Below are 57,671 nucleotides of genomic sequence, written 5' to 3'. Positions count from 1 at the left end.
AAATTAGCCAAATCCTGATCTAATTGCTGCAACTGTTCTTTATCCAAGGAAATATCAGGTATGACTGGAGCCTGGTTTGACTCAACAGAAAGCAAGTTTTCCTGAGGTGAAGCAGCAATGTAGTTATCTGAAGACAGTTCTGGCTGATCATCGTTAATCAAGACTTCCGATGTGGCGATACCTTCTGGTGCGTCCGCTACGGGTAGCTTGCTTAAAAGTAGGGGTACGGTAGGCTTCTCTACGAGACGCTGCGCGTAGCTTGCTTCCCCGTAGGGGTATGCCAACCCAATTTCTGCTACTTCTGGAGTAACTGGTGCTGTAGTTGTGGCATTATCCACAGAGGATGACACTTCTAACAGTTGCTCCTCACTACTGCTATCAGGCAATAGGTCAGTCAGGGTATTAATTGTATCAAGACTAGCTGGTTGAGTACTGATTTGCACAGGCAAACTCTCTATTTGTGGTACAGAGTTGCTAAGAGGCGAGTCTAAGTCAGTATCCTCTTCAAAAAATAGTTCTTCTTGTGGCTCTGATGATGAATCTGTGGTTTCTACTAAAGTCTCTTGGGTTGAAAGACCCGTATCTGGTGTCAGAACTGCAGAATCCACGGTTAGAGGCACAGGTGGAACCTCAGCGATGTTCAATGGTGATCGGGAGGCTGAGGAAGCAGATAAGTCATTTGTGGCAACATTGAGGCTTGGATTATTAAGATTACCAGTACCAAACAAACTGGCGTAAAGTTGGTCTACTTCATCACCAATTAACGCAGAAATATCTTGCGGTAATTCAGTCGGGGTTTCAGAAGATTGAGACGAGTCTAAACCAAGCTGCAACAGCGCTGCATCAAGATTCTCTGTAAGGGTAGTCTCCTGTGGCTCAGAATTAATTGTGAGTGAAGATGTAGTTTCTGGCTGTATAAGCTCCAAGGGTTGGGGTGCAACTTCAGCTGCGATCTTGGCTGGGTCAGCTAATGATGGTGGTGAAGGTAGTGTTTCAGATTCTACCCCCTGGAAAGATGACTGGGAACTAGTGGATTGTTGTTGCAAATGCTGGGTCAAATTGTTGAGAAAACTAGCCATCAGCTGTTCGCCTTGCATCCCCTTGCTATGCATTCTTGCCAGTGCTTGCGACAAGGATTCGTAATAAGTATTAATGTTGCCTTGTAGCGCCTCAAAGACTACATTCACAGTCCCATCTAGTGATAATAGGCGTTGATCTAACTCCCTAGCCAGCTGGGTTAAGCGCTCCACACTGTCTGGGGATTCTAATAAAGGTTGAGTTGCAGAGGTTGGGTGATTAATTCCTCCTGAAGAACTGGCGGAATTTTCCCCTGTCTGTGCTATCAGTGGCGTTAAAGTTGGCACAAGACGACTCATGAGTACCTGTAAAAACTCGGTAATCATTTGCTCCTGGTTTGTCAACTGCTGCGCTAGGGAGTAGTTTTGCAAACGCTTTTGTTCTAGCTGGCGAATTTCCTGTATGAGGGTGGCTCGCTCTTGCAAGAGCAATTCTAATTCTGATCGCAATGGCTGAATCAATCTCGAAAATTCATTTTTTAATTGTCCTGCCTCAACAGTACTCTGTTCCTGACTGGATTCGAGCTGCGGTAGTGGATACTGGTTATGATCACGATCAATAAATTTTGTTAACAAAGGCGATGGCTCCGCCAATGTCCGCCGTTGGATGCCCAAAGGGCTGTAGGGCGAACGCGGTTCTTCACAAGACTGATTTGGAATGCCGCTCTTTAATGCTTCTTTTTCTTGTAACCTCACCAAGAAGTCGCGAATTCGTTCTAAAACTTCTTTAGGCTCTTGCGCCTGACCAGACAGAAATCTAGACAGGCGCTTGCCACCGCTGGCAAGTAAGTTCTCAATGTCTGCGATCAGCTTTTGAATTTCATCTGCACTGGAAGTCACTTTTTTTACCTTACTTATAAATGTATGTCAACTAATGTGATAAGTACTTTACAATCACCGTACCCCCACTCTTAAGCAAGCTAGGCGCAGCGTCGACCATAGGAAAAGTTTTGAATGGCAAAAGCCACTGCTTGGACTTGTGACTGTCATTATGTTATGGATTACTGGGAGTCGTGGCAATCTTCAGTCAGCATTTGTTTAACTATTTCGCGCCCTCGTCCGCCACGCTCATTTAGTACTCCAAATCAGTGTATGGTGGATGTCACGAAGCTTAGTTTTGCAGCTCATTGGTTCTCTATTTTTGAAAATCGCTAAAATACCTGAGCAATAATTTACTCCCTTTAGTATCATTGATGTAGTTTGCTTATATTCTTAACTAATCAAGTTTGCAGTACAGCTAGCCCCTAAGCAATACTTCCGCAGGCTATAAACTACTTTTTGGAAAACTTTTACCCCGTTTAAACTTATAGGTAAAGATGGTTTAGAAAAACGTTCTTGTCGCTTTCTTATGTAGCATAGTTTAGTTTTCTCTTTGAAAGGGAGCTGTGCTTTGATGTCTGAGGCTGAAAATCGCGCTCTTGTTTGTTGTGTGTATATAGCAGCTTGAATAAAAATGTCTAATGGAAGACCGATATAGCTTGCAAGCACAGGCTAATCCCTGGATGATTACCTCAGCTCCCTTTTTTCAAGGGTTGCCAGAAACTGCTGTAGAATCAGCTCTCATCCATCTTGTCACCCGCACTCATCCAGCCAATCAGGTGATTCTGCTGGAAAATGACTGGGGCGGTTCTGTGTATTTTATTTTAGACGGATGGGTAAAAATTCGCACCTACAATTTAGAAGGAAAAGAGGTAACGCTGAATATTCTTGGCAAAGGGGAATTGTTTGGTGAAATGGCGGCGCTAGATGAAGTACCTCGATCCACAGATGTGATTACTTTAGCGCCGACGGTAATTGGCAGTATGCCTGCTCAAGATTTTGTCAAGTTACTTCAGATAGAACCCTTGGCGGGAGTTCGATTGGCCCAACTAATGGCACGACGTTTGCGGCAAGTCAATCGGCGATTGCGGTTGCGAGAATCTGATAGCCAGTCACGGGTGGCAGATACGTTGCTATTTTTGGCAGAAGGACAGGGAAAAAAAGGGCAAACAGGAACCGAAATCCCCAATTTACCTCATCGGGAATTGAGTAGTTTGAGCGGACTGGCGCGGGAAACTGTGACACGAGTGTTGACAAGGTTAGAAAAAAAAGGCTTGATTAAACGGGATCAAGACACTATTTGTATTCCCGATTTGTCAGCCTTAGAAAGAATGATAGTTTAAGAACTTGTCAGATATGAGTATTTTAGATTCTCTGCCAGATGAGCCGCAGGAAGATCCATCCTCCCCAACTCCCCACAATCATTGGTTAGACAAAGAACAGCAGTTAATGCCTCCTCAACTCAAGGCTGATGCGCCCTTGAGGATGGTGGAAACGGCATTTTTAGCCAGTACCGCTAGCTTGATTTGGTTTATTAATTTCTACTTTCCCTTGGGCCCAGTTTTGCGGATATTTTTTCCGGTGCCGATCGCTCTAGTTTATCTGCGTTGGGGCAAACGTGCAGCATGGATGTCAGCACTCACATCCGGGTTACTGCTGACGGTACTGATGGGGCCAGCCCGCAGTTTACTGTTTGTCATGCCCTATGGGTTCATGGGCGTGCTTTTAGGAGCGACGTGGTATCGTCGTCGTGTTCCCTGGATTGTTTCTATCATCTTGGGTACGCTGTTGGGTACTTTGGGAGTTTTTTTTCGGCTGTGGTTGCTGTCTGTGTTGTCGGGTGAAGACCTGTGGATTTATTTGATTACTCAGGTGACTGAGTTCATTGAGTGGGTATTTTTGAAGCTAAGTTTGTTGGTTAGTCCCAGTATGTTTTTGATTCAAGTGGGAGCGATCGCTTTAATTGTACTCAACAACTTTATCTACCTTTTTGTGGTACACCTGGCAGCATGGTTGCTTTTTGACCGCCTGGGCAACCCCATTCCCCGTCCACCACACTGGGTGCAAGTTCTCATGGATTATGAAGGATAGTTATTAGTCATTAGTCATTAGTCATTGGTCATTGGTTAAATGATGAGTTTTAACTAATAACCAATGCCCCATGCCCAATTCCCCATGTCCAATTCCCAAATTCGTATTTATACCCAAAAAGAACAGGGTGAAGAATGGCTGCGACGGTATCGTGGTTGTCTACCCGTATTTGCTTGTGTTTTAGGATTTACTGAAACTGGTTTAATTCCAGGCATTTCAGCGGCCGGTAGCACTCCAGAGGATCGGAAATATACTGCTTGTGCCGATGCCGAGTTTTTGTATTACGGCCCAGAGCATAAAGCCCAATATCCCTTACCACCATTAACGGCTGGGGCTTCGCCTGTGCTGATTTCTCGCGCTGTCTTTGAGTCACTAAAGATACCAGTTCATTTGTTTAATGCTGGTTTACCCCAGCCTCCTGCTGTGCCAGTAATTGATTTGGGTGGCGCTCCTGCTAAGTGTTTAAGTGGAGGTGTTGCTATGGAAATCATAAGGGTACACCACTTATTTGAACAAGGGCTACTTTGGGGAGAACGCCTTGCTGCCAATATTCAACAGGGGTATTTGATTGTCGGTGAGTGTGTGGTCGGAGGTACTACAACTGCTCTGGCAATCTTAACTGGTTTGGGTATACATGCTGCCGGAAAAGTTAATAGTAGCCACCCTGTTTGTAACCATGTGCAAAAGTGGGCACTAGTGCAAGCTGGGCTGGAGAAGATGAGGGGGAGCAGGGGGCAGAGAGCAGGGGGTAGGGAGCAGGATGAGATATTCCAATTTCAAATCCAAAATTCTGTAGATCCCCTACAACTTGTCGCTGCCGTGGGCGATCCGATGCAGGTGGTGGTAGCTGGAATGGCGATCGCTGCTAGTCGTAGTTGTGGTGTAATGCTTGCTGGTGGGACACAAATGCTGGCGGTTTATGCGCTCATCAGTGCGATCGCTCAAGCTTACGCTTTATCATGGCGACCAGAAGCAGTAGTTGTAGGCACAACCCGCTGGGTGGCAGAAGATCCTACTGGGGCTACGGTTGATTTAGCCCTCAGCTTAGGAAAAGGCAGCTTAACTCAGAGTGGAGGAACCCCTCCTTTATTAGCAACTTATCTGAGTTTTGCTGATTCTCGTTATCCGCAACTGAGAGCTTATGAGCAAGGCTTTGTCAAAGAAGGTATGGGTGCTGGAGCAGCTTGTATAGCCGCCCATCTAGGCCAAGATTGGCAGCAACACCAACTTTTGGCAGCCATTGAAGCCCAACTTGAACGCCTAAGTACAGCATTTCATTAATTTGTAGCGAATTAAATTTGGCAAGACTCTGCGCCTTCACTGAAGTTATACGCGGAAGTTTCCTCGTAATAGCCTAGCGGTTGAGTAGGAGCAGGTTGCAAATCAATTTTTGCGAAAGCTGTCTGGCTTGTCATCAACCAATTTGATCACAAGATGCCAAAAACACTAATTGATAAAAACGCAGATTAATAAGAAAATTTTGGTTTTTGAACCATACAATACCCTAAAGACATCAGTCTTAGGGTTGTTTTTTTTTGTTTTATAGTGAGGTAAATACTAAAAGCCTATAGGTAGCTATATCACACTATTACGTAGATATATGCAATAATGTGCTTAAGTTTTTTATCAATTTGATAGCTGGATTAGTTGCTTATACTTAATATATGCCCATAAAGCCATCACTCAACATTGAACCTAAAGGCTTGCCTTGACTACCTCCAGCCATTTTTTTAATTCCTTGAACTCAGGTTAAATTTAATGAATTCTCTCTCTGAGTAATTGTTCTTCCAAGGCAGCAATACGATTGTAGGCTGCTGTTAATTGCGCTGTCAGTCGTTGTATTTGAATTTCTGGTGTTATGTTATCTCCACCTTGACGATGTATGTCTAGATAAATGCCATCTGTCAATACATCCTTGTGTTCCATTTCTGGATTTAAACTGATACGTCCTTTGAACTGGTAGCCTCCAGCTGCGCCATTTTCCTGATAATTATCCCTTGCTTGTGCATTCGCTAAAGAACACTCTGAGAAAGCTTGAGTGACTTTACCATCAAGATCCTCAATCACTTGGCAGAGGGCATCCAGTTTTTGTCTTAAATTCAGGATTTGCTTCTGTAATGGCTCCATTTAATATCCTCATCCGCACATTTTCTTTATGTTATTCAATTTACTCTCAATGTTAACTATACTTAGGGATTATTTAAGTATTGAGATTTTTGGTGGAAATCTGGGACTAAAATTATTATTTCTAAATACAAGTAAACATTTACTATAAGTACCACTAAAGAAATTTATTGAGAAAAATTAATTATTAGGCAGTATTTGCCGAAAAAATCGCTAATTTGAGTTAAATATTCAGATTTATCGGTATTACCAAGAAAAAATACAGAAAATTTTTTAACTACACTTTTTCAGCTAGTCAGCCTCTGGTGAATTTCTGCTTAATATTAGGTATAATCAAAAATCTCAAATCCAAAATCAATGGATCGACGGTCTTTTTTGCTAGGTACAAGTACATTGGCACTTTCACAACTGCTTTTTGGCTGTGGTGGAAACAACCAGACGCAATTAAAAGTACAGTTATTAAAAGGTTCTATACCTGGTCAGGTAGTTAATCAATTCCATAAGGGTTTGCAGCAACAGGTGCAGTTAAAGTTTGCTCCAGTCAAGCAGATACAGGATTTATTTCAGCAATTACAAAATTGGCAGCAGAAATCAAAAGCCACCGATGAGCAGGGATGGAGTCGCTTTATACCCTTTAGGCAAGGTCAAAAAACGGCTGATGTAGACCTAGTGACATTGGGAGATTACTGGCTAAAAGCAGCTATTGAGCAGAAATTGATTCAACCACTCCAAGAGGTACAGGGAAACCAATTAAAGCAGTGGTCTGCTTTGGATGAAAGGTGGAAGAAACTGGTAACGCGTAACGACCAAGGTAACTTGGACACTCAAGGGAAGGTCTGGGGTGCGCCTTACAGGTGGGGTAGCACGGTAATTGTTTATAACCGTGACAAGTTGCAAAAATTGGGATGGACGCCCAAAGATTGGAGTGATTTGTGGCGAGATGGAATGCAGCAACACATTTCCCTACTTAATCAACCACGAGAAGTTATTGGTCTGGTCTTAAAGAAGCTAGGAAAATCTTACAATATAGAGAATATTGACCAAGTACCAGACTTGGAAAAGGAATTACAGAGATTAAATCAACAGGTGAAGTTCTACAGTTCCAATAACTACTTGGAACCTCTAATTATGGGAGACACTTGGCTAGCCGTTGGTTGGTCAAGCGATGTATTGCCAGTTCTGGGACGTTATCCGCAACTTGGCGCAGTTATCCCCCAGTCAGGAACAGCAATCTGGGCAGACTTGTGGGTACGTCCGGCAGGTATTATTAAGAGTACTTTATCAGATCAATGGATTGATTTTTGTTGGCAACCAAGCACAGCTAAACAAATTTCGGTGCTGACCAAAAGTAATTCGCCAATTCCTACAAATATTATCGCTGACGATATCCAAGAACCATTATGGAGCCTGTTGCAGAGCGATCGCCAAGTTTTCGATAAAAGTGAATTTTTGCTTCCCTTACCCCCATCAGCAATAAAACAATACGAGTCTTTATTCGCCAAAATTAAAGCTTAATTAAGAATTGGGCATTGGGCATTGAGCATTTCCCATCTTCCTCATCTCCCCAATTCCTAACTCCTAACTCCTAACTATTTACTACAAAGAACGCTGTAACCCTATCTTGTTCTTAACAGTCGTTTGGATACTGCATAAAGCTGGACTTATACTAAAGTTGCAAGTGTAGGTTGCCAAAGGTTCTTTTTGATAATTAAATACCCGGACATTGTAACCAAAGTTCCGTGCAGCGCTACCCAAGCGATTTACGAAGTCGTAGCGCTCTACATACTCTAGTAAGCTCCAGATTTGCTGATTCACGATCAAGTCTACTCGTGCAGGTTCTTTTTCAGAAGCTGGATATGCTATCCAATTATCCAATAACTTTTTTTCAGAGTTTTGTTGTGCCCACCATAAACTGGGAACGGTTAATCGCGTTGGGTTAACGGTGTTAGCTGTGATCACATAGTCTTTTGGCTTGGTTAATAAGTCTAGTTCTAGAGGTGCATTAGAAGGCAATGGTATTGGGATTTGCGCTAGCGAGGGCGGGACTAGTAAAGTGGTGAGGCTAATGGTTAGTAGTAATGAAAATGATCTTTGGCGATGGCTGCGCCAACGCCCGCCGTAGGATGCCCAAAGGGCTGTAGGGCGAACGCACAATTTAGGTATATGCATAACTAATACTAATTCGTAATTAAGCCACAAGTCAAAATTCGCACAATCTAAAGTTTAATTGCAACGATGCGAATTCTTCGATAGTCTGCTATCCAAGTTCCCTGTTGATACAGTGTTGGCTTAAGATATTCCTCGACAACGCGAATTACTTGTATTTGTTGCTCACTAGAAAGTCCTGTTAAAAAACTGCTGGCGAACATCTGAATCCAGTTTGCCATACCTGCTTCTCCCTCTGCTAAAGGAGTTGGACGAGCAAAAAGCATAGCATGAATGACATCAAAGCCTTGCTGTTCTAGTAGGCTGGCGTACTCACCAATACTGGGGTAATACCAAGGATTTAAGGCTTGTGCTTCAGGGATACCAATGGACTTTAAAGCGCTGTATAAAGCTGTGGCGATCACCTCTATATTCCCTTTACCCCCAAATTCTGCCACAAAACGCCCTCCGGGTTTTAGGGCTTGATGTATGGAAGCGATCGCACTATCTGCTTGTTTCACCCAATGCAATACAGCATTGGAAAACACAGCATCCAATGGCTTATCTACTTGAAAGTTCCTAGCATCAGCAACATCAAAGCGGATATGAGGATAGTTTTGTCTTGCCTTTTCGATCATCGCGGATGCATAATCAACTCCCATAACTTGGGCACCAGCTTGGGCAATTTTTTCTGTGAGTTGTCCAGTCCCACAGCCAAGATCCAAAATGGATTCTCCTGGCTGAGGGTTTAGTAATTTCAGTAAGTCTTCGCCATACTTCCAGACAAAGGCGTGTTTATCTTCGTAAAGGGCAGTATTCCAATTATTGGATATAGAAATATTATGCATAACTGTAAAAGTACAGATTGTTGGCTTGCCAGTCATCAACCATGTGCTTCAGGTTGATGACTGCCTGATCATTACAGTAAAAAAGATTTTTAATTATGTCCAATATATATTTTCACCTTAACTAATATTTTAAAAATATGAGTTCAGGTAACACATGGAACTACGACACTTGCGCTACTTTGTCACCTTGGCAGAGGAACTGCACTTTGGACGGGCGGCGGAGCGATTGCACATTGCCCAACCTCCCCTAAGTCAACAAATTCGGCAGCTAGAGAGGGAATTGGGTTTTGAACTGTTTCACCGCACGAAACGAAATGTGCAGTTAACAGAAGCGGGGAAAGTGTTTCTGGGTGAAGTTCAGCAAATTATAAGGCAATTACAACAGGCAATCCAAGTCGGGCGACAAACCAGTCGGGGCGAAATTGGACAGTTGGTGGTCGGCTTTGTCAGTTCTGCGGCGTATAATATTTTGCCAATTATTCTGCGAACCTTTCGTAGTTACGTTCCTGGTGTGAGCATCGAGTTGCATGAACTGACTACAGATCAACAGTTAGAGTGGTTACGAGAAGGTCGAATGGATGTGGGATTCCTGCGTCCACCTGTTGAAGAAAATAGATTTATTTGCGAAACAATTTTTCAAGAGCCGTTGATGGTGGCACTACCTGAAGCACATTTGCTAACGAGTCAATCTGATATTTGTTTGACATCCCTTGCCAATGAAGCGTTTATTTTATTTCCCCGGATATTAGCACCAGGACTCTACGACTTAATCATCAGTCTGTGCCAGCAAGCAGGCTTTAGTCCCAAGGTTGCCCAAGAAGCTATCCAGATGCAAACTATTGTCAGCTTAGTAGCAGCCGAGATGGGCATTGCGATCGTGCCAGCATCTTTGCAAAATCTACAACGAACAGGGGTAGTTTATAAAAATCTTCAAGAAGATAGCCCAAAAGTTGCAAACGCGATGATTTGGCGAAAAAACGAGACATCTCGAACAGTGCAGAGGTTTCTGGAAATAGTTAGACAAGCTGCCCAGCAATGGTAGGTGTAACAGTTATCACCTAAATGTTGACACTCCCAATGGGCCACGAGTCACGCCTAGCTGATTTTGCAGCTTCAACTCGCGCCAGAGTTGGGAACCTGTAATCTCACCTTGCAGTAGTTGACGATAGCGATGTATTGTTTTAGTCACTTGGTCTGGGGTTTCATTTACAAACTCGATGCGAAAGTGACGTAATCCCATTTCTCTAAGACGCTGTACGTACTCGGCTCCGGTTTGAGCAGTGCTGTTAAATACAGTATTACGGCAACCGACATCTGCTTTGAGGACGTGTTCGCTGCCTACACGGTCTTTTAATTTCACTTCCTGCTTTTCACAAGGTCGTCCACAGTTAGTATAGTCTGTACCCGTTGAAAGAAAGGCACAAAAAACACAATGCTCCATGTGGAACATCGGTATATGTTGATGGATTGTCACCTCAAACCACTGGGGTGGACAACTGGTGAGCAGGTCTTGCAGTTGGGTAATATTCAGGTCATAGGATGCTGTCAACCTTTCTAAACCAAAGTGTTGCTGAAAGTAGTCTGCTGTTAAGGGATTAGCAACGTTGAGCGAAAAATCTCCAATACAACGGTCTTGAGCAAAGAATTGCAATTGGTCATAGTTCCGTATCAAATAGCCATCTGCTTCACAAGCACGTACTTGCTGCAAAATCCAATTTTCTCCAGGCTTGGTAATTCGGGGAGGTGCAACCCAGATAGTGGGGAGTGGGGAGTGGGTAGAGACGCAATTAATCTTGTCTGCTTTATTTTTTTGTTGCTGTTGGCGCACCATTTGCACCGCTTCTAGGTAGGCACGGGGGTCTTCAAATTCACAGTACAGGGTTTCAATACCAGCTTTGAGGGCAGCTTGGAGTTGCTTGAGGTTTCGTACTAAGACTATGAGTGAAGGAGATATAGCTTTAGCTTCCCGCAAGGTTGGAAATGAGGGAGATGAGGAGGGTAGTAGGTCTTGCAAAGAGACATTAGAACGTAATTGCCAGCGTTTGGGTTGACTCCGCAATTCTTCCAACTGCACGACAATTTCCCGCCGCATCCGGTTCAATTCACTGACGGGTAGCATAATAGCACCGCTGAGATGGTTGGTTAGCGTTCCCAAACAAAAAGGTGTGTTACCGAAACGACCGAATTGTTCTTGTAAACGGTCTGTCTCTAAAGGTTTGGTGTGCGCTTTAACCAGGGAAATTGCAGACTCTACTTGGACAATATTACCGAGTCGATCACGGGCGATCGCAATCAATGGCTGACCAACTTCTCCGTAAATTTCCATATCAATCGGACGTTGAAATTGGGGATTCTCGCCAGCAAAACTCTGACGTAGTTGCTTATCTAATTCTGGATCACTGGTTTTCCAAATGCGATCGCCTACATGCACTCGGCGCAAGTTTAAGTCATTTCGACCAAAGGTCAGTATGGTTTCTTTACCTTTAGGTACCACAGCATAAACCCGGCCGCCTTCTTCTTTTGCTTCTGGATGACCGCAGTCAAACACAATTCCATCCCCTGGTTTTACAGGCGCTTTCAGTTTGACTGTTACCTGTTCGTTGTGAATGCGGGTGACTTCACCTAGATAAACCCCACGTTTTTTACCAAAGCGAGCGTGAACTAGTTCCTGATTATTAATCCCGCCAAACCAACCCGTGTAGAGTCCGCGAGAAAATGCCATCTCTAGGTTGTAGTGTTCTTGATCTGACTGACCTCTCCCCCAACCCCTCTTTGAAACGGAGAGGGGAGCTTTTATTCTCCCTTCCCTACTAGGGAAGGGGGTTAGGGGGTTAGGTCTTTCCAATTCTGTCATCACTCGATCCAGGGCTTGCCGATAAACACGGGTGACATTAGCAACATATTCTGGAGCTTTTAGCCGACCTTCAATCTTCAGACAAGTTACTCCTGATTTCACCAAATCTGGCAGAACATCTAACCCTGCTAGGTCTTGAGGACTGAGTAAATATTTGCGATCGCCTAAATTCACAACTTCCCCATCAGCGATTAACTCGTAGGGCATCCGGCAAGCTTGAGCACATTCACCTCGGTTAGCAGAACGTCCGCCTAAAGCCTCGCTAGTCAAACACTGACCAGAATACGCCACGCACAAAGCACCGTGAACAAAGACCTCCAAGGGCAGCGAAGTTTCCTGTAGGGCAATCTGCTGCTGAATTTTATTGATTTCCTCAAGAGAACATTCACGCGCCAGAACCACCAATTGACAGCCGAGGGACTTGGCAAATTCCACCCCAGCGGCACTAGTGATCGTCATTTGGGTGGAAGCATGGATGGGAAAATCAGCGGAGAGGTGACGGATGAGACGGCATATACCTACATCCTGGACAATCACCGCATCCACACCTGCTGCAATAATTGTGCGGAGATATTGCTGCGCTTGTGCTAATTCTTTGGGAAATATTAGTGTATTGACGGTGACATAACCCTTTACGCCGCGACGGTGCAGAAATGTCATCAATTGGGGTAAGTCCGCCTCAGTAAAATTTTGTGCCCGCATTCTGGCGTTAAACCGATCCAAACCGAAGTAAATCGCATCTGCCCCGTTTTCCACAGCAGCTTTAGCACAGTCCCAATTACCTGCTGGTGCAAGTAGTTCAGGACGTTGAAGGGAGGGTTGGGAAAAAGAGCGATCGCTTTTCATCAGATTTAGGGAAGGTTAACTAGCACCATAGTGATTTTATCTAAGTTATTGGGGGATGGTGGGGAAAGGAAGGCGATCACTATCTCCTCCGTGGCGATTTAATTCCTCTTGAGAGAGAGTAAAAGCTGGATGTGATGCTCAAAATCAATCTTGTGTATACATTGTCTACTCAGAATAACTACGCTGTTAATTAAAAACTAAATACAGTATTTCATTAATTTGTAGCGAGTTAAATTAGCCAATACCCTGCATTGTTAATGCATTGGCTTGCACTGTTAATGCGTTGGCTTGCATTGTTAATGCGTCGGCTTGCATTGTTAATGCGTCGGCTTGCAATGCCAATGCATTCCCCTGCATTAAAAACGCTACACTTTTACACAAAACTGTACTAAGGTAAAGGCGGAAATTAACTATGTTAAAAGAATCTAAAAGTTTAGTGCTATCCGATCGTGACAGAGATTTGTTTATGTCAGTAATGCAAAATCCGCCAGAACTAAAAGGAAAACTTAAATCTACTATTCACAAATATAGACAGAAGTATGACAAGGGATTGAAGGCTGGTAAAACCTAGACGTGGAAGTTAGGCGATCATAGTCCTCATCTCTCCACAACGATTGCCTGTCTATCTTGCTCAATTAGTTAACAATATCTACCATTAATCCACATAAAGCTACAAAATTTGATGAATACTTTCTACAACCTGCTCAATAAAATCTACTGTATCACTAACCATTGATTCGTCTATATACCAGCGATTACCTATGTTGAGAGTAGGATCTATATCTGCTTCATGAGCAATTTTGTTTCTGCGATCCACAATTAAAGTAAGTTGTTGCTTAATATCTTTAGGAGGTTTACTCATTTTTATAGCAACCTCATCCCACAATTTTTTATCCGAAATTTGCCTAATTGCATCAGCTATTTTGTCAGGCTGCTGAAAGCTTTGATAACTTAGACGTTCTCGAATCTCGTCTTCTAACCATGAAGTATTATTTAATCTGTTCAAAATACTATTTGATATAGCTGGAATTAAACCAGAAATAGTATGAGACTGCTGTAAAAAGTTAGCTCCATAAACCTGCTGTATATCACTCTCTATCCAAGAGGCGATATCTATGGCTATTTTTCTATCCTCACGAGCGCTTCCCAACGAAATTTGAAAACGGGAAAAGGCTGATTGAGTGGTATTAGCTGAAGATACTGGTTCAGCACGTTGTCCTCGATGAATTTCCAGCATACCCAATGTGACAACCTCATGGATATAATAATCCAAGGCACTAACAGTTAGAACTAGTGCAGCTCGTAAAATGTCTGAAAGATCCAGAACAGCAGTAGCTTGAGCCTTAACAGAAGTATGAAGAGCAATCAGATCCCGAACACGCTGAATACTAATGCGAAATTGGTCAAGCGCTGATTGCATAGCTGGATGATAATGCAATAATTTTATCTGCTAAGTCAGAAAAAGTTGTTTTAAATTCCTTTTGTTTTGCTTGATTGTTCTCGCGTACTATACCAGTTTGTCTTAATTGTTCTGTTGTAAGGGCATAAACAGGTGTACTGTGTTCCTGTGATAGAGCAATTAAACTGTTAAAATTAGAAATTTTTGTCAGAGTACAACTATCATTCATACCCTGCTCTGTATAGAGTTTCTTTGGTAATGACAGATTATTTTGCTCTAATACTGGTACTAGTTTATGATTAACTGTATTCTCTATTTTTTCTATCCATGTTTGAAATGCTGCTGTTTCTTTACCCCTAATAATTCTATAGTTTTGAACTATAATTCCTAAAAATTTCAAGTTAAATTCTGGAAATGGATAAGCAGCTTCCTTTAATATAGGGTTTGCACTTGCCATTCTTGCCCAACCACACCATTTTGATAAAATTCTAGACAGAGAATCAATTGCCATTACAGAGAAAAAATCAGCCGTTGTAGGCACTAAAAAAAAGTCACTTGTCATCAGTAAATTCTGATTGATTGCTCCTAAACTTGGACTCATATCAATCAGAATATAGTCAGCATTAAATTTCTTAGCAGTTTTTTCTAAAAGATCAGAAATAGCACCTGGCAAGTTTTTGAGTGTCTGAATTGAGCCACTGAGTTCCTGCGCGATACCTAATGTTACTTCGTATTCAGCAAAGCCTACATGACCAGGTAATAAAAATAAACCTTCTTGTCCTTCTATCGGAATACAATCTACACCTTCAATAGCCCGTGGCTGTGACTCAAAAGCAGGAGCCAAGCCAGTTTTTATATTTGAATGTGTGTTGTAGATGTTTTCTATCCTTGCTTCGTCATCTTCAGTTTCTTCTTTTAGAGCTATTCCTGTTAGATTACATTGAGGATCGGTATCTACAAGGATAACTCTCTTACCCTTTGAAGCAAGCATCCAACCTAAGTTAAAAGTCGTTGTGGTCTTACTGACACCACCCTTGTGATTGAACAAAGCAATTTTGTGAACCATCTTATTTTGCTTTTGATACTTCTAAAATATTTTGAATACAGATATTATTTTAGAACCTGTATAATTTAAATATAGCTTCTAAAAAGCTTACAGAACAGCAAGTTATTTAACGCACCTTACCTCAATCCTTCAACATCAATACTTTCTCCTTCCGACTCAACAGGCTCAAACTTCACCTTGTTGTATAAATCCTGTAGAGAAATCTCAAATGGTACGGTTACAAGTGCGATCGCTTCATCTTCTTCATCATATTCACGAAGCGTCCATTGCTTTTTACCAGTTTTGGAAAATTGATCTACATGAATCCGAGTTTGGTCAATTAACAGATATTCTTGGAAAGTAGAAATAGTTCGGTAAGCCTGAAATTTATCTTCACGATCATACCCTTTGGTAGATTTTGATAAAACCTCAACAATGATTTGTGGGTTCAGAATTATATCCTTTCGGTTGTTAAAAAACTCTGGTTCACCTGCCAGAATCATCACATCTGGATAGGTGTAAGTTCGCTTTTGGGATATCCACAGGCGAACATCACCCATAAAAACTTCGTAATCTTGCTGTCGAAACACAAAATTTAAGGCAGCACTTAGATTTAGAGAGATTCTATTGTGATTTGCTGTTCCACCCGCCATAGGAATTATTTGCCCATCAATGTATTCACTTTTGTAGTCAGCAACTTCTTCTAGCTCTAAATATTCCTCTGGAGTATAATATCGCTTTTTTGTTATTTGCATAGTTTTATCGGGTAACAATGTTTAACAATACGGATCGTCTAGGCACTAAAGATATTTTATCCATGTTGACCGAACTGGTTAACAGGTTAGATAGAGGTTTTATGTGCTTTCTACAAGGTGAGCGATCGCTATCTAAAACAAACTCTACTATAGGAATCCGATTTTATTTCTAAAAATATACTGAGACTGAAAAGTCCGTTTTATCAGGGTTTTATCTGAAATTTTGTTCATAAATTAGATATGAGTCCTATAGCTTCTTTTCCTATTGATAACCGGCGGCTTGTAACAGAAACAACTTGGCATAACGTCCTCCTAGCTTTAACAATTCTTCGTGAGTTCCTTGTTCAATAACTTCCCCGTTTTCTATAACTACGATTTTGTCAGCCATCCGTACCGTCGAGAAGCGATGGGAAATCAAAAGTACCATTTGATTTTGAGTAATAGCCCGAAAATGATTGAAAATCTCAAACTCAGCTTGAGCATCTATTGCTGATGTTGGTTCATCCAACACCAAGATATCTGCTTGCGATCGCATAAAAGCACGAGACAGGGCAATTTTCTGCCACTGTCCCCCAGAAAGTTCCTGTCCTCCCTTAAACCAACGACCAAGCTGAGTCTGGAAGCTTTCGGGTAATTGGTCAATAAAAGATTGGGCCATGCCTTTTTGGGCAGCAGTTTGCCAACGGGTTTTGTTTTCGAGATGTTCTACATCGCCCACGCCAATATTCTCACCCACAGTGAACTGGTAGCGGACAAAGTTCTGAAAAATCACGCCAATGCGACGCTGCAACACATCCACATCCCATTCCTGCAAATCCAAGCCATCTAAAAAAATTCGCCCAGAGTCTGGGGTGTAGAGTCGGGTAAGTAGTTTGATTAAGGTAGTCTTACCGGAACCGTTTTCACCTACAATTGCCAGTTTCTCTCTGGGTTTCAAGTGTAGCGAAATATTTCTCAACGCTGGCTTGGAACTTCCTGGATAAGTAAATGATACGTTCTCAAAACGGATACCATCTTGGGAATTTAAACCAATGGTTGCCTTACCCCAGGACTTTGGTACTTCCTCTTCCAGGAAATCGTAGAGATTTGATAGATATAGGTTGTCTTCATACATCCCTCCAATAGAAGTAAGGGCATTGGAGAAAGTAGATTGTCCTTGGCGAAACACAGTCAGATACATTGTCATATCTCCCAAGGAAATCTTACCTAGCACTGTTTCCAGAACAATCCAAGCGTAAGCTAGGTAAAAAGCACCAGTACTGACTAAACTCAGGAGATACCCCCACAGTCCTCGCCGCAGAGTCAAATCGCGGTCTTCGCCATAGAGTTGCTCAAACAGGTTGCGGTAACGTTCTAGCAGCATCTCTCCTAGCTGGTAAAGTTTGACTTCTGTCACAAAATCTTCTCTTGCCAGCAAATTTTCTAAGTAGTTTTGTTGACGAGTTTCTGGCGCACGCCAACTAAATAAGCGAAAGCCTTCTCCTGCAAACTTCGTTTCTGCAATAAATACAGGCATAGCTGCCAAAACCAGTACTACCACCGCCCAAACTGAAAAATTTACTAGCAAAATACCGTAGGTGATTAGGGAAAGGGCACTTTGCACTAACCCAAAGGTGCGATTTACTAAGGAAAGGGGACGAACTGATGCTTCTCGTCGGGCATTGGTCAATTTGTCATAAAATTCTGAGTCTTCAAACTGCCTAAGATCCAGTGTCAGCGCCTTTTCTAAGATGAGTACATTCACCCGCTGACCCATTAGCGCCCGCAATAACGACTGACAAATGGTGATTCCTCGCTGACCGCCTGCTAGTAAAATTACAGCGATCGCTTCTAATCCTACATATAACAAAGGCTGAGAAATATTGACAAAACCATTGCTCTGTGAGCTAACTTGAGAGGCAAATACCACTGCATCAACAATTAACTTACCGAGGTAGGATATCGCTGCCGGTAAAAGACCAGCTATTAAAGTTAAACTAGCCAGAAGAATAGTCAGCGATCGGCTAGTAGTCCATACTAAGTTTACAGCCCGTCTACTGTAGCGGAAAACCGTCAGTGATTGGCGCAGGATATTTCTTTTTTTTTAATCTTCATCTTTCTTACCGCGAGATACCCCAGCTTGGACGGATCTTTTTAACTCTATTAAATCTTTATTAATTTTACAATTTTCTAAGAATGTTCGCTGAAAACCCCAAAGTCAAAACCTAAAAACTTTTTGGGATTTTTATGTTTCAGGGTGGTCACACCATTTCACAAAATAATTGATAAAAATCACTTCCCCTACCCCCTGCCTCTTGCTTAACCCCACAATCTCCTACCTGCTTTCCCATTTAATCTTTCATGAGCATCTTCCAATAAAGCTGGAATATCTAATTTTTCTGGACATTTGGGCAAACAGTCACCGCATTCTGTACAGCGATTGCCTTTCATTCCAGGGAACCAGTGACCGGCATTTTCAAACATTCCGTAACGATATTGTCCATAATCTTTCATGTCATATGCCACGGCAAGATTTCGTAATCGCAATACCTCTGGAATATTGATATTTGCTGGACAGGGTAAACAAGCATAACACTGACTACACTTATCAGTTTCCAAAGCAACTTTTTGGTGATTTTCTAATCGCTGGAAAGCAGAAATCTCTGCTGATGTTAACTCTCCATCATGGTCAACAATTCGTAAAGGTTCCATTAATTCATCTGGGTTTGCTGGGCCTATACTCAAAGTAGTAATACGTGGGTTAGTAAGTAAAAAACGATAATTTAGTTCTAAGGGTGAATACGGATAACACAGGTCTTTTAAAGTTTGGGGTGGCGTGTAAAGGCGTCCTCCCTTATCAGCAGGGGAAATAATGAAAACGCCCATGTCCTTCTCGGCAGCTAGTTGAATCGCTAGTGCGTGCCGTTGGAAAAAATAGTAATAATGCAGATAGACAAATTCAAAAAAGTCTGTATTGATTGCTGCCTGAATTAGCTCTAATGACCCGTGGGTGGAAAAACCAACGTGTCGCACTCGACCATCAGCGACAGCTTCCTCTACGGCTTGCATACAGCCATTTTTGGCTTGCACCCACTCCAAATGTTGCCAAGTGTTCAAACCATGAACCCCTAAGCAATCTAAATAATCTAGTTGTAATCGTTCTAGGGATTCGTTGATGCACCGACGCATAGTGTCAGCATCTGCTGTAGCTGAGATTTTGGTAGTGATGTAAAGCCTTGTTCGGGGTACTGACAACCCAGCTTTTAGCGCCCTACCAAGAAACTCCTCACTTTTGCCGTAACCTCTGGCGGTTTCTAAATGATTAATTCCTAGCGCTAAGGCTTGTTCGATGGTCTGGTGAGCATTTTCAAAAGAAGCCAAATAGCGCATTGTTCCCAAGGAAAAAACCGAGAGGCGCAGATTCGTTTTCCCAAAGCGTCGGTATTGCATCTTTAACAAAGTTAGGAGTCATTCAATTTTAGATTTGAGATTTGAGATTTTTATTTCAATCCCTTCGGCTTGGTGCAGTCACTCATGGGGAAACCACCAGACGCTCTCTACCAGACGCGTAAGGGACGCGGACTCGCTCTAAGCGTAAAGCCTGCGGCATAGCTTCACTTAAGGCGTAGCCCAAGTTAGCGAAGCTATGCCATACCCCTACTCAAAAGCCAGCTAGCAAGAGCGTCTTTGTTAGGAGAAGGCTTTACGCTGCGCTATGCGCTAAAGCGTCTCCCCAACTCTACAAGACGCTCCTTTACGTTGGGACAAGATCGTACTGCTTCACCAAAATCTAAAATTGGCAGAATTAGGAGTTGAAGCAAGTAACTCCTAACCGGAGGCGGAGCGTCTCCGGCTTTGCTCCTAACTCATAACTTTTTTAGCTGTCATCATTACCAAAGCGCTTGATCAAATCTTCAGGACGGAGATTGGAAATAAATTCACGGAAGGCTTGCTGTTCGGCTTCATCTGCATCGCGATCAACAGGTATAGAAGCATCGGCAATAACTTCTTCCATTACCCAAATGGGAGTATTTGTACGGAGGGCAATGGCGATCGCATCGCTAGGACGCGCGTCAATTTCTTTTTTGACCTCGCCTTGCTGGACAATTAAAGCTGCATAAAATGTATCCTTTTGCAGAGAATGAATAATTACCTTTTCTAGAGTCATGTTCCAAGTCTCTAGAAGATTCACAATCAGGTCGTGGGTTAAGGGTCTGGGAGGCTTCTGATTCTCCAGTGCGCCCATAATTGCTCTAGCCTGTTCCTGACCAATGTAAATTGGCAAAGCCCGCCGATCTGAAGAATCTTTCAAAAGGACGATCGGGCTGCGGGTTATGGCATCTAATGCTATGCCAGCGACTTTCATTTCAATCATTGGCTAAGCCTCTAGAATCCTTTGAGAGCCTTGGATACTGTGTAACAAATAATACCCATTCATGGGCGATTTGGCGACAGTAATAAACATAAGCATTTGTTCTCTATAATTGCTTCTATTAAACTCCGAACTTGTGGTGAAAACCAGAGTAAGTCAAATTGGTCTTGTTAGACAATAACCTTCTTACCCAAGTATGCCTTGTGAAGGATGCTAATGTGTTAATATCCCTATACGCAAAAAAGTCAGAAAATATACTTGGATGTTCTAGATTTATGTGACAATTACCAATTGATTTCAAGCAAAATTAGGCAATAAATAGAGTTAGTTTGACAAAAAAGCCGTGTTTACAGGATTAATTCAGGCATTAGGAACGATGGAACCCTTAGGGGGCGATTCTTGGCAAATTACTTGTGTAAGCCAGTCGTGTGAAGTAATTATGCAAGATTTGGCTTATGGTGACAGTGTTGCAGTAGATGGCGTTTGCCTGACAGTAGAAAAAGTTTTAAAAGACGGGTTTATTGCCACTGCTTCACCGGAAACTCTACGCCGCACGACTTTGGGAGGTGAGCAAACGCAACAGAGATATGTCAATTTAGAAGCGTCACTAAGGGTAGGTAGCAAAGTTGGCGGTCATTTTGTCATGGGCCATGTAGACGGCATAGGTCGATTGCTAGTTGCAGAACAAACAGCTAGTTCTTGGGAAATGACCTTTATTGCATCCGAGGCGATCGCCCGGTACATTGTCCCTAAAGGCAGCATTGCTGTCAATGGCATCAGCCTCACAGTAGCCGCATATGAGCCAGAATCCCAATTCAAGGTGGCAGTAATTCCCCTCACCTATGCCGAGACAAATCTTCGCTATTTGGTTCCTGGGAGTTTAGTGAATCTAGAAGGGGATATTTTCGGCAAATACGTGGAAAAATTCTTTTACTCTGGCAACCCACACACCACAGCTTCTGATGACAATAGTATAGATGGTATTACACCCGCATTCTTAGTCGAACACGGGTATTTGTAACTAAAAAAGTTAGGAGTACAAACGCGATTAATCGCGTCTGTACAGGAGTTAGGAATTTTAAATTCATAACTCTTCACTCCTAACTTTCTTTTAGCTGCCTGGTTGCTGGCTTACCTGAGCAGTTTGCAAGCCTCGTACTAACTGACTGAGAGCGCTTTGTAATTGTACACCTGGGTCAACAGCAACCCACCCGTCCTGTGTTAGGTGACGGACTTCAAAGTGCAGGTGAGGACCTGTGGAGTTGCCGGTGCTGCCAACTAACCCGATGACAGTTCCAGGTTGCACCCACTGACCAGGTTGAACAAGGATTTGTGACATGTGACCGTAGAGAGTTTGTTCAGCAGATTTGTGATTTAGGATAACGGTCAAACCATAACCACCCACCCAGTTAGCAGTTTCCACTTGACCAGCAGCAGCTGCCAAAACTGGCGTTCCCGTAGACGCACCCAAGTCTATACCAGCATGGAAGCGTTGATTACCTGTGATTGGATGAATTCGCCAACCAAACAAAGAAGTAATGGGAGCGGGAATAGACAATGGATACATCATTCCCGTACCGCTATAGGCGACTGCCCCAGTGTAGGGGATTTGCGGCAACACTGATGCTAGTGAGAAGTCGTAAGCTACGTTGCTGGGACGGGGTGCAATGTTACCATCTGCCATTGGTGGAGGTAAAGTCCCGCCACTGGGCGTGATGGGAGTTGCACTCACTGTTGTTGGACTGAACTCGCCGGGATTCGGAATAAACCGATTCGGGCGAAATGCGCTCTTGGTGACACCACTAGAACTACTTTCAGTAGCACGCCATCTGCTGGTGTTGCCAGTAGTTGCAATCTGTCGCACGGGTGGAACTACTGGTAATTGTGCGTTTTCACTTCTTCTGAGCCAATTAGGTACTGGTTTACCATTAGAATCAGCTACACTTCTTTGGGGTACTTTGGCGCAAACGCCGCCTAATACGCTTTGCCCTGACGGCAAGATGGCTCGACAACCACTGGAGCGTTCTGTGAGAATTACGGAATTTGGTGCTTGATAAGTACCTGTAGCACCACTGTCATAACTATTAGGATCAATATAGGCGTTATTATAATCCTTGGTTTTCCCTGCCGTTGCACTGACAGGGCTGTTGGAGTTATTTGCTGGTTGAGCAACTTCTGGAAGTTTTTCAGGTAAAGATGGGGCAGGAGTATTGGGTTTTTCCTGTCTCACCCTTGCAGGAGTAACCTGGGAGGCTTCTACCTTGGGCTTTGACTGTCTGATAATAACAACAGGTTCGGCAGCTTCAATTTTGGGTGTAGACTGCCTGACTGGCTGTTTTGATTGAGCAACCTCTGGCTTGCGTAATCTCTGTCTGAGTCTGGCTCGCCGTTGGGAAAATTCCGGTTGCGCTTGAGCTGTTTCGGGCGCAACAGCCTGTTTTTTAACTGGATTTGTAACTGGCGTTGGTTGAGAACTTTCAACAGTGGGAACGATGTTGTCTATTTGTGTTTCTGTTTGGGCAAACACAAAGCCGCCGCTGAGGAGGCTAACGCTACTCAGCCAACAGAGGCTCTGAGCTGGTAGCGTCGAGGCAAAGCGTTTTTTCGTCAGACCTCGCTGCCATAAATAATGCAAACGATCATGAGCAGAATTATTGCGCTGCGTCATTTGTTCTCTCAGTTGTGTGTAATTAGCCTAAAGAGATGATGCTAGTGGTTTGTCTTGCCCAAAGAGCGAAATTTTGAACAAACCTCAAATTTAAACGGAAGATTTATGGTATCCCAAACTGATTGTACCGGGTTCAATATAAATTTCCGGTGTAATTAGTTCCTTTGTATCATGTGTTTCCAAATAAACTCGTAAATTTCCTTGAGGAGTCACCCCAACTACAGTACCTGAAAGATTATTGACGTACACCTTATTACCCATGTTTGTAAGCAAATCTAAATAGCGAGACAAGAGTACCTTTACTCCTTCTTGCCAAAGACACTCCATACCGGATTCTATTCCCAGTAAGACTGTAGAGGTTAGCATTTCCAGACAAGAAATTGGTTTGAAATCTTGGGAAGCTTGCCACGATTCCAGATTGATTCCAGTTTCTGGTACTGGGTTTGTCCAGTTAATACCAACACCTATTACTGCTTGGGTGATTTGTCCTTTGTTTACTTTGGTTTCTGTCAAAATGCCGCCTAGCTTGCGACCATTTAAAACTAAATCATTGGGCCATTTTATCCCAACATCTACACCGCACTGACGCAATTGAGACGCAATTCCCCAAGCAGTAGCGAAAGTTAGCTGATAGCTGTCATTAGCCTCTATTTTGTGGTCGAAAGAAATCGCCACTGAAACATATAATCCCCCAACCGGAGAAATCCACTGGCGACCCCATTGTCCCCGCCCAGCAGATTGCACAGTTGCGATTACTACTGTTCCTGAGATAGCCCCTTGGTTGAGTAAGTTCCAAAGGGTTTGGTTAGTTGAGGAGACACTTTCAAAAAAGTGGAGAGAAAATGGTAAATATGTATACTTACGCCCTGCTTTCAAGGCTGCTTCCAAGTTTTGCAGATTAAATCCCACAGCAGTTAACCCAAATTCCGTTGTTCAAGTTAGCATTGATTGGCTGATGAGTGATTTTCCGTTTAGGTTTGGTTAAAGATGCACACTTGGCACTGGCACAATTGGGAAGGACTGCCCTATTTAACTTGTAGTATTCTGGAACGTTGGCATCACGGCTTCTTTACCCAGCAGTTTTGGCCGCGATCGCCACAAGTTATCACAGAAGTATTGCAACCTGAGGCATCAGTCTATCGCTTAAAGCAGGTTCATGGCAGTACTATTTTCACCTCCCAAGAAATTGACTCTATGTTAAGCACTCTTGGAGATGATTTAGCATCGGCAGATGGTTTAATTAGCTCTAAGCCTCTACAAGCTGTTTGGGTAGCTAGTGCAGATTGTACACCCGTGCTGATTGGAGATGTGGTAACTGGACGGGTGGCAGCACTACACGCAGGCTGGCGTGGGACTGCCAAGAAGATTGTGCCCCTAGCGATCGCTCAACTACAATCTCAAGGTAGCCAAATAGATGATTTGAGAATTGCGATGGGCCCGGCGATCGCTGGTAAGGTTTATCAAGTCTCTATCGAAGTGGCTGCTGAAATCGGGGCTAGTATTATACCACATGATGACGAACAAAAGATTGTTCAAGCGTTGCATGAGCTACCAAATTCACCTTTGCTAGAAGACCCCAATCCAGGTAAGGTACGGCTGGATGTCAGGCGAGTGAATACCTTACAACTAGAAAACATGGGAATTAATGCAGAACAAGTTGCGATCGCACCTTATTGTACTTTCCAAACTCCAGAGCATTTCTTTTCTTACCGACGAGAAAGAGAAAAAAAAGTGCAGTGGTCAGGTATTGTTAGTAGTAAAAGGGAAAACTGGTTTTAAACTTTAGCGAATAATTACTAATTCGTAATTAGTAATTAAATGGGTACAGAGCAAGCACTGAAATCTGTGATTCAGTAGTCAACAATCAGTGAAGGGTACAGAGCAAGCACTGATTGCAACTACGAATTGCGTTAGCGTACCCCTACGGGGAAGCAAGCGACGCGGAACGTCTCCTAGAGAGGCTTTCGACGCTCTCTACGAGACGCTGCGCGAACGCGGACTCGTAAAGCCTGCGGCATAGCTACGCTTAGGGCGTAGCCTCTCATAGAGAAGAGGCTGCGCTATCTGTTGGCGTAGCCCGTCGTAGGCATCAGAACTTTCCAAAACAGGGGCTTGTATCCTTTCCTTTGTCGATAATTATCAATTACGAATTATGTTGACACCCGATTCTATGATTCAAATTTCAAAATCTGTTTTTGACGAACGGAACTAATTGCTAAAACTAAAATACTTAAGGTGATTCCTAAAACGGCATAACTCGGTAGGGCGAAGATAGTTACTTTCATAATGTATGGTAATTCCCCTGCCTTCACCTTCCAGTGCTTTGCTAAAGAGCCGATGAGCCAGCCATGAATGACCGCTGTTTGCACTGCTAGACAGCAAACCCCTGCTAACCAAACAGACATTCTTTTCTTAGAAAATGTACAATGCCTGATCTGATACAGCAAATCATTTAGCAAAAAAACAGCAGCAGGTATTAACATCACAGAACTAGTTTCCTGTGAATAATTGATGCTAATACTCAAGCAGGAAACTAATACCATTTCTGTTAAATGGATTTTTTTTGACCAAGCTGTGAAAGATTGTTGTAGATACCAATACCAACTTACCAAACCAACGAGTATCAGAACAATTATGTCTGAAAAAAGCTTGGCAAAGAATGGGTTATTGGGGAATAATCTTGGACCCACGACCATCAAATCGAGGCGACTGATAGAAATATAAGGGCTAACTGATGGATCATTTAGCCAGAGTGAAAATCCCCGATCTGCATCTGACAAGAATTGTGTCAAAGAATTGCCTGTCAAAGCTAGACCTAAAAATATTAAAGAAGTGACTGTGACAAGAGATACAAAAACTAGAGAAAACCGTCTTTTAAGTAGAAAATACAAAATGAATAATGCAGCTAATGTTGGTTTACAAAGGGCAAGCCCCAAGAAAATTCCTGCAGGAATATCTTGATGTTTTCTAGCCAAGATAAACATCCATAAGATCAGAACTGCAACGAAAATGGCAATATTACCAACTTGAAAATCGCGAACTAAGCCATAAATCAAGGCAACCGAGATTGTGCAAATAGTTCTCAAAACTCGCGACTTCGACTCCAGCAGGATATTCGCTCCCCATAAAGCCAAACCGATTGCTAATATATGCATCACAACCGAGATTTTAAATGCAGTATTAAGCGAAAAATAACCGAGAAACCAGATAAGAGGAATAATATTAGGTGGATATACAAACGGTGGAATAAATCCACACACCTTAGTGATAATACAAAAACTTTGGTTAAAAATCTCGACATTAAAAGGACTCAAGTGCTGGTGAGCCAATCTACTCGCCACATAATACGACTTAAAATCCCATAAAGGTGGATCTGGTTGATTTAGGAAATAAACTAGCCAACCTGTATAACAGAGGAATCTTGTAACGACTAATACAACACCTGCTAAAACGAGAAAGCTAACAATTGGTTGACGAAAAAATTGTATCAACTGTTGGATCACAGAAGATTTTAAAAATAAAGAATTTTTCCAGGTTTCTTCTTCATCATCTAATCGCCAATTATTTTTAATAACTAAAGCAACTAAAATTACTATAATTAGGTTCCAAAAGCCAAAGCTGATCATTGGAATAATCTCAATAATTATTTCTGCACTTGGTAAATAATATCGCTGAAGTTAATATTTCTAACAGATACTTAAGTATTTTTCTGCTCACTTCACAAAATTTTTACAATGACTTGCTAATATTTTCATAATTACTTACCAAAATTTAGACAATTACTTCTTTCCTGCCATAAAATTACCAACGAAGACGCGTCTTTCCACGCCATTTGCTTCTCCTGTTCAAAGACGCTGCGCGAACAAGGCCAAGAACCTACGTACTCCTACGGACAAGCAAGCTAGACGCCTTTATCCCTTGCGCGTCCCGTTGGTGCTATCTATATCAATCTGCAAAAGCCGATTTGGTTAACTGGGAACAAGGATTGCAGTTTAATCAAAGAGTATATAAACGAAGCTTTGCATTTTCTTCGCTCGACATTTTTTGGTCTTAATTATTAAATAAAGCTTGGCTCAATAACTCGCGGTGCATTAATGCCCTATCTACTAAAGATTGTATTTGCTCAGGTGATAACGGTGAACCGTTAGCGTAATGCTCCATCCAAGTTAAACTAATTAAATTGGGGTCTTCGGGTAAACTCACTAAATCCCACCCAGGCATTTCCAAGTCTTCCATGAGACGATTTACCTTGGGGTCATAACTAAGAGCAAAGCAGTGACAACCTTCAGCCGCTGCCATAATTAAGCTGTGCAGACGCATCCCAATTGCCATCTCGACACCGCGAAATACACCTTTCAAAAGTTGCGGATCTTCCAGACACAAAATCTTGCTGACATCTTGAAGTTGGGGTTGAATAGCTTCGGCTATACTTAAATCTTCACTTTTTTGAAACGGCAGTAGTAAAATAAAAGCCTGCGTAGCTTTTTGAAAATCCACCAAAGCACGAGTTAAGTTTGCCAAACGTGTTTGTGTAAGTTGGGGATGCGATCGCAACGTTACCGCAACTCTCGGCGCAGGTAAATCCCAAAGTCCTGGAACTGGTTTAGATTCCAACGCCCAAACCGGGTCAGGAGCTATAATACAAGGAATTTGCCAATCAGATAATAAAGCAGCACTGGCGCGATCGCGGACACTGATTTTAGTACAATTACTAAAGGTTTGCCGTGCCAACCAACGAGTTTGGGGACGCACTAACGGGCCAATACCCTGCGCCCAAGCAACGGTTTTCAAACCCATTTTCTGCGCCAATGCCATCAGTCCGCCATAATAAAATGGGCTAATGGTACTGGTAACATCCTGAATCAGACTCCCGCCGCCCCAAATCAAGGCATCACTTGAGCGTAAAGCTTGTAGTACAGGTAAAGGAGCCATGCGATCGCAGGTTTCTACATTGTAGCGATCGCGGGTTTCCTCTGGATTACCAGAAAGCACCACAGGCGTCACATCAGGTGGTAACATTTGCAAAAGCGTTGCCAACAAAGCTTCGTCACCACCATTACCTTTACCATAATACCCAGACAATAACGCCCGCATCTTGACCATTTTGGATTTTAGATTTTAGATTTTGGATTAATAGTTATTGTTAAATGAATCTCTGTCCCCGATACAGATGATAAACTCAATCCTAAGTTCTACTTTGAATAGTGCAGAAGACAGTTAGAACTGCCTCTGAACTCGGACGTTGAGCCTTTGAACTCGGACGTTGAGCCTTTGAACTCGACACTTAAGCCTTTGAACTCGGACGTTGAGTCTTTGAACTCGACACTTGAGCCTTTGAACTCGGACGTTGAGTCTTTGAACTCGGACGTTGAGCCTTTGAACTCGACACTTGAGCCTTTGAACTCGGACGTTGAGCCTTTGAACTCGGACGTTGAGCCTTTGAACTCGGAATCTTTAAAATTCTAAAAGAACAAGCAAAGATTTTGTTTAAACAAATATAAAATTCAAGCTACATATCATCTTGACACCGCTACTCCTGTACAGACGCAATTAATCGCGTCTCTACTCCTAACTCCTGTTGTACAGACGCGATTAATCGCGTCTCCTAACTCCTAACTTTCTTATGCACGCCCTTTCGATTCCCACCTGGATTATTCATGTTTCTAGCGTTATTGAGTGGATTGTCGCCATTTGGTTAATTTGGACTTACGGCGAACTCACTGGCAATCGCAATTGGTGGGGATTATCCCTTGCCATGTTACCAGCTTTAGTCAGTGCTATGTGTGCTTGTACCTGGCATTATTTCGACAACGCCGAATCTCTAGAATGGCTGGTAACGCTTCAAGCTACCATGACCTTAGTTGGTAATTTTACACTTTGGGCAGCAGCGTTTTTGATTTGGCGTTCTACCAAGTCTGCTAACACTATTGAACCAAAACCTATCAAATCAGAGCAATGATTTCTAAAGAAACCCTGTTTGCACTTTCACTATTTCCCTATTTGGGTTTCTTGTGGTTTATCAGCCGCAGCCCGCAAATGCCGCGTTTAGCGCTGTATGGATTTTACGGCACTCTCGTCTTTGTTGCCGTCACTATCCCGGCGGGGATTTATGCTGTATTGCATTATGGCAAGTCTTTAGCAAATGTAGATTGGTTGCACGGAAGTGCAGAAGTATTTTTGACGCTTTCTAATATCTTGCTGGTGCTGGGTTTTGGGCAAGCTGTAAGGCAATTAAAAATGAAAAATGAACAATAGAAAACCCAGCTATAGCTAGTGTTTGATTGCATTGAGTTATGAGGAAGAGGTAAATGGACGTAATTCCAGCGATTGATTTACTAGAAGGCCGCTGTGTGCGACTGTATCAGGGAGATTACGATCGCTCGCAAGTTTTTAGCGAAAACCCGGCTGATGTTGCTAAACAATGGGTTGAACAAGGTGCTACTAGATTGCACGTAGTTGATCTAGATGGTGCCAAAGCAGGTAAAGTAGTAAACTTGGGGGCAATTGAAGCGATCGCTCAAGCGGTGTCAGTGCCAATTGAAATTGGTGGAGGATTGCGCGATCGCACCAGCGTGCAACAAGTATTTAATCTAGGCGTACAGTGGGCAATTCTCGGCACCATCGCCGTAGAACAACCCCAGCTAGTGCAACAACTGTGTGAAGAATTTCCCGAACAAATTATTATTGGCATTGATGCTCGTAATGGCCGCGTAGCAACTCGCGGTTGGTTAGAAACCTCGGAAGTTTTAGCCACCCAACTGGCTGTACAAATGCAGGAATTGGGTGCAGCCGCCATAATTTACACAGATATTCACCGGGACGGTACGCTTACAGGCCCCAATTTAGAAGCTTTGCGAGAACTTGCAGCAGCAATTTCTATCCCGATAATTGCTTCAGGTGGGGTAAGTTCTGTCACCGATTTGTTGAGTTTGTTGGCATTAGAACCTCAAGGCGTGACTGGTGTAATTGTCGGACGTGCCCTGTATACTGGGGATATTTTACTCAAAGAAGCATTACGAGCGATCGGGCCTGGAAGGATTCAGGATATCCCTCCCAATCTCGGTTTTTCTACTTTTGCTTAATATTTTCCGGCTTTGGTCAAACTGTAGGGCTACTGTATACACCATAGAATTGTAGGGTGGACAAATATTTGCCCATCCTACAAACTTTTTTGATACTAGTACAGCACGGCGGAAATAAACCATCCATTCAAAATTAATAAAACCCCCTACAGTGTATACCTGTTTAGATTTTAAATTTTGACTTCCGCCTTGCAGTACTAGTGCTTAAATTGCCGCTTAATTTGGAAAGTAATTCCTGCTGCACCCGATACCAAAATACCCAAGATAGGACTAGATTCAGGAACAGACTCTGTTTCTAGATATGAGAAAACCTCACCAGCACTGAAAGGCAAATTATTGAAACTAGGGTTTAACGAAACTAGAACATTCGGAGGTAAATTAGGAACAGCAAGAGTTTGTCCTTGAGTGGTTCCTGGATCTGAGAGTGTATCTACTTCCAAGTGCAAAGGAGTTTCCTCTGAGAAATTTGGTTCACTAAGGTTAATAGCAGCAACTAAATCCCAAGCTGGATTCGGGTCATTGTTACTTTGAATAACTGTTAAAGCAAAGTTCAAAAATTCTGCTGCTAGCTTGCTTTCAGGTGTTCCAGTTGCTAGCCATGCTTGTTGATCGGCACGAGAAAAGCCAATTTTCTTTGTTGCATCTAGAGGAGTCAACTGAATTTTTAATCCTTGTGATCCTGCGGCAAATACTTCTTGAGCCGCTAAAGGATCGACCCAGATGTTAAACTCCCCAACAGTATTGGTTGAAAATGGAGGATCGGGAAGGACGGTGAGATTTCCTGGTACGAAGACAGCGCCTCCCATAATTTGGACGACAGCAATGTTGCTAATAATGGAGGGATCAAGTCGTAAAGCTTCGGCAATATTAGTTAAACTGCCGGTCAGGGCGGCCGCATCATCTCAACAAGAACAGTATACTCTCAACAAAGTCTAAATCAATCTCATTAATCTATGCTTATTGCTAAATATTTAGGCGATCGCTTTGAGTTCTGCAAACTAAACCAAGCGAGAAATACTCATTCTTTCGTTGATTCTTAATCTTGGTCATGGTCAAGAGTAATTTAGATGCGTTTTCCCTGAACTGCCGGTTGCTAAGATTGCCACAGGCTGAGGAGACTGCTTAATTTTCTCCACAATCAGTTCTGCTGCTGATCGCCTTTCAACTGGTGGTGCTGTGTCTGGTAGTTGGACAAAGGGAGACCAAAAAGTTTCTGCACCATCACGAATGAATTCTGGAAAAGCATTATTTCCAGCCAAAGGATCGGCTTTACCAATACCAACAGGGATACCAGATACTTTTAGTCTGCCTAACATCCGTTCCAGATTATTCACAAAGCTTGCTGGACGGGCAATACCTTGGGCGATTGTAATTGCTTGAATATCAAATTTGGGATTGGCTAACATATAGGCTAAAGCTGTCATCCCGTCTTGACTACCATCATCATCAACGATCAAAGGGGTTGGTTTAAAATCAGCAGCAAATACAGTTTGACAAAAGAAAGCTCCTGATGTTACTAACAACAGTGCAGCAGTCGAAAATGCTTGATACACAAGACGTATATTCATGATCAAACCAAAGTTTCTAGATTTTCGGAAAAACAGTTAAGTGGAACTTATGAAATCTAAGGATATCAATAATGCCATAACCTTAGCTAAGTTAGCGTGGCCACCATAAAGCTTATCATTACCGTTGTCACTTTATAGGCAGTCGTTCCCAGGATTTATAGTAAGTTATAAATCCCAGGTTTCCTCTGTTATAGAGACGTTAAAATCACAGTACCTTGATTTTGTAAATAAACTTAAATTTTTTGTGATGTATTTCTGTAATCGACAATACCCATAATGTAGATTAAATTATTGTAATAGACTTCAAGATTTAGTATTATGTCTACTCAAGAACAAAATTCCAACCAAGCATTTAAGCAAACGCAAGCTACCGGAACAAAGAAAAAGAAACCACAGCCTCCCGCAGACATTAAAAAACCAAGCAAAACCGAATAAAAAGTATTATATAAGGTACATCAGAGCAAGCTTTTGAAAAGTAAAGAGGGGGTTAGGGGTAGAATTCTATAGCTACTCAACCGAGAACTACTATAGTTCCTTGTAGAGACTTAAATTAAATCAAGTCTCTACAATTTTCATTAAGAATAAATTAGTTTATTTGTTTTTCCGTTTGAGTCTTCGTCTGTTCTAAAGCTATTTGTTTGATTGCCTGGTATGAATTAACATTTCAAATACCTTCAATAGTTTGAACTGCTAAATCCTGAACTTGTTTCAGGGTATATGTCTTTTTGCTTTTCAGGTATAGTTTTCCTTGGGAATTTATAGTATCTTTGTACTAAAAAATTTACTCAACTTAATTTGCTCTTGTCAAGAAAACCCTTTATGTAATTGCGTTACACAACAAAATATGAAAATGTCTTTTTCTATCACTTATCACCTGCTCCCTATTTTTAAAACAGAATCGAAGCTATTTAGGAATTTGAAAATCCAAAATCCCTAATTAAAATGCTATTGTTTGCAGCCACAGTGATTTAGGAGGGTGCTGTGGCAGATGTTACTTTTTGTAAATAAAATCTAAAAGAATTAATTCTAGTAGAAGCGCGGTTGCAGTCAGGCTAGATAATAGATTCAATTATCCTAATTGATACAAGCACAGTCCTAGACTTTTGTGATATCAATGTATACCAGTGAATCGACCAAATATTCTGCCAGAACGGATATTGGACAAACCAGCCGTATTCTAGTAGTAGAAGATGAAGAATTAATCCAAGAAATGCTAGCTGTAGCCCTGGAAGAGGAAGGTTACCAGGTGATAACTGCCCCCGATGGGCGGTCTGCTATAGAGTATCTCAAAAGTTTTGAAACCAACTCAGGGGAACTTCCCTTTGATCTGATCATTCTTGATTTGATGCTGCCGCAAATTAATGGGCTAGATATTTGCCGTTTGCTGCGTCATCAAGGAAACCCAGTACCTATTTTAATGCTCAGTGCGAAGGGTAGTGAAACTGACCGCGTTCTAGGCTTAGAGGTGGGAGCAGATGACTACCTGACCAAACCCTTTAGTATGCGGGAGTTGGTGGCTCGTTGTCGCGCTTTACTCCGCCGCCAACGCCTAAGTAATTTACCACAACTACCAGTATTAAAATTCAAGGAAGTCACCTTGAATCCCCAAGAATGTCGTGTGCTGGTTCGTGGTCAAGAGGTAAGTCTTTCTCCTAAAGAGTTCCGCCTGCTGGAACTGTTTATGAGTTACGCCCGTAGGGTATGGTCACGAGAACAATTGCTAGATCAGGTTTGGGGCCCAGATTTCGTCGGTGATAGTAAAACCGTAGACGTTCACATTCGGTGGTTGCGCGAAAAATTAGAGCAAGACCCTAGTCATCCCGAATATATTGTGACTGTACGAGGTTTTGGCTATAGGTTTGGATAATTAGTTTGGATAGTTGTTAGTTTTTAGTAGTCACCAAGAAACTAACAACTCAAATGCTCTTATTGGGATTTTTTCTAGGTTTAGCGGTAGGCATTGGGTTTTGGGTTTGGCAACAGGTTCAACTTAACCGCTACCTGGGGCGCTTACTCCGACCGTTAACCTCGCATTCTTACAACATGAGACTGCTGCTGATTCCTGGGTTGCGGCAGGAAATAGCGATGGTGAAGCAGCAGCGGCAAGATTTGCAGCAGTCGTTGCAAACTTACCAAGATGTGCTAGATTTTGCACCAGTGGGATATTTGCAGGTGGATGAGGAAAATCAACTGCTGTGGTGCAATCAGCAGGCGCAGGAAATTTTGTATTTGCAAAAGTGGCAACCAGAACAGGTGCGCTTGTTACTAGAGTTGGTACGGTCTTACGAACTTGACCATTTAATTGAGCAAACTCGTGATTTGCAAAAACCACAAACCGGAGAATGGGTATTTCATCCATCTTGTGATAATGCGGCAGAGATGCCAACAATAAAATCTCTAGCTTTGCGGGCGTCTAGCTTGCCTTTACCCAATGGACAAGTGGGAGTCTTTTTAGAAAATCGTCAACCACTATTAGATATAAATCAAATACGCGATCGCTCTTTTTCTGATCTAGCACACGAACTCAGAACGCCACTGACTTCGATTCGCTTGGTTGTGGAAACGCTACAAAACCGCTTGGAACCACCTTTAAATCGCTGGGTTAACCGCCTAATGCAAGAAGTTGATCGGTTGATTAACTTGGTGCAAAGCTGGCTAGAACTCACCCAAATGGAAGCAAACCCACACATGCAATTGCAAGCTAAAGCTGTAGAATTGCGATCGCTGATTGCATCTGTTTGGGAAACACTAGAACCTTTGGCACAGCGCCAACATCTGTCTCTCGCTTATTCTGGTCCAGAAACTCTTTGGATTAAGGCAGATAAAGCTCGTATTTACCAGGTTTTTCTTAACTTGCTAGACAATAGCATTAAGTACAGTCTTCCTGGTACAAGTATTCACGTTGAAACCAAAATCTTATTAACAAAGGATAATGATGGGGCTTCCCCAATCCTGGAAATAAATCTTATCGATTCTGGAGTTGGGTTTTCGGAAGTAGATTTACCCCACGTTTTTGAGCGATTTTATCGAGGAGATAAAGCGCGAACCCATTCCCCACAAGATGATAACTCCATAGGGGCGATCATTGGAAATGGGTTAGGTTTAGCGATCGTTGAGCAAATTCTTCTAGCCCACGGGGGTTCAATCAAAGCTATGAACCATCCAGAAACTGGTGGTGCGTGGATGCAACTTCAATTTCATGAAGTTATGGCAAACTCCTTAAGCCAAGACTATAGTTAATAATATCTTCACGTTTGAGACAACAAGTGTGAAAGCGATCGATTATAGTCCCAATCCTCAAAGACCCCAACTCGCACGCGCCATTAGGCGCTTAGAACGGGATGTATTACGCATGGGTGCTTTGGTAGAACAATCATTTCGCCTCAGCCACCAAGCCTTATTTGCTCGTAACTTAACAGCAGCTGAGGAACTTCCCCGATTAGATAAAAAGATTGATCGCTTTTATAGACAAATCGAATCAGACTGTACGGCGATTATGACGCTGCAAGCGCCTACGGCTCAAGATTTGCGCTGCTTGAGTGCTTTTATGCAACTAGTGCGAGACTTAGAGCGCATTGGCGATTATGCTAAGGATATAGCTGAGATTGCGATTAAAATCTTTCCTTATGCGCCTCATACGTGTTTGCCAGAGATTGAAGCTATGTCCCTTCACGCGCAGGCGATGCTAGCAACTAGCTTGAAGGCCTTGGGAGATTTCGATGAAGCCGGCGGGCGTCGTTTAAAGCACTTAGATGATACTGTAGACGATGCTTACGATCGCGTTTATCAGACTTTAGCCCAACAACGGGATGTGCCTGGTGTAGTCGAGCCAATTGTACTGCTAGCACTGGCAATTCGTTGTCTGGAACGCATGGCAGATCATGCCACTAATATCGGTCAAAGGGTAGCATATATTGTCACCGGTCAACGCTCTTAATTGACGTGCTGCCTAGATCCCCGACTTCTTCAATAAGTCGGGGATCTAAATCCAGCGATTTAGTCTATATCTTCATAATTATTTGCGCCTACTCACTTATTTAGTCTTAAAATATACAAACAATTAAAAATAAGTTAACTAAATATTTTACTAAAAGCTTACCTATTCTTAAACTTGCACAATTAAAGTAACAGATAAATAACTAAAAAATTTTGGGTCTATCTTACTGATAGATACCTTAAATCATAAGTTGTTGCCATCAGAAGATTTTGAGTTAGTTCCTAGTAGCTCGGGCGCGTAAATAGAGTAACCATTTAAAAACTCTAAAAATCCCATTACATAATACTTTTGAATGAGTGACTTTTACTTTGGCTACGCTCAGTACAAGTGGCTTTTGACTTCCGCCTTGCGGTACTAGCTCTAATTGAGAAGAATAGACTTTCAGATATACAGGTAAATTTTAGTACAAATTATTAGAGTTTCTTAATTATTGTAAATAGCGAGATTCCTTGATAATTATGTAGTCACGGTTAATGATGTATTCCACAAGTCCTACTTCAAAGTCTTCTGCCGTGTCAAATAGCTCTGCTTTCAGCAAAGAATTGCCCCAGCAGATATTTACCCGTCGGCAAGTAATTCCACTTCAAAATGACGTACTTTGGCGCATTGAGCACGGTGCAGTTCGTACCTTAACGTGGAGTGAGGATGGAACATTCATCACTCTTGGTTATTGGGGACTAGGGGATCTGATTGGCTATCCTTTGTCTAGAGTCAAGCCCTACCAAATTGAATGTCTTACAGGCGTGGAAGTAAGCATTGTGCCACCTCATCTATGGCATCAAAATATTAATGCTTTGTTGTCTCATATTCAACAGACAGAGGATCTATTAAGCATTGTGCATCAAAAACCAATTTCGCTACGCTTATGGCAGTTTTTAATGTGGTTAAGTGAAAAATTTGGACGTGACATAGATAAAGGCAAACTAATTGATTTAAATGTTACCCATCAGGATATTGCTGAAGTGTTAAATACCACACGAGTAACAATTACCCGGCTCCTACAACAGTTGGAGGAGGAAGGAACAGTTTTACGTCACAAACGCTGCATTATTCTGCGGTTACCAAATAAATTAATTAGAAATTTTAATTAAAAATTATGGTTCAGCATTATGCTGACTTGCTTGTAATAATCACAGAAGATAAGGTATAATCATTGCTGTGATTGTATGTAGAATCCCCGAAAATAAAGTGTTATAAGCATTTTATTATGACTGGATTATTGTAGGTGTGAGTGAGAGCAAAAACATGACAAAACGATTCTGGAATCTTTTTAAGGTTAGTCCGGTTGTTGTAGCTGCTACATTTTTCATTGCTAATAGTGCCTTAGCTGCCGAAGTCAACGAACAGGTAACAAATGTTGCCCAGTTATCTGAAGCTCAAGAGTCTAACAGCATGAGTCAGGTAACATCAGTTTCGCAATTTTCGGATGTGCAGCCCACAGATTGGGCATTCCAAGCTTTACAATCCCTAGTTGAGCGCTACGGCTGTATTGCAGGTTATCCCAACAGTACCTATCGTGGTAACCGTGCTTTGACCCGTTATGAATTTGCCGCAGGTTTGAATGCCTGTTTAGACCGGGTTAACGAACTGATTGCTACAGCTACTGCCGATTTGGTTAGCAAACAAGACCTGGCTACTTTACAGCGTTTACAAGAAGAATTTTCTGCTGAACTAGCAACCCTGCGTGGTCGTGTCGATGCACTAGAAGCCCGCACTTCTGAGTTGGAAGCCAATCAATTTTCTACTACCACCAAGCTGGTTGGAGAAGCAATTTTTGCCGCGTCTGATGTTTTTGGTGACAATAGAGCAGTTCCTGCTGGTGCTCCGGCTCAAGACTTGGATTCTAACACCACTTTTAGTGACCGTGTTCGTTTGAATTTGTTCAGCAGTTTCACTGGTAAAGACCAGTTGCAAATTCGTCTGAATGCTGGCAACATCGTCTCTAATGCTGGTGTAAGCGGTACTAACATGACCCGCTTGGGCTTTGACGGTGTTACTGGCACTGGCAACTCTGTTGTGATCGATAAAATCAACTATGCTTTCGCCTTTAGTAAGGCAGTCCGTGTCAAGGTTGATGCTAGTGGTGGTGAGTTATACGAAAACGTTAATACCTTTAACCCTGACTTTGCTAGCTCTGCTAGAGGTGCTCTCTCTCGCTATGGACGTTTTAGCCCCATTTATCGTCAAGGTCAAGGTGGCGCTGGTTTGACAGTTACCTTCAATCCTAATGGCCCGATCAGCTTGACTGGTGCTTATTTAGCTAGGACTGCTAATGACCCTACCGTTAATAATGGGTTGTTGAATGGTGATAACGCCATCTTTGGTCAGTTATCTTTCCAACCCAGCAAAGCTTTTAATATTGGTCTAACCTATGCCCGGACTTATCAAGGTGATACTGTTGTCAACAACCTCTTCCAAGGTACAGGTAGTACTTTTGCCAACAATCCCTTTGGGGCTAACACTCGTACTGAATCCAACAACTACGGTGTAGAAGGTACGTTCCAAATTAGCTCTAAGTTGGCTATAAGTGGTTGGGGAGGTTATACAACTATCGATGCTCGGACTGGTGTTAATGCCGGTAGAGATGCTGATGTTTGGTACTGGGCTGGAGCACTTGCTTTGAGAGATTTTGGTGGAGAAGGCAACGTCTTAGGTGTTATCTTTGGTCAACCACCCAGAGTTACTGGTGGCAGCATCAAAGAAGTTAATGACTTAGACACTGATACCTCTTATCACTTGGAGGGTCTGTACAAGTATAAGGTCTCCAATAATATTCAAGTCACCCCTGGAGTGTTGGTAATCTTCAATCCAGAGCACAACGACGCTAATGACACTGAATACGTAGGCACTCTACGTACTACCTTCACCTTCTAAAATTGGTGATGGAAAACAAAGCTCAGAATTAGATCAAAAAAGCCCACCTAAAAGTGGGCTTTTGTTTATTACTCACAGTGATTAATAACAGTCAAAAATGCAGTTAGATTTCGTTCCTCAACCAAGCGGGTAGAGTTTTATTAGTATTTAATCTACTTTCCTATGTGGGATTATAATCTGGCTGATTCGATATATCTTTTGGGGGGCGATCGCTACTCCAAGCCCACCACACAGAACCACAGTGGCAATAGTAGAACTCTTGCCATTTGCGACGACGGTCTTCTGTAAGTACAGGCGATCGCCGATTTAGCCAAACTTTTTCAGCTTCCAGGCTACTTGAGCGGCAGCTAGGACAGCAAAATTCATAGGCATGTGTTGCCTTATTCGTCCATTCAGGGGGGAGGGAAGCAAAAGCGTCCATATCGTTAAAAATGTAATATCAATGGTTATCCAAAACTTTGAGGTTTTGAACTTGGGGGCAAACGAGTACCATAAAATCCCGCCACCCGATCAAACTGCTTAATCAATATTCTTATGCCTTTATCTGGTCTCACAAATCGCAATTTGCAGAGGTTTTCACTAATAGAACAGCCATTTAGAAAGACTGCCAGAGTATTTCACAAATCAAAGGTTAACACGAATGATAACTAAAATAGTTACCATGCAGATTATGGCTAATAATTAAATTTATGGAGCCAAATGTTGAAATTCGCCGTTTGTTAGATGTGATGCCTGCTTCTGGTCGGATGACGACAAAAATCGTTAGTAAGCCAGAGCAAGCAAAAGTGATTGATGCTTCCTTTCCCCAACCCTGGAATCAGGCGCGACCGATATATATTAATTTCGATTTGTGGCGTCGCTTGACAAAGCCACAACGAGACTTGCTGCTGTTGCAGATGGTTAGTTGGTTGACGGGAGTGAAGTGGTTTAAACCCGACATTTATCAAGGTGTGGTGCTGGCCGGGCTGTTAGGCGGATTATTGGAAGCAGCACAGTCAGATGTCGTGGGTGTAGCCGTAGCTGGGGGATTAAGTGCGATCGCTGCATTTCGCATCTGGCGCACTAATAAATCTCAAGAGTCAGAGTTAAATGCCGATGCAGCCGCAATTCGCATCGCACAGCGGCGCGGTTATTCAGAAGCACAAGCAGCGCAACATCTGTTATCTGCGATTGAAACGGTAGCCAAAATTGAAGGGCGTTCCAGTTTAAATTTTACTGAGTTGATTCGTTGCCAAAACTTACGAGCGATCGCAGGTTTATCACCAGTTGGTATCCCAGAAAGTTATGATAAGTAGAATAAATGTCACTGCTGCCCATCTGTAGCAACATTTAAAGTGAAAAGTTTTTATATGGGTTTTTGACAGCGAACAATTCAAAACCTTTAAATTTCAGATAAGTTTTGGTGTTGTCTATGCTTAATTTTTAGCATAATTTCTCGTTTTTTAGAACTACAGCAAGCTTTATAACATATAAGGCTTTACGCATTTAGCCCAAGGCTTCTAGCCTTTGGGCAACAAGATGCAAGAGATGAGCTTCAAACTAGCTGCAATGCATGAGGCTATTCTACACTGGAATAAGAGAATGTGTGTTTAACTTTAGATGTCATAAACTGGGAAGTTTTGTCATACCTTCTCGGTGTTGCTAATGAAGTGCTTACCTCGTGTGAGAAAACTTAACTTAAATTCTGTCAGTTACTAACGGAGTTGATAGGAATGGGTACTTTAATTTTTATTGGTTTGATAGCGGTTTACGGAGGCGGCGTTTTGAAGTTTTGGAATGGGTTTGGGCGGACTAATTTTAATCCAACTTTGACCAATCGCATTGGTTTAGCTTTGCTATGGCCAGCTTTGTTTATTACAAATCAATCCTATCGTCGAAACTTTAGAAAGGCGTTGAAGGGCTAGAGTTTACTATTAAGTCTAACGTCATCCGTTATTGAGGGTGGCATATATCTCAATATAATTTAACCCCCCAACCTCCCTTCCATACTAGGGAAGAGAGGTTGGGTTAGCTCCTTTTAGGAAGGAGAGGAGTTAGGGAGGGATAAGTTCGTTAACGGTTGGAAAGTATTTCGGCTGATGAATTTAGGAATTATTTGTGATTGGTTAATAGATGGATTGCTCCACCGACAGCTGCACCATCAATAGCATTGCCAAAGGTATGTCTACCATCACCAGTAACTGCGCCAGTCAATGCGCCAGCCCCTGCACCGACTCCAACATCTTGAACAGCGCTCCGGCGATTGTGATTGCGATACCGATGCTTTCTCAAACCATTTGCACCGTTGACGGCTGCCCCAGTGACACCACCTTTGGCAGCATTGCCTAATACACTACCATGTCCTCTAACAGCTCCTGTTACTACATTGGTAACAGCCCCAATACCTACATCTCTTAGTACTTGGTCATCAGCAGCAGCTGGTTTTGCCGGAACTAAGGTGACACCAGCTAAACTTGCAGCCATAAGGCTAGGTAGAAGTGTGCGCTTGAGGATATTATTCATTGTCTTACCTTCTCAAAACATCAAACAATTGGCTAAAAACCAAAGTTACTGGAGCCGGATAAAATTCTGATTTTTTCATCTGAACAACAGCAACTATTTATTGTTCGAGTACATATATATAATCGCATTCGCAAAGCCATAACTGCATCCACTGAAAGCATGAATATAAATTCAGTCTAGAGAAGGCCTTGCTGATTTCTTAAGCAATGCTGGGGATTACATATTGACAAAATAAATCAAATATGGACCAGAGATTTTTCGGTATGAAAGTTTTGTTTTTTCATTACTAGCAAAGGATTTCTAATGATCAACCGCATAGTGTTTACCCTATCTATCTAAAGATAGTTGCCAAAATAATTAAACTAACTTATAGGGGGTTAATATTTAATTCTCTTAGTTTAGCAGCCAAGCGTTCCGCTCGTGCTTCTGCTTGCTGCGATCGCTCCCATCCTGTTTGTAGCAAATTACCCTGATTATCCCACCAGCGCAGCCAGGGTAATTCTAGATTTTGATAGCGGCCTTGCCAAATTCCCAATTCTATACTTCTCGGTTCAACAGGATAATGTCCGCGTTCATTGGCAGGTATTAGCCGATATTCACCCTTGAGCAATTGATACACCTGAACACTGGCTTTCTTCACTTCATAAATGCCATAGAAGGGAACTCTAATTGCTTACTCATAAACCCAAAATTTACCTGTAATGGGTGTTTTATCTCGTTCTTGGGAACAAATAGTTTTGGAGGGAAAAGTAATGATATTAGATTTATATAGGCTTGGTAAATAAATCGCCCAAGATGCCAATAAATTATTCGACCACACACGGCATAGCGTTAAACATGATTTGGGAGAAACAGTTTTATGTGACAGCCATAATCGTGAGTGGAAAGTAAAGGTTCGCCGCACAGGTAATCGCGGACGCTACCTTAAAATCTATTCCTATCCAGATTACAAACAAAGGTTGAGAGCATCAGCAGATAAATACAAATCATATTTACAAATTACTTCTGATGAATGGGAGGTTTTTTATCGGACAGCAGAAGGACTAAAGGATTCTCGCGCTAGGGCTATTTTAGATAAGTTAGTAGGAATTTAGGACTAGAAACTGGGTTTTTTAGAAAAACCCAGTTTCTAAACACGAGTGTCATAAGGACAAATGTAAACTTAAGTAGAGACGAAGCTCTTATTTATAAGAATCTGCTGATAGCCAATTCTCCAAACTTAGTCCTTCAACTCGCAGCAAGTCATAGTCATTAGAAACCAGAATTAATCCGCGTGCGATCGCAGTTGCTGCTATGAATATATTTTGCTCTTAGATAGTTAGACTTCTGCGTTTTAAATCCACATGAACTTCGCAGGCTTTTTCAACAATTTCTATATCATCCAGAAATCAAACTTCATATTTACTATAAAACTGATTAAATTCAGCTAACTGCCTCGTAGCATTTGCATACAACAGTCCTCTTTTAAGTTCATAGTAAGTTATGCAACTGATAAAAACTTCTTCTCCTGAACGATTAACATCCCGTAGTTTACTGCCAATAGTTGCATTTCTCCTCAAAATGTAACTAACAATATTTGTATCTAGTAAATAAGTCACTTTGCCTATTTTCGCTTTACTGCTTCATCGTACATTTTGATTTGCTCTGGTGTCAAATCATTTAAGGTGCCAGAAACCGCCTCCAAGACAAGAATCTTATCAATTCTGCGTGTTAAATCATCATCTTTAATCGCTCGCATTTCTTCTGGTAAAAATTTACCAAATCGGTCTACCAGCATTTCAATCATTTCCCATTTTTTTAATTTCACCAAGTACAAGCTATTGCTTTTAAATAGGTTGTCTACAATTGGTGATATCCGATTGGTAAGTTCTTGATAATAGCTAGGAACTTCTTGCATAACTTCCTCCCAATATTTAACTAATTACCTAAATTATAAATAATCCTTCTCAGCGCTCCTCTGCGTAAAAAAAAGGTGGACAAGATGCCCACCCTATACAATTTCGAGAATATTCTGTTGCTATTAACCCAACAATTGTTTAGCCTTAGCTAACACATTATCAACGCTAAAGCCAAACTTCTCTAGACAAACACCGCCTGGAGCCGAAGCACCAAAGCGATCGATACTAACAGTATCGCCTTCAGTACCTATATACTTGTGCCAACCGAAACTGCCGCCAGCTTCTACAGACAAACGCTTAGTGACAGCTTTCGGCAAAATGGACTCTTTATAAGCCGCATCCTGTGCTTCAAACAGTTCCCATGAAGGTAGCGAGACAACACGAACTTTCTTACCTTCAGCCTTGAGTTTTTCGGCTGCGCTGACAGCGAGGCTCAGTTCTGAACCAGTGCCAATCAGAATTAGATCCGGTGTACCTTCGCTATCCACCACTGTGTATCCACCTTTCGCCACGCCCTCAACTGACGTACCTGCTAAGTTCGGGACATTTTGACGGGTGAATGCCAACAGAGACGGAGCGTTTTGCTTCGCTTTCTCGATCGCTATTTTATAAGCGCCAGAGGTTTCGTTACCGTCTGCGGGACGAAATACCGTTAAATTAGGAATGGCTCGCAAGGAAGCCAGAGTTTCAATGGGTTGGTGCGTGGGGCCATCTTCACCTTGTCCAATGGAATCGTGGGTCATCACCCAAATCACGCCAGCTTGGGAAAGCGCGGATAAGCGGATGGCAGCACGCATATAATCTGTGAAGATCAGGAAGGTAGCACCGTAGGGAATTAATCCCGAACTATGCAGCGCTATCCCATTACAGATTGCGCCCATACCATGTTCCCGCACCCCAAAGTGGATATTGGGGTTTTCGTAGTGCCCTTTTTGAAAGTCGCCTTTGCCCTTGACTTCGGTAAGGTTGGAGTGGGTCAAATCAGCCGAACCACCAATTAATTCAGGTAAAACCGTCGCTAGTTTGTTGAGGCAAGTTTCTGAGTGTTTACGGGTGGGCTGTCCTTTGTCTTCTGGGGTGTAAGTGGGTAGTACCTGATCCCAACCATCGGGCAGCTTGCTGCTTATGTAGCGTTCAAAGTCACCCGCTTCTTGAGCATACTTAGCTTTGTAGTCTGCAAAAGTCTTGTTCCATTCTTCTTCGTAACCTGCGCCACGTTCCACTGCTTTGCGCGTGTGGTTGAGAGCCTCTTCTGGGACTACGAAAGGCTCGTATTCCCAACCCAAATTTTTCCGAGTCAATGCTACTTCGTCTCCACCAAGGGCAGCACCGTGAACACCAGCGGTGTTTGCTTTATTGGGGGAACCGTAACCGATGGTGGTTGTCACCTTGATGAAAGAAGGCTTATCGGTAACAGCTTTGGCTGCTTCAATGGCCTTGGCGATCGCTTCTAAATCGGTATTGCCATCTTTGACGTGTTGGACGTGCCAACCGTATGCTTCAAAGCGCTTAGAAACATCTTCGGTGAATGCTATATCTGTGGAACCGTCGATAGAGATGTGGTTGTCGTCGTACAGAGCGATGAGTTTGCCTAATCCCAAGTGTCCTGCGTAAGAACAAGCTTCACCGGAAATTCCTTCCATGTTGCAACCGTCACCTAAAATTACGTAGGTGTAATGGTCAACAATCTTGGTATCGGGTTTGTTATATATAGCCGCAAGGTGTGCTTCAGCGATCGCTAAACCGACTCCATTGGCAATTCCTTGACCCAAGGGGCCAGTTGTGACTTCCACGCCTGGGGTCATGAAGTTTTCAGGGTGTCCAGGGGTTTTGGACTCCCATTGACGGAATTGCTTAATATCTTCAATGCTGACGCTATCATAGCCTGTCAGATAGAGCAGGGCGTACTGTAACATCGAGCCATGACCGGCAGACAAGACAAAGCGATCACGATTAAACCATTTGGGATTCTTGGGGTTAAACTTCAAAAAGCGATCCCAGAGGACAAAAGCCATCGGAGCCGCGCCCATCGGCAGTCCTGGATGTCCCGATTTTGCCTTTTCTACGGCGTCAACAGCCAAGAAGCGGATCGAGTTAATACAAAGTTCTTCGAGGGAAACTTCTTTGGGGGATTGGGTTGCAACAGTCATAATCTCTTGTTTTTAACGACGGGTTAGCACTCTTTGTAGCTTCTCTTGCTGGGGTTATTTTAGATTCCCCACAGTATCCTCATCATCCCACTCCCGCTTGTCGATGGACAAGCGGGATCTCCTGAGTTTGTGGTGATAAATCAAGCTGATAATTGGGTCATGTTGAACGCTTAAGTTATAGCGGAATGATATCTATCATACTTTTGGCACAGTCATCTCAAAAGAGCCGATTAGCAATAAAATGGGAAATTTTTAGACGTATTTCTTAAAGGCCAGTGTGACATTATGACCGCCAAACCCAAAAGAATTGGATATTGCTACCTCGACTTTTTGAGCGCGGCTAGAGTTAGGCACGTAATCTAAGTCACACTCTGGATCGGGATTTTCCAGATTGATTGTCGGTGGAATTTGGTCATTAGCGATCGCCAGTACTGTTGCGACTGCTTCAATACCTCCTGAACCGCCCAATAAATGACCTGTCATCGATTTGGTGGAGCTAATTGCCACCTTATAGGCATGTTCTCCCAAAGCTTTTTTGATTGCTGAGGTTTCAGTTGAATCATTAGCTGGGGTGCTAGTGCCGTGAGCATTAATATAGCTGATTTGTTCGGGAATTATACTGGCATCCTTGAGGGCTAGTTCTATCGCTCTAGCTGCTCCGAGTCCACCAGGGACGGGGGAGGTGATATGGTAGGCGTCACAGGTCATACCATAGCCGATCATTTCCGCATAAATGTGAGCGCCGCGACTGATGGCGTGTTGCAGTTCTTCTAGAATTAAAATTCCTGAACCTTCACCCAAGACAAATCCGTTGCGATCGCGGTCAAAGGGACGGCAAGCTTTAGTCGGGTGATCATTGCTAAAAGAGAGTGCCTTGCAGGCGGCGAACCCAGCCATCGACAATGGTGTAACAGCTGATTCCGTTCCCCCGCAAATCATCGCCTGGGCGTATCCCCCTTGAATGAGACGAAAAGCATCTCCTATGGCGTTGGAGCCAGCAGCGCAGGCAGTTACAGGACAGGAGTTTGGCCCTTTAGCACCCGTGTGAATTGCCGTTAATCCTGCGGCCATATTGGCGATCATCATCGGGATCATGAATGGACTACAGCGTTCGGGCCCACGGTTGAGGTAGATAGTTTGCTGGTCTTCTAATACCTTAATGCCACCAACGCCAGAACCGATCATGACACCCACCTGTTCTGCATTCAGGTCATTGATCACTAACTGCGCGTTAGATAGAGCCTGTTTTGCTGCCGAAACCCCAAATTGGGCAAATCGATCCATCCGCTTGGCCTCTTTGCGCTCCAAGTAATCATGTGGATCGAAGTTTTTCACCTCACCAGCAATGCGGCAATCATGGCGAGACGCATCAAAAAGTGTGATGTAGTCAATGCCATTGCGTCCACTCAATAATCCATTCCAATATTCTGTTGCTGTGTTACCTATAGGTGTAATCGCGCCAACACCAGTTACAACAACGCGTTTACGTGTATGATCTGTCATGATTCAGTTAAAAATGGCGAAAAAACGAAAAGTCGGGGCGCCGGCTTCCGGCGATCTGAACTTTTCAAGAAGCAGCAGGCAAAAAATTCGAGCTAGTGACTAGGTACTGGGTGAGCCAGCGTGGTCTTCTCTCTTTGGGAGAAGCTAACGCCTGCCGTAGGATGCCCGTTCGCCGCAAGGCGTCCCCTTAGGGAAGGGCTGTAGGGGGTTTCTACGCCACTTGCTTCTCCTGTTCAAAGACACTACGCCAACACTTGAGGTGACCCCTTTTCTACGTAGACGCTCCGCCTTGGCGTAGCCTCTCACGAATGGGAGAAGACCGCAGTGGCTGTCCATGATGACTAGGTGCGGGAAAAATTTTCCCAATCCTCAATCCCCAATCCCCAATCCCCAGTTAAGCTGATGCGGTAACTTTGTTATTGATGTAATCTACTGCGTCTTGAACCGATATAATCTGCTCGGCAGCTTCGTCGGGAATTTCGATATCAAATTCTTCTTCCAAAGCCATCACCAGTTCAACGGTATCCAAAGAATCTGCTCCTAGATCGTCCATAAACTTGGACTGGGGTGTGATTTCGATCTTGTCGTCAACACTCAATTGTTCGGCGACAATTTTCTTGACCTTATCAAAAAGTTGCGTTTGGCTCATAAATAATAAAAGTCCTTAACCAGTTGCGAGGATCTGCTCTTTAGAGGAGACATTGTTTTGAGCATATACATCTTATCGTCAAGCGCGATCGCCCGCATACTGCCAAGGGTTTTTCTGTTAGAAAACCTTTCTTCTAAAAAGAATGAGGTAAGTTTTCTCTTAACACTTGGGCAATGGAGCGGGCTACGCCATCGCCGATCCCGTGTAAATGCTTCAGTTTTCCAATTATTGCTAAAATTTTTTACAATGTCTCTATCAGTATTTACAGCCTTGCTAGCAATTAAGAATATGTAGATGCTGCGACTTTAAACCTAGATGGTAAAAGGGTCGCTGAACGTCAAACATCAGAACTTCGGTGCTAACAAGGGATGATAAAACAGTTATTGTTTAGAGCGATCGCTCTAACCCAAACATATTTCTATGCTATCTCACACCCTGAAATACGCTTACTTCCCTGGTTGTGTTGCCCAAGGGGCCTGTCGGGAACTTTACCAGTCAACTCAAGCGCTTACCCAAGCACTGGGTATTGAACTAGTTGAACTTAAAAAAGCTGCTTGTTGCGGTTCTGGCACATTTAAAGAAGATTCTCTACTACTGGAAGATACAGTTAACGCCAGAAATATTGCCCTAGCGGAAGAATTAAATCTGCCCTTACTTACCCATTGCAGCACTTGTCAAGGTGTTATCGGTCACGTCAACGAACACTTGAAAGAATGCCAGACTTCTAATCCTGCCTACATTCAACAGGTTAATGGCTTGCTGCATAAAGAAGGCTGTTCACCTTATCGCGGCAGTACCGACGTAAAACATCTTCTCTACGCCTTGGTAACAGATTATGGTTTAGAGGAAATTACCAAACGTGTCACCCGAAAGTTAACTGGATTAAAATGTGCGGCTTTTTATGGCTGTTATCTTCTCCGCGCCCAAAAATCTATGCCCTATGATGACCCCTTCCAACCGGAAGCGATGGAAAATATGTTTCGGGCAGTGGGTGCAACACCAATTTATTACCGAGGTCGGACGCAATGTTGTGGTTGGCCCCTTGCTAGCTATGCCACTACCCAATCTTTCAAGATGGCGGGGATGCATATTCAGGACGCCTTGACATCTGGTGCTGACTGTATAGTTACGCCTTGTCCTTTGTGCCACTTAAATTTAGATTCGCGTCAGCCAGAGGTAGAAAAGGTGATTGAACAGAAGCTAGGTTTACCAGTGTTGCATTTATCTCAGTTGGTTGCTTTGGCACTTGGAGTTAGTCCAAAAGAACTGGGTTTAGAACGCCACGTTGTCTCCACAAAATCAGTGTTAGAAAAATTAGGATTTTAGTTTCTCAACTGGACATTTCGAGTTCAGAGGCTCAACTTTCGAGTTCAAAGGTGCAACTTCCGAGTTCAAAGGCTCAACTTCCGAGTTCAAAGGTGCAACTTCCGAGTTCAAAGGTGCAACTTCCGAGTTCAAAGGTGCAACTTCCGAGTTCAAAGGTGCAACTTCCGAGTTCAAAGGCTCAACTTCCGAGTTCAAAGGCTCAACTTCCGAGTTCAAAGGTGCAACTTCCGAGTTCAAAGGTGCAACTTCCGAGTTCAAAGGCTCAACTTCCGAGTTCAGAGCTTGAATGTTGCTGTTTTTGTTTAAATATGAGACTGCCCAAGATCCCCGACTTATTGAATAAGTTGGGGAGCTAAATTTAGCTTAAGCTGCTATACTCAACCCAACTTTGACAATCACGTCATTGTAATCCTTATCGCCAAGATTAGGTAAATCCTCAAAGCCAAAAACATTATCGCCTAACAAACGAATATGGTCACTCTTGTCGGAATTAGCACCCAAGAAAGGGAAATAAACCGCTGGATCATTACTAGTATTACTATCTAGCAAAGCATCAGGTCTACCATTGACAATAATAAATGGGACAAAAATCCCCCCACCAGACAAAGAGCTAGTAGAAGTGGCGGTGGCTTGATTATTTACTGTTAAATTAATATCTGCAATTCGTTGATTCACAGCAGCTTGGACATAACCAGGTTGTCCAACCAGAAGATCAGCGACACCATCATTATTAGTGTCAATTCCCCCATTTGCATCAGTCACCCGATAAAAGCCCACAAAACTGTCATAGAATGCTTCTCGGTTAACAGTAAATGTCGCAGCTACAGTACCACTAATATCTGTTAAATCAATCACCTCACCTTCAAATTTATCTTGGAGATTTGTACCCAGGGGTGATGGATTATCTATAGCTTGAACATTCACTACTAAGTCATTAAATACACTAGTATTATTATTAGAACCATCCCGCCAACCCAAAGAGAAAGCACGATTTCCTAAACCTGTAATCTTTTGGCTGGAAGAATCAGAGAAGATGATATCCGAGGAACTTGCAGAACCAGCTTTCACAGCATCAAAAGTATTATTTTTGAGTAAAGCAAATCGGAATTTGTCATTGGTAGACAATTCTAGAGTCCGGGTGAGATTGTTACTATCAAAGCCATTAGGAATATTTGCAATAGCAGATAAAATTACTGCACTTCTAGCGATGGCTGCTTCAGTGTAACCTGTTGCACCAGGAGCAATACCGTCGATTGTGCCATTGTCATCATCAACAGTAAACACTGCCAATTCATTGACTAATTGAGAATTACGCCCTGTGAGAGTAACTTGCAATCTAACAGTAGGATTGGAACTACTGATTTGGAAAATATCATTGGTACTATCAATTAACTGTGTAACTTCTTGGAGTGCTGGGTTGACAGCCAAAGCAAACACATCATCCACAGAGGCGTTAGCCTGATCTTTAGCAGTGACTTTGATGTTGAAATTCCCATTAGTGGGAGGTGTGCCGGTGAAGGTGCGGCTGCTGGGGTCAAAACTTAACCAATTAGGTAAGGCAGTGTCATCTGCCAAAGTAGCGGTGTAAGTGAGATTTGTGCCATCCTCGACATCATTGAAAGTGTCGGCAGCAAAGGTGAAATTGAAAGCTGTGTCTTGAGTTGCACTTACGTCAGCTATGGCATTGGCAACTGTGGGAAGGGTGTTAGTAGTATTTAACAGCACACTCACGTTATTGCTGGCCTCGTTGGCAGTTACCAAGTCGAATTTGCCGTCGCCGTTGATGTCTTTTAATGCTACTGAAACAGGACCAGTGCCGACGCTGAAGGTGGTTTGAGAGCCAAAACTGCCAGTGCCATCCCCTAGCAGCACACTTACGTTGTTGCTGACGTAATTGGTAGTTACCAAGTCGAGTTTGCTGTCGCCGTTGATGTCTTTTAATGCTACTGAAACAGGACCAGTGCCGACGCTGAAGGTGGTTTGAGAGCCAAAACTGCCAGTGCCATCCCCTAACAGCACACTCACGTTGTTGCTGACGTAGTTGGCAGTTACCAAGTCGAGTTTGCTGTCGCCGTCGATGTCTTCCAATGCTACTGAAAGAGGCTCAGTGCCGACGCTGAAGAGGGTTTGAGAGCCAAAGCTGCCAGTGCCATTCCCTAACAGCACACTCATGTTGTTGCTGTCGTAGTTAGCAGTTACCAAGTCGAGTATGCCGTCGCCGTTGATGTCTTTTAATACTACTGAATAGGGAGCAGTACCGAGGTTGAAGGTAGTTTGAGAGCCAAAGCTGCCAGTGCCATCCCCTAGCAACACACTCACGTTGTTGCTTTTGTTGTTGGCAGTTACCAAGTCAAGGTTGCTGTCGCCGTTGATGTCTTCTAATGCTACTGAAACAGGACTAGTGCCGACGCTGAAGGGGGTTTGAGAGCTAAAGCCGCCAGTGCCATCCCCTAACAGCACACTTACGTTGTTGCTTTTGTTGTTGGCAGTTACCAAGTCGAGGTTGCTGTCGCCGTTGATGTCTTCTAATGCTACTGAAACAGGACCAGTGCCGACGCTGAAGGGGGTTTGAGAGCTAAAGCTGCCAGTGCCATTTCCTAGCAGCACACTCACGTTGTCGCTGTCGTAGTTAGCAGTTACCAAGTCGAGTATGCCGTCGCTGTTGATGTCTTCTAATGCTACTGATTCGGGAGCAGTGCCGACGCTGAAGGTGGTGGCAGGGCTAAAAGCCAATACTTGGAGGTATGCTTGTGTGACTGCGGCGGCTATAGCTAATGTTGTAGATATCTCCCCAATCTTGACTGCTAATTCCCAACTTCCCCCTTGTTGGCTACTGCCTACTTTCTGTGTGGAGGCGGCAATATTTGCCCCTGTGAGTTGGTGTAGTTGGTTTAAAAAGGTTTTTCCGGTTTCTCCTGCGGCTACTTCACATCCATAAATGAGGATTTCCCTGATTTGCCACTGTTGTAGTTGTTGTTGGTAGGTGTGGAGATTGTCTAAATTTAGTGTAATGTTACCTAGTTGGAAGCTACCAGGGCTACCATGCGTTATAAGTTGTAAGCTATCTACTGGTTGTTGAGCGAGTAGTTGACTAATTTGTGTAATCCCATCTTGGTGATTATCCAAAACTATGACTTGTGCTGCTGGCTCAATACCCTCCACTAGTAGTTGATAATCATTCACTGCTGAGTCGATGAGGACTAAGATTTTGTCGTGATTTTCTTGGCTTGGGAGTGGATTTGAATTTAATATTGCTGTAGCTGTCATAGTTGTTCACTGGTTTATGTTGTATTAGTAGATAACTGTGGTTTTTGTCACAGCACAAAACCACCTTATGCCCACGTAATAAAGGCAAGAGGTAATTCGTTCATGACTTAGGCAATAATTATGAAAAAATGTAGACGCAAAGGACAGTACTCATATGGAGAAGCAAGCTACGCAAAGCGTCTTATTGGCGCAGCCCAAGGTAGAGAAGAGAAAGAATAGGAGTTTTAAAGAGTTCTTACGTCAGTCCTATCGTTATTTTAAAAAAACCCTGTTTTTTCCAGAAATCGGGTTTCTAGACCCTAGTAAATTACTCGGTCATTTGTGTATCAAAGATTCTCATTGCTGGTTATAGCTTAATTATTTTTCAACGTCAATATAAAAAATAAGCAAATTTACTGACTATTCTTTAATTGTGTATAAAATATTTATCTTAAAGCAATAGCTTGTTGCTATTGAATCAATGGTTGAACTGAAGGCGGAGATTACTGATTTTAGTAAATTAATATGAGAATGTAGGCAATTATCTAAGTTGATGTGTAAGCGATGTCTCCAACGGGCTACGCCTACGTACTTTTAATTTCATTCTTCCGCCTAATCAAGTGCGAAAAGGCAAAAGTAAAAAGGCAAAAGAGAACTTATTAAGTCTTTCTTCTGTTTTTACTTTTACCTTTTAACTTACTAGCTTCTATTAATCATTGCTATTTTTGAATTTACGTTGCAATTGTTTTAGCGATTGATACATCTCTGGCAGGCGACCATAAACAGCAGATACCTTGAGATATAGTTTGTAAGGAAGGGCTGGAGTTCCGCAGACAATTTCTCCTGGTGCAACATCGTTGTGAATTCCAGTTTGAGCAGATGTCATCGCCCCATCTCCCATCTTCACTTGATTGACTATTCCTGTTTGTCCAGCCAAAATAACGCGATTTCCCAGTTTAACACCTCCCGCCATGCCAACCTGACCTGCGATCGCACAGCCAGAACCAATTTTGCAACCGTGACCTATTTGCACTAAGCTATCAATTACTGTATTGCGACCTACCCGTGTTTCTCCGACAGCTGGGCGGTCAATGCCACTGTTGCAGCCAACTTCTACGCCATCTTCTAAAACTGTATAGCCGGATTGTTCCATTTTGAACCAACCAGTCCGGGTAGGAACAAAACCAAAGCCTTCTGCACCGATGACAGCACCACTGTGAATGACGCAATCTGCACCGATGTGGGTGCGTTCATGGATGGTACAGTTGGCGTGTAAGGTGGTGCGATCGCCTATTTTAACATCTGGATAAATCACCACATTCGGATGAATAATTGCGCCATTGCCAATTTCTACCCCTTGTTGAATCACAGCATGGGGGCCAATATAAACATCGCTACCAACTTTTGCGGTGGAGTGAATCACAGCAGTGGGATGAATTTCTGGGGTAGGGCGATATGGTTGATAAAAAAGTGCGATCGCTTTGGCAAATAACAGTCGCGGATCTGGGGTTGCTAGCCAGGCAATACCGTTCTGCTGTGCAACCACCTGTAATTTTTCGTCCTGGGGCAAAATTAAAGCACTAGCATTGCTCTTGGCGATCAAAGACCCAAATTTTGCACCTTCTACGTAGCTGAGAGTACCGTTGCTAGCTTCATCAATGGCTGCTACACCTGTAATTTCTGGGTCATGGTCTGGGTTGCTAGTCAGGCTATGATTGGTGGCTGTGTCACCAAATTGGCTGAGGATTTCGCTGAATTTCATTGTTGGGTGTGTTCAAATATTGATCTACAAAGGATGGTAGCTTTATTTTTGTCGCTTTGTACTAACCAGGTAATTAATAATTAAGATAGAGATTATTTATCCTCTAGAAACTTCAAGCTTTTGAAATGATTAATAATATAGAAGAATTAAGAGAGCGCTTGTTTACTAGTGGAATAGTAACAAATGAGCAAGAGCTACAAGGATGTACCTCAAAGGAAATTGCATACATTGAAAGTAAATATGGAGTTTTACCAAGGACTTACAAGGAAATCTTAGGTTTACTTGGGCATAGTGCTGGGAAGCTTGTTAGAGGTTCGGAATTTGAGTTTTACTTTGATCGACTTATTAAAATGAATGAGTGGCAGCGAGAAAGTCTCCTTGAGTCCATTGCTGAAGGAGACGAATGTACAACCTTGCCTAATAATGCTTTCTGTATCTGTGCTTTACATGGAGATCCGTGGTTTATTATTGCCGATGGACAAGATGACTCTTCTGTTTATTTTCTACATGACGATTGCATAACAATCCAAGAGTGTAGTAAATCTGTGATGGATTGGATAGAGGGATTTGTAGAAGGAGCTGAATATTTGATAAAAAGAGAAGTAAGATAAAATTTTAAAGTCATCTTTCTGATAATAAACTTTAACGATAATCCTTAGAGTAATCTGCTAAATTAATTTTTATAAGTTCGTAGTAAAGACTCAAGTGCTTACTACGAACTCTCTTAAGCTATCTCGCTAGTCGCCATTGCTATCCCTGCTAAATACCCAGTTGTCCAAGCACTTTGGAAGTTAAACCCACCGGTAACGCCATCAATATCTAAGATTTCTCCAGCAAAATAAAGACCAGGAACTAACCTACTTTCCATCGTCTTGAAGTTGACTTCTTTGAGATTGACACCGCCACAGGTAACAAATTCTTCTTTGAAGGCTCCTTTACCGTTAGTTAAGTATTGTCCCTGAGTAAGTTCTTGCAGCAGTTGATTTAAGGTTTTACTAGATATTCCTGCCCAACGGTCTTCTGTGGTAATGCCTGCACGGGCGATGATATATTGCCAGAGACGATGGGGTAGATCAACGCCGCGATGCAATGCGATCGCTTTCTTTCCCCATTCATCCTTAACTGCTAAAACTTTTTCTCGCACTTGTTCTTGTTGCAAATGGGGTAGCCAATTAATCAATAATCTGGTTTGATAGTGGCTTTCGTGCAGAAATCTTGCACCCCAAGCAGAAAGCTTTAGAACAGCGGGGCCACTCAAACCCCAGTGGGTAATTAGCAATGGCCCAGTTTGTTGTAATTGGGATTTTCCGCCCGTAGATAACCGCAATTGGGCAGAGTTAACGCTAACTCCAGCCAGTTCCCGCAGCTTTTGATCAAGAATGTTGAAGGTAAATAACGAGGGTACTGGCGGTTCAATTTGATGACCTAACTCTTGGACAATTTTATAACCCGCAAGGCTGCTGCCGGTCGCAAGAAGTAGGCGATCGCATTGAATCGTCTCTCCCGACTTCAGAAGAATATCAAACCCTCCATCTGCTGCGGTCACTGAAGTTACAGGTGTACCGATACGGAGTTTTACCCCAGATGTTGCCACCGCTTTAATCAGACATTCCACAATGGTTTCTGAAGTATTGGTGACGGGAAACATCCGGCCATCAGCTTCAGTGTTTAGATAGACTCCGTGAGCAGCAAACCAAGCTACTGTATCTTCAGGCCCAAAACGAGTCAAAGCACCCCGCAAAGCTTTTGCACCTCTGGGGTAATTTTGGACTAACTCCTCCGGCTCAAAGCAAGCGTGAGTAACGTTGCAGCGTCCACCACCAGAAATTAGCACTTTCGCTAGGGGTTGGCGACTGGCTTCGAGTAAAGTAACTTGGGCATTAGGATTGGCTTTAGCACAAGCGATCGCGCTAAAAAATCCCGCTGCCCCACCCCCAAGAACTACGATTCGTAACGGTAGCAAGTTCTAAAATTTCTCAATAGCATGTACTTTACTAGGCTAGCGGTTATCTTCACTCTTCAACTAGTTCAAATTGGTCTTTTGTGGCACCGCAAACTGGACATGACCAATCATCTGATATATCTTCAAAAGCTGTTCCCGGTGCTATACCGCTATCTGGATCGCCTTGTTCTGGGTCATATTCATAGGCGCAAACAGTACATATATACTTTGCCATGTTTGTTTCCCCTAGTAAATTATTGGGATTGCTTCACTATTACAGGACTTACGCAAAAAGGCATTGAAAGCCTTGATTTACCGTAGGGGCAATTCATGTAGACGCTGCATCGGCTTCCCGTAGGGTATTGCCCCTAGATTTCGTACTTTATGCGTAAGTCCTATATTAAATACTTTTGGCAGTGAGTCAAAATAGGCACGCTACAATTCTTAAACGAAACTACGGCATGAAAATCAAATCGCTTCGCGGAGTCATTAGTCCAGGAGAAATCACGTTCCTTGTCGGCGTGGCTTGAATTAGCCCGTAATCATTAGTTTTTTTCGCCCAGGAGGGGCGAGGTATGTACGAAAAACTCTTGTATCTTTGACTAATGACTAATGACTATTTCATAAATCAGATTAAATACGCCACCATCTCCTTTGGGCGTAACTGATAATCGCGATCGCGATCGCCCCTAGTAATAGTAGCCAAATTATTCCACCTGGAATAAAAGTGAGAATACCAAAGCCTCTCAGTACCCAGATGGCGACACTAATGCCAAGAAGGATACCAAAAATCTGGATTAATCTACGATTTAAAGAAGATTGACTCACCTACTTTTCCTCTCAACTCAACAGACATTACACTTGATATTGACAAGAAGATATGAAATTATGATGAAGTTGCAGTTTCATCAGAAATAACACCTAAAAATTGAGATATGCTAATCACTATAAGTCTACTTTTGCGAACTTACTTTGGATAGCGGCTACTTTTAAATGTTGGGATAAGGTGCTTGATATTAGGTCGTGTTTGTGCCATTCTAGCTATTAACAACATAGTTTTTCATCTAGAAGTATTCTTTTGATAAACTTCACTTAAGTACTAATTGTGTTAATTGTGATAAAAAATACATTTTTTACAGTAAAGTGAGTGAAATAATTACTAAAAAATCATTGTTTCAGGAAAAGATAGGTATTAGACTAAAACTAAAATTTAATGGGTTGGATATAAATCAAGTTTTATGACTTGTAATTTCAACTGCATTTAGGTGGATGAGTTGAGGAGTAGGTGAAATCATTATGTCTGCATCTTATATATCAGACTCAATTATTGCAGGTTCAGATATGGCTTGGAGTCAAGACAAGCAAAGATTACTGGTACAGGGTGAAATTTTGGTAGAAACGCGATCGCACAAGACGTGGGGTGGCGCTGTAACAGCCTGGATGTATTTGCCGATGGTGCGATCGCAAGTCTGGCAGCAATTAACTGATTATCCCCGGTGGGTGCAATATTTTCCTGATATCACTAAAAGCGAAGTGATATACAGAGATGAAGTGAAACATCTGTATCAAGCAGCACAAAAAGCCTTTTTCTTTTTCACCGCTCAAGTTGAAATTTACCTCAACGTCATGGAAGTGTTGGGGCAGCAAATTCAATTTCGCATGGAAAAAGGAACTTTTGAGGACTTTCATGCCAATTTAGAACTCAAGGATTGCGGTAACGGCACAATGCTTGCTTATACTGTGCAAGCTACACCTCTTATTCCAATTCCATCAATTTTCATTCAACAAGCAATGAACTTTGAGTTGCCTGCAAATATGCGTAAAATGCGACAAGTGCTTTGTAAGAGTCAATAAGACTGCTATTAAATTTGTGACAAGTTTCACAAAAAACGCAAAGACGCATTTGTTCAACTTTGCGTCTTTGCGTGAGATAATCCTGAATTGACCTTGAACGAAAGTTCAAGTTTCTCTCCAACTCAAAGAGGGACACTTTTGCGTAGTAAAACCTTTTAGAAATTTCTTTATTACAGTTATTTTCAGGTAAATAGACCAAGCAGTAGGGGCACAGCAATGCTCATTGGTGTCAACTTAAGAAAAAATCTGCTTTGAGAGGACGTTTTGCCCTCATCCCCTAACCCCTTCTCCCAACTT

53 protein-coding genes and 2 pseudogenes (1 of these 55 running past the window's edge) are annotated in these 57,671 nt (G+C 42.7%); 23 read left to right on the top strand and 32 right to left on the bottom strand.

What is annotated here, in order from left to right:
- On the bottom strand, window positions 1-1,916 hold the 5' end (the start) of the coding sequence (locus V7L29_RS04730; RefSeq protein ID WP_334734690.1) for a hypothetical protein. The gene continues 2,224 nt to the left of window position 1, outside the view; the window shows 1,916 of its 4,140 coding nt (coding positions 1-1,916); the start codon lies at window positions 1,914-1,916; the stop codon falls past the left edge of the window.
- A 620-nt stretch (window positions 1,917-2,536) separates the two neighbouring features.
- Here V7L29_RS04730 and V7L29_RS04725 point away from each other — a divergent pair.
- The 3 genes from V7L29_RS04725 (at window position 2,537) to cobT (ending at window position 5,267) form a co-directional block, all read left to right on the top strand.
- Entirely contained in the window at window positions 2,537-3,238 is a 702-nt protein-coding gene (locus V7L29_RS04725) for a Crp/Fnr family transcriptional regulator (RefSeq protein ID WP_190890082.1), read from the top strand.
- Window positions 3,239-3,251: 13 nt separating this feature from the next.
- Complete coding sequence (locus V7L29_RS04720; RefSeq protein ID WP_334734689.1) at window positions 3,252-3,986, top strand: DUF2232 domain-containing protein; 735 nt, start codon at window positions 3,252-3,254, stop codon at window positions 3,984-3,986.
- Window positions 3,987-4,070: 84 nt separating this feature from the next.
- Complete coding sequence (gene cobT / locus V7L29_RS04715) at window positions 4,071-5,267, top strand: nicotinate mononucleotide-dependent phosphoribosyltransferase CobT (protein WP_334734714.1); 1,197 nt, start codon at window positions 4,071-4,073, stop codon at window positions 5,265-5,267.
- Between the two features lie 474 nt (window positions 5,268-5,741).
- Here cobT and V7L29_RS04710 read toward each other — a convergent pair whose 3' ends face one another.
- A complete protein-coding gene (locus V7L29_RS04710) occupies window positions 5,742-6,113 on the bottom strand; it encodes a hypothetical protein (protein ID WP_334690524.1) in 372 nt (123 codons plus the stop codon).
- A gap of 354 nt (window positions 6,114-6,467) precedes the next feature.
- Between V7L29_RS04710 and V7L29_RS04705 the strand changes: the two genes are divergently transcribed.
- On the top strand, window positions 6,468-7,625 hold the full coding sequence (locus tag V7L29_RS04705) for an extracellular solute-binding protein (RefSeq protein WP_334690523.1): 1,158 nt from the start codon (window positions 6,468-6,470) through the stop codon (window positions 7,623-7,625).
- An 81-nt stretch (window positions 7,626-7,706) separates the two neighbouring features.
- On the opposite strand, the gene V7L29_RS04700 is transcribed toward V7L29_RS04705, so the two are convergent.
- Both V7L29_RS04700 and V7L29_RS04695 read right to left on the bottom strand, forming a co-directional pair.
- The gene (locus tag V7L29_RS04700; RefSeq protein WP_334734688.1) at window positions 7,707-8,279 is read right to left on the bottom strand and encodes a hypothetical protein; all 573 of its coding nucleotides are present in this window, start codon (window positions 8,277-8,279) and stop codon (window positions 7,707-7,709) included.
- Between the two features lie 47 nt (window positions 8,280-8,326).
- Entirely contained in the window at window positions 8,327-9,103 is a 777-nt protein-coding gene (locus tag V7L29_RS04695; RefSeq protein WP_334734687.1) for a methyltransferase domain-containing protein, read from the bottom strand.
- Between the two features lie 154 nt (window positions 9,104-9,257).
- On the opposite strand from V7L29_RS04695, the gene V7L29_RS04690 reads away from it, so the two are divergent.
- Window positions 9,258-10,145 carry a LysR family transcriptional regulator gene (locus V7L29_RS04690; RefSeq protein ID WP_334734686.1) on the top strand — a complete coding sequence of 296 codons (888 nt, stop codon included), beginning with the start codon at window positions 9,258-9,260 and terminating at the stop codon, window positions 10,143-10,145.
- A 12-nt stretch (window positions 10,146-10,157) separates the two neighbouring features.
- Here the strand turns inward: V7L29_RS04690 and V7L29_RS04685 are convergent, their stop codons facing one another.
- A complete protein-coding gene (locus tag V7L29_RS04685; RefSeq protein ID WP_334734685.1) occupies window positions 10,158-12,803 on the bottom strand; it encodes a U32 family peptidase in 2,646 nt (881 codons plus the stop codon).
- A 234-nt stretch (window positions 12,804-13,037) separates the two neighbouring features.
- Window positions 13,038-13,160 (bottom strand): hypothetical protein, encoded by a 123-nt coding sequence (locus V7L29_RS04680; protein ID WP_334690519.1) that lies wholly within the window; start codon window positions 13,158-13,160, stop codon window positions 13,038-13,040.
- A 55-nt stretch (window positions 13,161-13,215) separates the two neighbouring features.
- Between V7L29_RS04680 and V7L29_RS04675 the strand changes: the two genes are divergently transcribed.
- A complete protein-coding gene (locus tag V7L29_RS04675) occupies window positions 13,216-13,374 on the top strand; it encodes a hypothetical protein (protein WP_334734684.1) in 159 nt (52 codons plus the stop codon).
- 99 nt (window positions 13,375-13,473) lie between these two features.
- On the opposite strand, the gene V7L29_RS04670 is transcribed toward V7L29_RS04675, so the two are convergent.
- The 6 genes from V7L29_RS04670 to V7L29_RS04645 all read right to left on the bottom strand — a co-directional run bounded on the left by V7L29_RS04670 (window position 13,474) and on the right by V7L29_RS04645 (window position 20,356).
- The gene (locus tag V7L29_RS04670; protein WP_334734683.1) at window positions 13,474-14,223 is read right to left on the bottom strand and encodes a HEPN domain-containing protein; all 750 of its coding nucleotides are present in this window, start codon (window positions 14,221-14,223) and stop codon (window positions 13,474-13,476) included.
- A complete protein-coding gene (locus tag V7L29_RS04665; RefSeq protein ID WP_334734682.1) occupies window positions 14,207-15,268 on the bottom strand; it encodes a ParA family protein in 1,062 nt (353 codons plus the stop codon). Before V7L29_RS04665 ends, V7L29_RS04670 begins: the two co-directional genes overlap by 17 nt.
- A 116-nt stretch (window positions 15,269-15,384) precedes the next feature.
- On the bottom strand, window positions 15,385-16,002 hold the full coding sequence (locus tag V7L29_RS04660; protein ID WP_334734681.1) for a Uma2 family endonuclease: 618 nt from the start codon (window positions 16,000-16,002) through the stop codon (window positions 15,385-15,387).
- 262 nt (window positions 16,003-16,264) lie between these two features.
- Window positions 16,265-18,073: an ABC transporter ATP-binding protein gene (locus V7L29_RS04655; protein WP_334734713.1), complete on the bottom strand. Its 1,809-nt coding sequence runs from the start codon at window positions 18,071-18,073 to the stop codon at window positions 16,265-16,267.
- A gap of 227 nt (window positions 18,074-18,300) precedes the next feature.
- Complete coding sequence (locus V7L29_RS04650; protein ID WP_334734680.1) at window positions 18,301-19,431, bottom strand: aldo/keto reductase; 1,131 nt, start codon at window positions 19,429-19,431, stop codon at window positions 18,301-18,303.
- A gap of 427 nt (window positions 19,432-19,858) precedes the next feature.
- Window positions 19,859-20,356, bottom strand: coding sequence for a bifunctional nuclease family protein (locus V7L29_RS04645; RefSeq protein WP_100901288.1), 498 nt, complete (start codon window positions 20,354-20,356; stop codon window positions 19,859-19,861).
- 340 nt (window positions 20,357-20,696) lie between these two features.
- Between V7L29_RS04645 and V7L29_RS04640 the strand changes: the two genes are divergently transcribed.
- Entirely contained in the window at window positions 20,697-21,374 is a 678-nt protein-coding gene (locus V7L29_RS04640) for a riboflavin synthase (protein ID WP_334734679.1), read from the top strand.
- A gap of 90 nt (window positions 21,375-21,464) precedes the next feature.
- Here the strand turns inward: V7L29_RS04640 and V7L29_RS04635 are convergent, their stop codons facing one another.
- Both V7L29_RS04635 and V7L29_RS04630 read right to left on the bottom strand, forming a co-directional pair.
- A complete protein-coding gene (locus V7L29_RS04635) occupies window positions 21,465-23,021 on the bottom strand; it encodes a peptidoglycan DD-metalloendopeptidase family protein (protein WP_334690513.1) in 1,557 nt (518 codons plus the stop codon).
- Window positions 23,022-23,111: 90 nt separating this feature from the next.
- Window positions 23,112-23,930 (bottom strand): biotin--[acetyl-CoA-carboxylase] ligase, encoded by an 819-nt coding sequence (locus V7L29_RS04630; protein ID WP_334690512.1) that lies wholly within the window; start codon window positions 23,928-23,930, stop codon window positions 23,112-23,114.
- A 78-nt stretch (window positions 23,931-24,008) separates the two neighbouring features.
- On the opposite strand from V7L29_RS04630, the gene pgeF reads away from it, so the two are divergent.
- Together pgeF and V7L29_RS04620 are read left to right on the top strand one after the other, a co-directional pair.
- On the top strand, window positions 24,009-24,800 hold the full coding sequence (gene pgeF, locus V7L29_RS04625) for a peptidoglycan editing factor PgeF (RefSeq protein WP_334734678.1): 792 nt from the start codon (window positions 24,009-24,011) through the stop codon (window positions 24,798-24,800).
- A gap of 88 nt (window positions 24,801-24,888) precedes the next feature.
- Window positions 24,889-25,041 carry a hypothetical protein gene (locus V7L29_RS04620; RefSeq protein WP_334734677.1) on the top strand — a complete coding sequence of 51 codons (153 nt, stop codon included), beginning with the start codon at window positions 24,889-24,891 and terminating at the stop codon, window positions 25,039-25,041.
- Window positions 25,042-25,189: 148 nt separating this feature from the next.
- On the opposite strand, the gene V7L29_RS04615 is transcribed toward V7L29_RS04620, so the two are convergent.
- Both V7L29_RS04615 and csaB read right to left on the bottom strand, forming a co-directional pair.
- Window positions 25,190-26,647 carry a glycosyltransferase family 87 protein gene (locus tag V7L29_RS04615; RefSeq protein WP_334734676.1) on the bottom strand — a complete coding sequence of 486 codons (1,458 nt, stop codon included), beginning with the start codon at window positions 26,645-26,647 and terminating at the stop codon, window positions 25,190-25,192.
- A gap of 424 nt (window positions 26,648-27,071) precedes the next feature.
- Window positions 27,072-28,115 (bottom strand): polysaccharide pyruvyl transferase CsaB, encoded by a 1,044-nt coding sequence (csaB, locus tag V7L29_RS04610; RefSeq protein ID WP_334690509.1) that lies wholly within the window; start codon window positions 28,113-28,115, stop codon window positions 27,072-27,074.
- A 529-nt stretch (window positions 28,116-28,644) separates the two neighbouring features.
- On the opposite strand from csaB, the gene V7L29_RS04605 reads away from it, so the two are divergent.
- From V7L29_RS04605 to hisA, 3 genes are read left to right on the top strand one after another with little or no spacing between them, the layout of a single operon-like run.
- Window positions 28,645-28,980 carry a DUF2499 domain-containing protein gene (locus V7L29_RS04605; protein WP_334694307.1) on the top strand — a complete coding sequence of 112 codons (336 nt, stop codon included), beginning with the start codon at window positions 28,645-28,647 and terminating at the stop codon, window positions 28,978-28,980.
- Window positions 28,977-29,276, top strand: a complete 300-nt coding sequence (locus V7L29_RS04600) for a DUF3593 domain-containing protein (protein WP_334694306.1) — start codon at window positions 28,977-28,979, stop codon at window positions 29,274-29,276. The genes V7L29_RS04605 and V7L29_RS04600 overlap by 4 nt, the downstream gene beginning before the upstream one ends.
- A 53-nt stretch (window positions 29,277-29,329) precedes the next feature.
- Entirely contained in the window at window positions 29,330-30,103 is a 774-nt protein-coding gene (gene hisA / locus V7L29_RS04595) for a 1-(5-phosphoribosyl)-5-[(5-phosphoribosylamino)methylideneamino]imidazole-4-carboxamide isomerase (protein WP_334694305.1), read from the top strand.
- Between the two features lie 197 nt (window positions 30,104-30,300).
- Here hisA and V7L29_RS04590 read toward each other — a convergent pair whose 3' ends face one another.
- Together V7L29_RS04590 and V7L29_RS04585 are read right to left on the bottom strand one after the other, a co-directional pair.
- Complete coding sequence (locus V7L29_RS04590) at window positions 30,301-30,990, bottom strand: nucleoside hydrolase (protein WP_334734712.1); 690 nt, start codon at window positions 30,988-30,990, stop codon at window positions 30,301-30,303.
- A gap of 165 nt (window positions 30,991-31,155) precedes the next feature.
- Window positions 31,156-31,671, bottom strand: a complete 516-nt coding sequence (locus tag V7L29_RS04585; RefSeq protein ID WP_334734675.1) for a nucleoside hydrolase — start codon at window positions 31,669-31,671, stop codon at window positions 31,156-31,158.
- A gap of 1,114 nt (window positions 31,672-32,785) precedes the next feature.
- On the opposite strand from V7L29_RS04585, the gene V7L29_RS04580 reads away from it, so the two are divergent.
- From V7L29_RS04580 to V7L29_RS04560, 5 genes are all read left to right on the top strand, one after another.
- Window positions 32,786-33,538, top strand: coding sequence for a response regulator transcription factor (locus tag V7L29_RS04580; protein WP_334688829.1), 753 nt, complete (start codon window positions 32,786-32,788; stop codon window positions 33,536-33,538).
- A gap of 53 nt (window positions 33,539-33,591) precedes the next feature.
- On the top strand, window positions 33,592-34,911 hold the full coding sequence (locus V7L29_RS04575) for a sensor histidine kinase (RefSeq protein WP_334688830.1): 1,320 nt from the start codon (window positions 33,592-33,594) through the stop codon (window positions 34,909-34,911).
- A gap of 28 nt (window positions 34,912-34,939) precedes the next feature.
- On the top strand, window positions 34,940-35,608 hold the full coding sequence (gene phoU / locus V7L29_RS04570; RefSeq protein ID WP_334734674.1) for a phosphate signaling complex protein PhoU: 669 nt from the start codon (window positions 34,940-34,942) through the stop codon (window positions 35,606-35,608).
- Between the two features lie 533 nt (window positions 35,609-36,141).
- Window positions 36,142-36,759: a Crp/Fnr family transcriptional regulator gene (locus tag V7L29_RS04565; RefSeq protein WP_334734673.1), complete on the top strand. Its 618-nt coding sequence runs from the start codon at window positions 36,142-36,144 to the stop codon at window positions 36,757-36,759.
- 154 nt (window positions 36,760-36,913) lie between these two features.
- Entirely contained in the window at window positions 36,914-38,542 is a 1,629-nt protein-coding gene (locus V7L29_RS04560) for an iron uptake porin (RefSeq protein ID WP_334688833.1), read from the top strand.
- Between the two features lie 160 nt (window positions 38,543-38,702).
- On the opposite strand, the gene V7L29_RS04555 is transcribed toward V7L29_RS04560, so the two are convergent.
- On the bottom strand, window positions 38,703-38,963 hold the full coding sequence (locus V7L29_RS04555; RefSeq protein WP_334688834.1) for a hypothetical protein: 261 nt from the start codon (window positions 38,961-38,963) through the stop codon (window positions 38,703-38,705).
- Between the two features lie 268 nt (window positions 38,964-39,231).
- On the opposite strand from V7L29_RS04555, the gene V7L29_RS04550 reads away from it, so the two are divergent.
- Together V7L29_RS04550 and V7L29_RS04545 are read left to right on the top strand one after the other, a co-directional pair.
- A complete protein-coding gene (locus V7L29_RS04550; RefSeq protein WP_334734672.1) occupies window positions 39,232-39,837 on the top strand; it encodes a DUF3318 domain-containing protein in 606 nt (201 codons plus the stop codon).
- Between the two features lie 417 nt (window positions 39,838-40,254).
- Entirely contained in the window at window positions 40,255-40,446 is a 192-nt protein-coding gene (locus V7L29_RS04545; RefSeq protein WP_334688836.1) for a hypothetical protein, read from the top strand.
- Between the two features lie 187 nt (window positions 40,447-40,633).
- Here V7L29_RS04545 and V7L29_RS04540 read toward each other — a convergent pair whose 3' ends face one another.
- Both V7L29_RS04540 and V7L29_RS04535 read right to left on the bottom strand, forming a co-directional pair.
- Window positions 40,634-41,044: a hypothetical protein gene (locus V7L29_RS04540; protein ID WP_334688837.1), complete on the bottom strand. Its 411-nt coding sequence runs from the start codon at window positions 41,042-41,044 to the stop codon at window positions 40,634-40,636.
- Window positions 41,045-41,411: 367 nt separating this feature from the next.
- Window positions 41,412-41,771, bottom strand: a pseudogene (locus V7L29_RS04535) (Uma2 family endonuclease); the annotation flags it as partial.
- A 115-nt stretch (window positions 41,772-41,886) separates the two neighbouring features.
- Here V7L29_RS04535 and V7L29_RS04530 point away from each other — a divergent pair.
- Window positions 41,887-42,138 carry a hypothetical protein gene (locus tag V7L29_RS04530; RefSeq protein ID WP_334734671.1) on the top strand — a complete coding sequence of 84 codons (252 nt, stop codon included), beginning with the start codon at window positions 41,887-41,889 and terminating at the stop codon, window positions 42,136-42,138.
- An 87-nt stretch (window positions 42,139-42,225) separates the two neighbouring features.
- Here V7L29_RS04530 and V7L29_RS04525 read toward each other — a convergent pair.
- The 5 genes and pseudogenes from V7L29_RS04525 to acpP form a co-directional block, all read right to left on the bottom strand.
- Window positions 42,226-42,642 (bottom strand): annotated as a pseudogene (locus V7L29_RS04525) (PIN domain-containing protein).
- 5 nt (window positions 42,643-42,647) lie between these two features.
- A complete protein-coding gene (locus V7L29_RS04520; protein ID WP_334734670.1) occupies window positions 42,648-42,941 on the bottom strand; it encodes a hypothetical protein in 294 nt (97 codons plus the stop codon).
- 123 nt (window positions 42,942-43,064) lie between these two features.
- Window positions 43,065-45,092, bottom strand: a complete 2,028-nt coding sequence (gene tkt, locus V7L29_RS04515; RefSeq protein WP_334691600.1) for a transketolase — start codon at window positions 45,090-45,092, stop codon at window positions 43,065-43,067.
- A 252-nt stretch (window positions 45,093-45,344) separates the two neighbouring features.
- Window positions 45,345-46,595: a beta-ketoacyl-ACP synthase II gene (gene fabF, locus V7L29_RS04510; protein ID WP_334691601.1), complete on the bottom strand. Its 1,251-nt coding sequence runs from the start codon at window positions 46,593-46,595 to the stop codon at window positions 45,345-45,347.
- A gap of 394 nt (window positions 46,596-46,989) precedes the next feature.
- The gene (gene acpP, locus V7L29_RS04505; RefSeq protein ID WP_334691602.1) at window positions 46,990-47,244 is read right to left on the bottom strand and encodes an acyl carrier protein; all 255 of its coding nucleotides are present in this window, start codon (window positions 47,242-47,244) and stop codon (window positions 46,990-46,992) included.
- Window positions 47,245-47,664: 420 nt separating this feature from the next.
- On the opposite strand from acpP, the gene V7L29_RS04500 reads away from it, so the two are divergent.
- Window positions 47,665-48,570, top strand: a complete 906-nt coding sequence (locus V7L29_RS04500) for a CoB--CoM heterodisulfide reductase iron-sulfur subunit B family protein (protein WP_334734669.1) — start codon at window positions 47,665-47,667, stop codon at window positions 48,568-48,570.
- Here the strand turns inward: V7L29_RS04500 and V7L29_RS04495 are convergent.
- The 3 genes from V7L29_RS04495 to lpxD form a co-directional block, all read right to left on the bottom strand.
- Window positions 48,559-48,828, bottom strand: a complete 270-nt coding sequence (locus tag V7L29_RS04495; RefSeq protein ID WP_334734668.1) for a hypothetical protein — start codon at window positions 48,826-48,828, stop codon at window positions 48,559-48,561. The two genes, V7L29_RS04500 and V7L29_RS04495, sit on opposite strands and share 12 nt — an antisense overlap.
- Before the next feature lie 105 nt (window positions 48,829-48,933).
- Window positions 48,934-51,837: an FG-GAP-like repeat-containing protein gene (locus V7L29_RS04490; RefSeq protein ID WP_334734667.1), complete on the bottom strand. Its 2,904-nt coding sequence runs from the start codon at window positions 51,835-51,837 to the stop codon at window positions 48,934-48,936.
- A 688-nt stretch (window positions 51,838-52,525) separates the two neighbouring features.
- On the bottom strand, window positions 52,526-53,578 hold the full coding sequence (gene lpxD / locus V7L29_RS04485) for a UDP-3-O-(3-hydroxymyristoyl)glucosamine N-acyltransferase (protein ID WP_334734666.1): 1,053 nt from the start codon (window positions 53,576-53,578) through the stop codon (window positions 52,526-52,528).
- Window positions 53,579-53,703: 125 nt separating this feature from the next.
- Between lpxD and V7L29_RS04480 the strand changes: the two genes are divergently transcribed.
- Window positions 53,704-54,189 (top strand): SMI1/KNR4 family protein, encoded by a 486-nt coding sequence (locus V7L29_RS04480; protein WP_334734665.1) that lies wholly within the window; start codon window positions 53,704-53,706, stop codon window positions 54,187-54,189.
- A gap of 113 nt (window positions 54,190-54,302) precedes the next feature.
- On the opposite strand, the gene V7L29_RS04475 is transcribed toward V7L29_RS04480, so the two are convergent.
- The 3 genes from V7L29_RS04475 to V7L29_RS04465 all read right to left on the bottom strand — a co-directional run bounded on the left by V7L29_RS04475 (window position 54,303) and on the right by V7L29_RS04465 (window position 56,348).
- On the bottom strand, window positions 54,303-55,541 hold the full coding sequence (locus V7L29_RS04475) for an NAD(P)/FAD-dependent oxidoreductase (RefSeq protein WP_334734664.1): 1,239 nt from the start codon (window positions 55,539-55,541) through the stop codon (window positions 54,303-54,305).
- 49 nt (window positions 55,542-55,590) lie between these two features.
- The gene (gene rd / locus V7L29_RS04470; protein WP_334692268.1) at window positions 55,591-55,755 is read right to left on the bottom strand and encodes a rubredoxin; all 165 of its coding nucleotides are present in this window, start codon (window positions 55,753-55,755) and stop codon (window positions 55,591-55,593) included.
- 398 nt (window positions 55,756-56,153) lie between these two features.
- Window positions 56,154-56,348, bottom strand: coding sequence for a hypothetical protein (locus V7L29_RS04465; protein WP_334692269.1), 195 nt, complete (start codon window positions 56,346-56,348; stop codon window positions 56,154-56,156).
- Window positions 56,349-56,816: 468 nt separating this feature from the next.
- On the opposite strand from V7L29_RS04465, the gene V7L29_RS04460 reads away from it, so the two are divergent.
- Window positions 56,817-57,374, top strand: coding sequence for an SRPBCC family protein (locus V7L29_RS04460; RefSeq protein WP_334734663.1), 558 nt, complete (start codon window positions 56,817-56,819; stop codon window positions 57,372-57,374).
- Window positions 57,375-57,671: the final 297 nt, after the last annotated feature.

This window comes from Nostoc sp., from assembly GCF_036916575.1.
In the GTDB taxonomy this organism is placed as follows: domain Bacteria; phylum Cyanobacteriota; class Cyanobacteriia; order Cyanobacteriales; family Nostocaceae; genus Nostoc.
The sequence above is the reverse complement of the archived record's forward strand: the minus strand, read 5'-3'. Positions and strand labels throughout refer to the sequence as shown.

Coding starts and splice junctions, on each gene's coding strand:
- pgeF (WP_334734678.1), top strand. CDS start 24,009: ATGCACACTTGGCACTGGCACAATTGGGAAGGACTGCCCTATTTAACT.
- V7L29_RS04720 (WP_334734689.1), top strand. CDS start 3,252: ATGAGTATTTTAGATTCTCTGCCAGATGAGCCGCAGGAAGATCCATCC.
- V7L29_RS04560 (WP_334688833.1), top strand. CDS start 36,914: ATGACAAAACGATTCTGGAATCTTTTTAAGGTTAGTCCGGTTGTTGTA.
- V7L29_RS04545 (WP_334688836.1), top strand. CDS start 40,255: ATGGGTACTTTAATTTTTATTGGTTTGATAGCGGTTTACGGAGGCGGC.
- V7L29_RS04645 (WP_100901288.1), bottom strand. CDS start 20,356: ATGATTGAAATGAAAGTCGCTGGCATAGCATTAGATGCCATAACCCGC.
- V7L29_RS04500 (WP_334734669.1), top strand. CDS start 47,665: ATGCTATCTCACACCCTGAAATACGCTTACTTCCCTGGTTGTGTTGCC.
- V7L29_RS04665 (WP_334734682.1), bottom strand. CDS start 15,268: ATGGTTCACAAAATTGCTTTGTTCAATCACAAGGGTGGTGTCAGTAAG.
- V7L29_RS04565 (WP_334734673.1), top strand. CDS start 36,142: ATGATGTATTCCACAAGTCCTACTTCAAAGTCTTCTGCCGTGTCAAAT.
- acpP (WP_334691602.1), bottom strand. CDS start 47,244: ATGAGCCAAACGCAACTTTTTGATAAGGTCAAGAAAATTGTCGCCGAA.
- V7L29_RS04670 (WP_334734683.1), bottom strand. CDS start 14,223: ATGCAATCAGCGCTTGACCAATTTCGCATTAGTATTCAGCGTGTTCGG.
- V7L29_RS04460 (WP_334734663.1), top strand. CDS start 56,817: ATGTCTGCATCTTATATATCAGACTCAATTATTGCAGGTTCAGATATG.
- V7L29_RS04540 (WP_334688837.1), bottom strand. CDS start 41,044: ATGAATAATATCCTCAAGCGCACACTTCTACCTAGCCTTATGGCTGCA.
- fabF (WP_334691601.1), bottom strand. CDS start 46,595: ATGACAGATCATACACGTAAACGCGTTGTTGTAACTGGTGTTGGCGCG.
- tkt (WP_334691600.1), bottom strand. CDS start 45,092: ATGACTGTTGCAACCCAATCCCCCAAAGAAGTTTCCCTCGAAGAACTT.
- V7L29_RS04615 (WP_334734676.1), bottom strand. CDS start 26,647: ATGATCAGCTTTGGCTTTTGGAACCTAATTATAGTAATTTTAGTTGCT.
- V7L29_RS04480 (WP_334734665.1), top strand. CDS start 53,704: ATGATTAATAATATAGAAGAATTAAGAGAGCGCTTGTTTACTAGTGGA.
- V7L29_RS04600 (WP_334694306.1), top strand. CDS start 28,977: ATGATTTCTAAAGAAACCCTGTTTGCACTTTCACTATTTCCCTATTTG.
- V7L29_RS04605 (WP_334694307.1), top strand. CDS start 28,645: ATGCACGCCCTTTCGATTCCCACCTGGATTATTCATGTTTCTAGCGTT.
- V7L29_RS04680 (WP_334690519.1), bottom strand. CDS start 13,160: ATGCAGGGGAATGCATTGGCATTGCAAGCCGACGCATTAACAATGCAA.
- V7L29_RS04555 (WP_334688834.1), bottom strand. CDS start 38,963: ATGGACGCTTTTGCTTCCCTCCCCCCTGAATGGACGAATAAGGCAACA.
- V7L29_RS04725 (WP_190890082.1), top strand. CDS start 2,537: ATGGAAGACCGATATAGCTTGCAAGCACAGGCTAATCCCTGGATGATT.
- V7L29_RS04635 (WP_334690513.1), bottom strand. CDS start 23,021: ATGACGCAGCGCAATAATTCTGCTCATGATCGTTTGCATTATTTATGG.
- lpxD (WP_334734666.1), bottom strand. CDS start 53,578: ATGAAATTCAGCGAAATCCTCAGCCAATTTGGTGACACAGCCACCAAT.
- rd (WP_334692268.1), bottom strand. CDS start 55,755: ATGGCAAAGTATATATGTACTGTTTGCGCCTATGAATATGACCCAGAA.
- V7L29_RS04710 (WP_334690524.1), bottom strand. CDS start 6,113: ATGGAGCCATTACAGAAGCAAATCCTGAATTTAAGACAAAAACTGGAT.
- V7L29_RS04490 (WP_334734667.1), bottom strand. CDS start 51,837: ATGACAGCTACAGCAATATTAAATTCAAATCCACTCCCAAGCCAAGAA.
- cobT (WP_334734714.1), top strand. CDS start 4,071: ATGTCCAATTCCCAAATTCGTATTTATACCCAAAAAGAACAGGGTGAA.
- V7L29_RS04520 (WP_334734670.1), bottom strand. CDS start 42,941: ATGCAAGAAGTTCCTAGCTATTATCAAGAACTTACCAATCGGATATCA.
- V7L29_RS04585 (WP_334734675.1), bottom strand. CDS start 31,671: ATGAATATACGTCTTGTGTATCAAGCATTTTCGACTGCTGCACTGTTG.
- V7L29_RS04550 (WP_334734672.1), top strand. CDS start 39,232: ATGGAGCCAAATGTTGAAATTCGCCGTTTGTTAGATGTGATGCCTGCT.
- V7L29_RS04695 (WP_334734687.1), bottom strand. CDS start 9,103: ATGCATAATATTTCTATATCCAATAATTGGAATACTGCCCTTTACGAA.
- hisA (WP_334694305.1), top strand. CDS start 29,330: ATGGACGTAATTCCAGCGATTGATTTACTAGAAGGCCGCTGTGTGCGA.
- V7L29_RS04675 (WP_334734684.1), top strand. CDS start 13,216: ATGTTAAAAGAATCTAAAAGTTTAGTGCTATCCGATCGTGACAGAGAT.
- csaB (WP_334690509.1), bottom strand. CDS start 28,115: ATGCGGGCGTTATTGTCTGGGTATTATGGTAAAGGTAATGGTGGTGAC.
- V7L29_RS04690 (WP_334734686.1), top strand. CDS start 9,258: ATGGAACTACGACACTTGCGCTACTTTGTCACCTTGGCAGAGGAACTG.
- V7L29_RS04575 (WP_334688830.1), top strand. CDS start 33,592: ATGCTCTTATTGGGATTTTTTCTAGGTTTAGCGGTAGGCATTGGGTTT.
- V7L29_RS04660 (WP_334734681.1), bottom strand. CDS start 16,002: ATGCAAATAACAAAAAAGCGATATTATACTCCAGAGGAATATTTAGAG.
- V7L29_RS04700 (WP_334734688.1), bottom strand. CDS start 8,279: ATGCATATACCTAAATTGTGCGTTCGCCCTACAGCCCTTTGGGCATCC.
- V7L29_RS04650 (WP_334734680.1), bottom strand. CDS start 19,431: ATGCAATACCGACGCTTTGGGAAAACGAATCTGCGCCTCTCGGTTTTT.
- V7L29_RS04705 (WP_334690523.1), top strand. CDS start 6,468: ATGGATCGACGGTCTTTTTTGCTAGGTACAAGTACATTGGCACTTTCA.
- V7L29_RS04580 (WP_334688829.1), top strand. CDS start 32,786: ATGTATACCAGTGAATCGACCAAATATTCTGCCAGAACGGATATTGGA.
- V7L29_RS04685 (WP_334734685.1), bottom strand. CDS start 12,803: ATGAAAAGCGATCGCTCTTTTTCCCAACCCTCCCTTCAACGTCCTGAA.